The organism is Gluconobacter sp. P5E10 (assembly GCF_018812145.1).
In the GTDB taxonomy this organism is placed as follows: Bacteria; Pseudomonadota; Alphaproteobacteria; order Acetobacterales; family Acetobacteraceae; genus Gluconobacter; species Gluconobacter cerinus.
The window spans coordinates 1-55709 of the sequence record NZ_JACRVZ010000005.1; the positions used below are offsets into that span (position 1 = coordinate 1).

58 protein-coding genes and 1 pseudogene (1 of these 59 running past the window's edge) are annotated in these 55709 nt (G+C 57.1%); 37 read left to right on the plus strand and 22 right to left on the minus strand.

The window, feature by feature from the left end; all coding sequences use genetic code 11:
* Positions 1 to 225: pseudogene (locus KP707_RS11340) on the minus strand (hypothetical protein); the annotation flags it as partial.
* Between the two features lie 107 nt (positions 226 to 332).
* Positions 333 to 1328: an EF-P lysine aminoacylase EpmA gene (epmA, locus tag KP707_RS11345; protein ID WP_211503358.1), complete on the minus strand. Its 996-nt coding sequence runs from the start codon at positions 1326 to 1328 to the stop codon at positions 333 to 335.
* 52 nt (positions 1329 to 1380) lie between these two features.
* Here epmA and KP707_RS11350 point away from each other — a divergent pair, with 52 nt between their 5' ends.
* The gene (locus KP707_RS11350) at positions 1381 to 2430 is read left to right on the plus strand and encodes a lysine-2,3-aminomutase-like protein (RefSeq protein WP_211503357.1); all 1050 of its coding nucleotides are present in this window, start codon (positions 1381 to 1383) and stop codon (positions 2428 to 2430) included.
* Between the two features lie 160 nt (positions 2431 to 2590).
* Here the strand turns inward: KP707_RS11350 and KP707_RS11355 are convergent, their stop codons facing one another.
* A complete protein-coding gene (locus tag KP707_RS11355; RefSeq protein ID WP_046901305.1) occupies positions 2591 to 2905 on the minus strand; it encodes a carboxymuconolactone decarboxylase family protein in 315 nt (104 codons plus the stop codon).
* Positions 2906 to 3121: 216 nt separating this feature from the next.
* On the opposite strand from KP707_RS11355, the gene efp reads away from it, so the two are divergent.
* The 7 genes from efp (at position 3122) to KP707_RS11390 (ending at position 10776) form a co-directional block, all read left to right on the plus strand.
* On the plus strand, positions 3122 to 3688 hold the full coding sequence (efp, locus tag KP707_RS11360) for an elongation factor P (RefSeq protein WP_046901304.1): 567 nt from the start codon (positions 3122 to 3124) through the stop codon (positions 3686 to 3688).
* A gap of 2 nt (positions 3689 to 3690) precedes the next feature.
* The gene (locus KP707_RS11365; RefSeq protein ID WP_064274968.1) at positions 3691 to 4518 is read left to right on the plus strand and encodes an inositol monophosphatase family protein; all 828 of its coding nucleotides are present in this window, start codon (positions 3691 to 3693) and stop codon (positions 4516 to 4518) included.
* A gap of 60 nt (positions 4519 to 4578) precedes the next feature.
* Positions 4579 to 5316, plus strand: a complete 738-nt coding sequence (locus KP707_RS11370) for an OmpA family protein (RefSeq protein WP_211503356.1) — start codon at positions 4579 to 4581, stop codon at positions 5314 to 5316.
* Between the two features lie 17 nt (positions 5317 to 5333).
* Entirely contained in the window at positions 5334 to 6482 is a 1149-nt protein-coding gene (locus KP707_RS11375; RefSeq protein ID WP_211503355.1) for a flagellar motor protein MotA, read from the plus strand.
* A gap of 2 nt (positions 6483 to 6484) precedes the next feature.
* Positions 6485 to 7486 carry a peptidoglycan -binding protein gene (locus KP707_RS11380; RefSeq protein ID WP_211503354.1) on the plus strand — a complete coding sequence of 334 codons (1002 nt, stop codon included), beginning with the start codon at positions 6485 to 6487 and terminating at the stop codon, positions 7484 to 7486.
* Positions 7487 to 7569: 83 nt separating this feature from the next.
* Positions 7570 to 9372 (plus strand): translation elongation factor 4, encoded by a 1803-nt coding sequence (gene lepA / locus KP707_RS11385; protein ID WP_086633035.1) that lies wholly within the window; start codon positions 7570 to 7572, stop codon positions 9370 to 9372.
* Between the two features lie 9 nt (positions 9373 to 9381).
* Complete coding sequence (locus tag KP707_RS11390) at positions 9382 to 10776, plus strand: glycosyltransferase family 2 protein (RefSeq protein WP_211503353.1); 1395 nt, start codon at positions 9382 to 9384, stop codon at positions 10774 to 10776.
* Between the two features lie 85 nt (positions 10777 to 10861).
* Here KP707_RS11390 and KP707_RS11395 read toward each other — a convergent pair whose 3' ends face one another.
* The gene (locus KP707_RS11395; protein WP_252348872.1) at positions 10862 to 11317 is read right to left on the minus strand and encodes a biliverdin-producing heme oxygenase; all 456 of its coding nucleotides are present in this window, start codon (positions 11315 to 11317) and stop codon (positions 10862 to 10864) included.
* A gap of 113 nt (positions 11318 to 11430) precedes the next feature.
* On the opposite strand from KP707_RS11395, the gene KP707_RS11400 reads away from it, so the two are divergent.
* The 3 genes from KP707_RS11400 (at position 11431) to KP707_RS11410 (ending at position 15775) form a co-directional block, all read left to right on the plus strand.
* Positions 11431 to 13533, plus strand: coding sequence for an AsmA family protein (locus tag KP707_RS11400; RefSeq protein ID WP_373687802.1), 2103 nt, complete (start codon positions 11431 to 11433; stop codon positions 13531 to 13533).
* Positions 13534 to 13616: 83 nt separating this feature from the next.
* Positions 13617 to 14948: an NCS2 family permease gene (locus KP707_RS11405; RefSeq protein WP_211503350.1), complete on the plus strand. Its 1332-nt coding sequence runs from the start codon at positions 13617 to 13619 to the stop codon at positions 14946 to 14948.
* Positions 14949 to 15007: 59 nt separating this feature from the next.
* Positions 15008 to 15775 carry a hypothetical protein gene (locus tag KP707_RS11410; protein ID WP_211503349.1) on the plus strand — a complete coding sequence of 256 codons (768 nt, stop codon included), beginning with the start codon at positions 15008 to 15010 and terminating at the stop codon, positions 15773 to 15775.
* A 131-nt stretch (positions 15776 to 15906) separates the two neighbouring features.
* Here the strand turns inward: KP707_RS11410 and KP707_RS11415 are convergent, their stop codons facing one another.
* Positions 15907 to 16386 (minus strand): hypothetical protein, encoded by a 480-nt coding sequence (locus KP707_RS11415; protein ID WP_211503348.1) that lies wholly within the window; start codon positions 16384 to 16386, stop codon positions 15907 to 15909.
* 11 nt (positions 16387 to 16397) lie between these two features.
* Positions 16398 to 16742, minus strand: coding sequence for a hypothetical protein (locus tag KP707_RS11420; protein WP_099213280.1), 345 nt, complete (start codon positions 16740 to 16742; stop codon positions 16398 to 16400).
* A gap of 137 nt (positions 16743 to 16879) precedes the next feature.
* Between KP707_RS11420 and KP707_RS11425 the strand changes: the two genes are divergently transcribed.
* The 5 genes from KP707_RS11425 (at position 16880) to KP707_RS11445 (ending at position 21138) form a co-directional block, all read left to right on the plus strand.
* A complete protein-coding gene (locus KP707_RS11425; protein WP_046902033.1) occupies positions 16880 to 17134 on the plus strand; it encodes a sulfurtransferase TusA family protein in 255 nt (84 codons plus the stop codon).
* Positions 17135 to 17232: 98 nt separating this feature from the next.
* A complete protein-coding gene (locus KP707_RS11430) occupies positions 17233 to 17484 on the plus strand; it encodes an exodeoxyribonuclease VII small subunit (protein WP_046901294.1) in 252 nt (83 codons plus the stop codon).
* Positions 17481 to 18383: a polyprenyl synthetase family protein gene (locus tag KP707_RS11435; protein ID WP_211503347.1), complete on the plus strand. Its 903-nt coding sequence runs from the start codon at positions 17481 to 17483 to the stop codon at positions 18381 to 18383. The genes KP707_RS11430 and KP707_RS11435 overlap by 4 nt, the downstream gene beginning before the upstream one ends.
* A gap of 4 nt (positions 18384 to 18387) precedes the next feature.
* Positions 18388 to 20370 (plus strand): 1-deoxy-D-xylulose-5-phosphate synthase, encoded by a 1983-nt coding sequence (dxs, locus tag KP707_RS11440; protein ID WP_211503346.1) that lies wholly within the window; start codon positions 18388 to 18390, stop codon positions 20368 to 20370.
* 3 nt (positions 20371 to 20373) lie between these two features.
* The gene (locus KP707_RS11445) at positions 20374 to 21138 is read left to right on the plus strand and encodes a TlyA family RNA methyltransferase (protein WP_211503345.1); all 765 of its coding nucleotides are present in this window, start codon (positions 20374 to 20376) and stop codon (positions 21136 to 21138) included.
* On the opposite strand, the gene KP707_RS11450 is transcribed toward KP707_RS11445, so the two are convergent.
* Positions 21089 to 21673, minus strand: coding sequence for a TetR/AcrR family transcriptional regulator (locus KP707_RS11450; protein WP_211503344.1), 585 nt, complete (start codon positions 21671 to 21673; stop codon positions 21089 to 21091). The genes KP707_RS11445 and KP707_RS11450 overlap by 50 nt on opposite strands.
* Positions 21670 to 22137, minus strand: coding sequence for a nuclear transport factor 2 family protein (locus KP707_RS11455; protein ID WP_211503343.1), 468 nt, complete (start codon positions 22135 to 22137; stop codon positions 21670 to 21672). Before KP707_RS11455 ends, KP707_RS11450 begins: the two co-directional genes overlap by 4 nt.
* Before the next feature lie 128 nt (positions 22138 to 22265).
* Between KP707_RS11455 and rlmN the strand changes: the two genes are divergently transcribed.
* From rlmN to KP707_RS11470, 3 genes are all read left to right on the plus strand, one after another.
* Positions 22266 to 23477 (plus strand): 23S rRNA (adenine(2503)-C(2))-methyltransferase RlmN, encoded by a 1212-nt coding sequence (rlmN, locus tag KP707_RS11460; RefSeq protein ID WP_211503342.1) that lies wholly within the window; start codon positions 22266 to 22268, stop codon positions 23475 to 23477.
* A 73-nt stretch (positions 23478 to 23550) separates the two neighbouring features.
* Positions 23551 to 24783: an argininosuccinate synthase gene (locus KP707_RS11465; RefSeq protein ID WP_046901287.1), complete on the plus strand. Its 1233-nt coding sequence runs from the start codon at positions 23551 to 23553 to the stop codon at positions 24781 to 24783.
* Between the two features lie 23 nt (positions 24784 to 24806).
* Complete coding sequence (locus tag KP707_RS11470; RefSeq protein ID WP_086633024.1) at positions 24807 to 25295, plus strand: FKBP-type peptidyl-prolyl cis-trans isomerase; 489 nt, start codon at positions 24807 to 24809, stop codon at positions 25293 to 25295.
* Between the two features lie 36 nt (positions 25296 to 25331).
* Here KP707_RS11470 and KP707_RS11475 read toward each other — a convergent pair whose 3' ends face one another.
* The gene (locus KP707_RS11475; RefSeq protein ID WP_211503341.1) at positions 25332 to 25874 is read right to left on the minus strand and encodes a thymidine kinase; all 543 of its coding nucleotides are present in this window, start codon (positions 25872 to 25874) and stop codon (positions 25332 to 25334) included.
* 95 nt (positions 25875 to 25969) lie between these two features.
* Between KP707_RS11475 and KP707_RS11480 the strand changes: the two genes are divergently transcribed.
* Genes KP707_RS11480 through trpS form a run of 3 tightly spaced genes read left to right on the plus strand, consistent with a single transcriptional unit; the run spans position 25970 to position 27929 of the window.
* Entirely contained in the window at positions 25970 to 26455 is a 486-nt protein-coding gene (locus KP707_RS11480; protein WP_086633022.1) for a cytochrome c, read from the plus strand.
* Positions 26452 to 26901, plus strand: a complete 450-nt coding sequence (locus tag KP707_RS11485) for a cytochrome c (RefSeq protein WP_211496614.1) — start codon at positions 26452 to 26454, stop codon at positions 26899 to 26901. The genes KP707_RS11480 and KP707_RS11485 overlap by 4 nt, the downstream gene beginning before the upstream one ends.
* Positions 26902 to 26939: 38 nt before the next feature.
* Positions 26940 to 27929, plus strand: a complete 990-nt coding sequence (gene trpS / locus KP707_RS11490) for a tryptophan--tRNA ligase (RefSeq protein ID WP_099213243.1) — start codon at positions 26940 to 26942, stop codon at positions 27927 to 27929.
* Here the strand turns inward: trpS and lpxB are convergent.
* The 5 genes from lpxB to rpmI all read right to left on the minus strand — a co-directional run bounded on the left by lpxB (position 27919) and on the right by rpmI (position 33395).
* Positions 27919 to 29181 carry a lipid-A-disaccharide synthase gene (lpxB, locus tag KP707_RS11495; RefSeq protein WP_211503340.1) on the minus strand — a complete coding sequence of 421 codons (1263 nt, stop codon included), beginning with the start codon at positions 29179 to 29181 and terminating at the stop codon, positions 27919 to 27921. The genes trpS and lpxB overlap by 11 nt on opposite strands.
* Positions 29178 to 31646, minus strand: coding sequence for a phenylalanine--tRNA ligase subunit beta (gene pheT, locus KP707_RS11500; RefSeq protein WP_211503339.1), 2469 nt, complete (start codon positions 31644 to 31646; stop codon positions 29178 to 29180). Before pheT ends, lpxB begins: the two co-directional genes overlap by 4 nt.
* 1 nt (position 31647) lies before the next feature.
* Positions 31648 to 32718 (minus strand): phenylalanine--tRNA ligase subunit alpha, encoded by a 1071-nt coding sequence (gene pheS / locus KP707_RS11505; RefSeq protein WP_211503338.1) that lies wholly within the window; start codon positions 32716 to 32718, stop codon positions 31648 to 31650.
* Between the two features lie 101 nt (positions 32719 to 32819).
* Positions 32820 to 33179 carry a 50S ribosomal protein L20 gene (gene rplT, locus KP707_RS11510; RefSeq protein ID WP_007282845.1) on the minus strand — a complete coding sequence of 120 codons (360 nt, stop codon included), beginning with the start codon at positions 33177 to 33179 and terminating at the stop codon, positions 32820 to 32822.
* Positions 33180 to 33194: 15 nt separating this feature from the next.
* Positions 33195 to 33395, minus strand: a complete 201-nt coding sequence (rpmI, locus tag KP707_RS11515; RefSeq protein ID WP_046901279.1) for a 50S ribosomal protein L35 — start codon at positions 33393 to 33395, stop codon at positions 33195 to 33197.
* Positions 33396 to 33699: 304 nt separating this feature from the next.
* Between rpmI and KP707_RS11520 the strand changes: the two genes are divergently transcribed.
* The 3 genes from KP707_RS11520 to KP707_RS11530 all read left to right on the plus strand — a co-directional run bounded on the left by KP707_RS11520 (position 33700) and on the right by KP707_RS11530 (position 37210).
* Positions 33700 to 36126, plus strand: a complete 2427-nt coding sequence (locus tag KP707_RS11520) for a glucose/quinate/shikimate family membrane-bound PQQ-dependent dehydrogenase (RefSeq protein WP_211503337.1) — start codon at positions 33700 to 33702, stop codon at positions 36124 to 36126.
* A gap of 132 nt (positions 36127 to 36258) precedes the next feature.
* Entirely contained in the window at positions 36259 to 36915 is a 657-nt protein-coding gene (locus KP707_RS11525; protein WP_083956504.1) for an energy transducer TonB, read from the plus strand.
* Between the two features lie 85 nt (positions 36916 to 37000).
* A complete protein-coding gene (locus KP707_RS11530) occupies positions 37001 to 37210 on the plus strand; it encodes a hypothetical protein (RefSeq protein ID WP_064274984.1) in 210 nt (69 codons plus the stop codon).
* A gap of 63 nt (positions 37211 to 37273) precedes the next feature.
* Here KP707_RS11530 and KP707_RS11535 read toward each other — a convergent pair whose 3' ends face one another.
* The 5 genes from KP707_RS11535 to KP707_RS11555 are packed head-to-tail and all read right to left on the minus strand — an operon-like array spanning position 37274 to position 43396.
* Positions 37274 to 37708 (minus strand): SufE family protein, encoded by a 435-nt coding sequence (locus KP707_RS11535; protein WP_064274985.1) that lies wholly within the window; start codon positions 37706 to 37708, stop codon positions 37274 to 37276.
* A gap of 14 nt (positions 37709 to 37722) precedes the next feature.
* On the minus strand, positions 37723 to 39039 hold the full coding sequence (gene hslU / locus KP707_RS11540) for an ATP-dependent protease ATPase subunit HslU (RefSeq protein WP_046901275.1): 1317 nt from the start codon (positions 39037 to 39039) through the stop codon (positions 37723 to 37725).
* A gap of 1 nt (position 39040) precedes the next feature.
* Positions 39041 to 39619, minus strand: a complete 579-nt coding sequence (gene hslV / locus KP707_RS11545) for an ATP-dependent protease subunit HslV (RefSeq protein WP_211503336.1) — start codon at positions 39617 to 39619, stop codon at positions 39041 to 39043.
* 55 nt (positions 39620 to 39674) lie between these two features.
* Positions 39675 to 41579 carry a response regulator gene (locus KP707_RS11550; protein WP_215751683.1) on the minus strand — a complete coding sequence of 635 codons (1905 nt, stop codon included), beginning with the start codon at positions 41577 to 41579 and terminating at the stop codon, positions 39675 to 39677.
* Positions 41576 to 43396 (minus strand): ATP-binding protein, encoded by a 1821-nt coding sequence (locus KP707_RS11555; RefSeq protein ID WP_211506847.1) that lies wholly within the window; start codon positions 43394 to 43396, stop codon positions 41576 to 41578. Before KP707_RS11555 ends, KP707_RS11550 begins: the two co-directional genes overlap by 4 nt.
* Positions 43397 to 43513: 117 nt before the next feature.
* On the opposite strand from KP707_RS11555, the gene KP707_RS11560 reads away from it, so the two are divergent.
* On the plus strand, positions 43514 to 43924 hold the full coding sequence (locus KP707_RS11560) for a hypothetical protein (protein WP_211503334.1): 411 nt from the start codon (positions 43514 to 43516) through the stop codon (positions 43922 to 43924).
* 9 nt (positions 43925 to 43933) lie between these two features.
* Here the strand turns inward: KP707_RS11560 and KP707_RS11565 are convergent, their stop codons facing one another.
* Complete coding sequence (locus tag KP707_RS11565) at positions 43934 to 44401, minus strand: zinc-ribbon domain-containing protein (protein WP_211503333.1); 468 nt, start codon at positions 44399 to 44401, stop codon at positions 43934 to 43936.
* A 122-nt stretch (positions 44402 to 44523) separates the two neighbouring features.
* Between KP707_RS11565 and KP707_RS11570 the strand changes: the two genes are divergently transcribed.
* The 8 genes from KP707_RS11570 to KP707_RS11605 all read left to right on the plus strand — a co-directional run bounded on the left by KP707_RS11570 (position 44524) and on the right by KP707_RS11605 (position 51650).
* Positions 44524 to 45201 (plus strand): cell division ATP-binding protein FtsE, encoded by a 678-nt coding sequence (locus tag KP707_RS11570; RefSeq protein WP_046901269.1) that lies wholly within the window; start codon positions 44524 to 44526, stop codon positions 45199 to 45201.
* A complete protein-coding gene (locus tag KP707_RS11575; protein WP_211503332.1) occupies positions 45198 to 46097 on the plus strand; it encodes an FtsX-like permease family protein in 900 nt (299 codons plus the stop codon). Before KP707_RS11570 ends, KP707_RS11575 begins: the two co-directional genes overlap by 4 nt.
* Positions 46046 to 46687, plus strand: a complete 642-nt coding sequence (locus tag KP707_RS11580; protein ID WP_373321833.1) for a YdcF family protein — start codon at positions 46046 to 46048, stop codon at positions 46685 to 46687. Before KP707_RS11575 ends, KP707_RS11580 begins: the two co-directional genes overlap by 52 nt.
* A 44-nt stretch (positions 46688 to 46731) precedes the next feature.
* A complete protein-coding gene (locus KP707_RS11585; protein ID WP_211503331.1) occupies positions 46732 to 47481 on the plus strand; it encodes a 1-acyl-sn-glycerol-3-phosphate acyltransferase in 750 nt (249 codons plus the stop codon).
* Between the two features lie 250 nt (positions 47482 to 47731).
* Positions 47732 to 48808 (plus strand): DUF2125 domain-containing protein, encoded by a 1077-nt coding sequence (locus KP707_RS11590; RefSeq protein WP_211503330.1) that lies wholly within the window; start codon positions 47732 to 47734, stop codon positions 48806 to 48808.
* Between the two features lie 210 nt (positions 48809 to 49018).
* Positions 49019 to 50443 (plus strand): cytochrome ubiquinol oxidase subunit I, encoded by a 1425-nt coding sequence (locus tag KP707_RS11595; protein WP_046901266.1) that lies wholly within the window; start codon positions 49019 to 49021, stop codon positions 50441 to 50443.
* A gap of 6 nt (positions 50444 to 50449) precedes the next feature.
* A complete protein-coding gene (gene cydB / locus KP707_RS11600; RefSeq protein WP_046901265.1) occupies positions 50450 to 51475 on the plus strand; it encodes a cytochrome d ubiquinol oxidase subunit II in 1026 nt (341 codons plus the stop codon).
* A gap of 19 nt (positions 51476 to 51494) precedes the next feature.
* On the plus strand, positions 51495 to 51650 hold the full coding sequence (locus tag KP707_RS11605; protein WP_086633006.1) for a DUF2474 domain-containing protein: 156 nt from the start codon (positions 51495 to 51497) through the stop codon (positions 51648 to 51650).
* Between the two features lie 54 nt (positions 51651 to 51704).
* Here KP707_RS11605 and gloB read toward each other — a convergent pair whose 3' ends face one another.
* Positions 51705 to 52421 (minus strand): hydroxyacylglutathione hydrolase, encoded by a 717-nt coding sequence (gene gloB / locus KP707_RS11610; RefSeq protein WP_211503329.1) that lies wholly within the window; start codon positions 52419 to 52421, stop codon positions 51705 to 51707.
* A 40-nt stretch (positions 52422 to 52461) separates the two neighbouring features.
* On the opposite strand from gloB, the gene KP707_RS11615 reads away from it, so the two are divergent.
* The 3 genes from KP707_RS11615 to KP707_RS11625 all read left to right on the plus strand — a co-directional run bounded on the left by KP707_RS11615 (position 52462) and on the right by KP707_RS11625 (position 54813).
* Positions 52462 to 53178 carry a methyltransferase domain-containing protein gene (locus KP707_RS11615; RefSeq protein WP_211503328.1) on the plus strand — a complete coding sequence of 239 codons (717 nt, stop codon included), beginning with the start codon at positions 52462 to 52464 and terminating at the stop codon, positions 53176 to 53178.
* Positions 53179 to 53239: 61 nt separating this feature from the next.
* Positions 53240 to 53917 (plus strand): phosphatidylserine decarboxylase, encoded by a 678-nt coding sequence (locus KP707_RS11620; protein WP_211503327.1) that lies wholly within the window; start codon positions 53240 to 53242, stop codon positions 53915 to 53917.
* A gap of 14 nt (positions 53918 to 53931) precedes the next feature.
* Positions 53932 to 54813 carry a phosphatidylcholine/phosphatidylserine synthase gene (locus KP707_RS11625; protein ID WP_211498455.1) on the plus strand — a complete coding sequence of 294 codons (882 nt, stop codon included), beginning with the start codon at positions 53932 to 53934 and terminating at the stop codon, positions 54811 to 54813.
* Between the two features lie 85 nt (positions 54814 to 54898).
* Here KP707_RS11625 and KP707_RS11630 read toward each other — a convergent pair whose 3' ends face one another.
* Positions 54899 to 55709: the 3' portion of an ROK family protein gene (locus KP707_RS11630; RefSeq protein WP_046901260.1), read on the minus strand. The gene runs 125 nt beyond the window's last position; only the last 811 of its 936 coding nucleotides appear in the window; its start codon lies off the right edge, out of view; its stop codon occupies positions 54899 to 54901.

Genomic DNA, 55709 nt, shown 5'->3' on the forward strand with positions numbered 1-55709 from the left:
ACCCCAGCCGCCACCACCGGAATACTGGGTCTGGTTGTCGATATAGGCGAGGAACGAGTGACCTTCTGCCTGGTAATCCTTGGTCGGTACGCCAAACTGGCGAATGACGTCCACTTCAGACTTCCCGACCATCGAATCGAGGACCTTACGCTGCTGCAGGGTAGGAACCTCACAGGCGGAAAGAGCCAGAAGAGCGACGACGGAAAGCAGCTTTGCCTTTTTCATTTTCTTTGTCCCCGGCTGTGTGACCAGCACAGATATGTTTCTTCGTGAGACGTTCTAGCCCGTTTGGAGATAGAAACGGATTAAAAGTCCTGCAAGTTTCAAAACGGCTATGCCAACCACAAAATGTCACGGATTGCAGGCGCCCCCGTCGCAAGCATGACGAGGCGGTCAAACCCCAGCGCAATACCAGAACATGATGGCATATCTGGCAATGCCGTCAAAAAAGCTTCATCAAGCGGCCAGTCCTGATCGGGCGAAATGTCGAGTCTTCGTTGCCGATCTGTAGCGAAACGTTCGCGCTGCTCCACAGGATCCGTCAATTCTTCGAACGCGTTCGCCAGCTCGATCCCACCAATATACAGTTCAAACCGCAAGGCTGCCCTCGCGTCCGACGGATCCTTGCGGGCAAGAGCCGCCTGCTCTGCAGGCCAGTGCGTCAGGAAAGTAGGCCTTTCACGACCGATAACAGGCTCGACACGCTCCAGAAGCAGGCGAAAAAAGAGATCTTCCCAGGTCTCACCGTTTCTGAGCACCGCGCCCGCCTGTGTCGCCAGAGCTTCTGCATTCCCGGCTGTCGCCAAAAGATCTGCACCGACATATCGTACAAAAGCAGCCTGCATTGTCAGACGTTCGAAGGGCACAGACAGGGGGATTAGTCTTCCATCCCTATAGACCTGTTCCGGCAGAAGAGCCCTGACGTAAGCCTCCGTCTCATCCATCAGGCCGGCAAGATCAGCTTCAGGCGCATACCATTCCAGCATCGTGAATTCCGGAACATGCGTGGAACTGCTTTCTCCATTGCGCCAGACCCGCGCTAGCTGGAAGATCGGTAGCCCTGTGGCCGCTACAATTCGTTTCATCGCAAATTCGGGGCTGGTATGCAGGAACCGTGCTTCGCGACCTCCATCAGGCTGTTCCAGTTCTGTCCGGAAACAGCGAAGATGCACTTCTTCTCCCGGAACCGGAACCGCGTAAGGCGTTTCGACATCCAGATAACCACGATCATCGAAAAATTTTCGCGTAGCCTGCACCATGGCAGCCCGGCGCCTGAGCAACGGCAGGCGTTCAGCAATCCGGTCATGATCGGATGAGGAATGGGTCATAAGGGAAGAGTTCCTGTTGCAACACACAGCCAGCCAGCGTTAGAGCCACCACATGCACGATATGGTCAAGACCACGAACAAGCGGCATGTGCTGCGCACACCATCTGATCTCATTCAGGCAGGTCTGGCTCCGGAAGCCGACAGAGCGACCCTTGATGCTGTCAGCAGCCACTTTGCGACAGCTATTCCACCTGCGTTTCAGGCACTGATTGAAACCTCAGACGACCCTATCGGAAAGCAGGTCATCCCTGACATCCGGGAACTGACCACGCAGCCCTATGAAACCGTTGATCCGATTGGGGATGATGCGCTGTCCCCCGTCAAAGGGATCGTACATCGTTACGAAGACCGCGCGCTTCTGAAGCCCCTGTTGATCTGCCCACTTTACTGCCGTTTCTGTTTCCGACGTGAACATGTTGGCCCCGATGGTGGCCTTCTGACAGATAAAGAGCTTGAAACTGCGCTTGACTGGGTTCGGATGCATCCCGCCATCCGCGAAATCATCCTGACGGGTGGTGATCCTCTGATGCTCGCGCCACGCCGACTGAAACATATCGTTCAGTCCCTCTCGGCGATTCCGCATATCGAGACCATCCGTATTCATTCCCGTGTTCCCGTAGCAGACCCGGCCCGCATTACGCCGGACCTGTTGGATGCCATGGAAACAGATCGCGCCATGTGGGTCGTTGCGCACATCAATCACGCGCGGGAAATGACAGACGAGGCCCGCAAGGCAGTTCGCGCCATTCTTTCGCGCGCTATTCCGGTTCTGTCCCAGTCTGTTCTCTTAAGGGGAGTGAACGATACGGAAGCCTCTCTGGAGGCGCTATTGCGCGCTCTCGTGGCGGCACGTATCAAGCCTTATTACCTGCATCACCTAGACGCGGCACCGGGAACCAGTCACTTTCAGGTTCCCGTTGAAGAAGGTCGGGCTTTGCTGGGCCGCCTTCGTGGACGCGTCACAGGCCTGGCATGGCCGACATATGTTCTCGACATTCCCCATGGCAAAGGGAAAGTCCCACTGGGGCCGGATTACCTGTTGCCTGGCGAGAAGGGCAAAGTCCGCACACCCCAAGGAGAAATTGCGGATTTTGAAGGTTAAGGCCTATCGCTCAGGCCATCGAAATCCTAGCCTGCTTCAGCCTTGGACGTTAACCGTCTAAATCGCAGACAGGCTCGCTCAATACGATAGAGCATTGCCCAACGGCGAACTTTTGGAGCTGCTTACCCAACGAACTGCGACGCAGCCCCGAGCACCAGCTTTACCCTTCCGTCTTCGGAAACAGATGCGTCGCATGTGTGACGGCGCCACCCGCACGGATAGCCGCTGCCACCAGAGCAATTTCTGAAAGCTGAGCGTCTGTTGCCCCTGCCTCACGCGCAGCCTTGGCATGAAGTTCGATACAATACGGGCACTGCGTGGTCAGGGCGACAGCAACCGCAGCGAGCTGCTTGGTCAGGGCGCTGACAGTTCCGTCTTCAAATGCAGCGCGATCAAACTGCCAGAAAGCGTCCATCCCCTTGCTGGCGTTCGCTTCGAGATGGGAAATACGGGAAAGATTTTTCATGTCGTACATGAGAGCAAGCCCCTGAGTTATCCGTCCCCGCCTGCACGACAGGGCCATTGCGAGCATGAACCCCTCTCACTTTTCCTCCAAGAGCGACATCCTTCACACTTTCCTGAGTTATTCAGCCCACTCAGGCCGCCTTGCGCCTTGCCGAAATCCCCTTCACGGCGCTAGAAGCCCACAAGACGTGATAAGAAACCCACTATTGCAGGGTCAGGACAACACATGAAGCAACAAGCCAACCTTATCCGCGCCGGTCAGGTCATCGAGCACGATGGCCGTCGCTGGACGGTTCTCAAGCAGCAGATCATCACCCCGGGTAAGGGTGGCGCGTTTATTCAGGTTGAAATGCGTGACCTGAAGACGGGCAACAAGACGAACGAGCGCTGGCGCACCGCAGACACCGTCGAGCGCCTGATCACGGAAGACAAGGACTTCACCTATTCCTACATGGACGGTGAGAACATTGTTCTGATGGACCCGGAAACATTCGAGCAGGTTATCCTGCCAACCGATATCCTGGGTGACCAGCTTCCGTTCCTGCAGGACAACATGGAACTGAGCGTCAAGCTTGTGGAAGGCGACGCCGTTGGCGTGACCCTGCCGCCGCATGTCACGCTCGAAATCACCGAAGCGGACCCGGTCGTGAAAGGCCAGACGGCCTCATCGTCCTACAAGCCAGCCATGCTCGCCAATGGCGTGAAGACCATGGTTCCTCCTTTCATTGAAGCTGGCGAGCGCATCGTTGTCCGTACGGATGATGCGTCCTACGTCGAGCGCGCCAAGGACTGATCATGCGTCTTTCCCCGCACATGGCCGTCATGCAGAACGCAGCGCAGAAGGCAGCACGCCGCCTGCTCCGCGATTTTGCAGAGGTCGAGCAGCTTCAGGTCAGCATCAAGGGTCCGGGAGACTTCGTGTCCCAGGCCGACCTGCGTGCAGAAACCATCATCCGCGAAGAACTCGCCCGCGCACGTCCAGGCTATGCCTTCCTCATGGAAGAATCAGGCCCCTCGGGCGGGGATAACTGGACGTGGCGCTGGATTGTCGATCCGCTGGACGGCACGACGAACTTCCTGCACGGCATTCCGCACTGGGCCATTTCCATTGGCCTTCAGCGTCGCCTGCCGGATGGTACGGTCGAACTGGTCTCCGGGCTGGTTTACAATCCTGCTGCCAACGAAATGTTCTGGGCTGAGAAAGGCATCGGCGCATTCCTGAACGAGCGCCGCCTGCGCGTTTCCGCACGACGGAACATGCAGGAAGCCGTGTTCGCCACAGGTATTCCGTTCGCAAAGGTCCCCAGCAGCAAGCGTCTGCCCTTCGCACGCGTTCTAGGTGCTCTCATGCCGCAGGTTGCAGGCATCCGTCGCTTCGGCGCCGCTGCCCTTGATCTCGCATGGGTCGCAGCTGGCCGTTACGAAGGTTACTGGGAATTCGGCATCAAGCCATGGGACTGCGCAGCAGGCCTGCTGATCGTTCGGGAAGCTGGTGGCCACGCCACTGATCCGGACGGACAGGAGCTTCATGACCTCGACGACGACGTCAATGTTGTCGCCGGAAATGCCCAGCTTCATGGCACTCTGCGCGGTATCGTGCATGAGGCTTTGAACCGGGAGTAAGCAGAAGTCTCTCCTGCCCCATTGCGGGAGGATGGAACGCTCGGTTAGGATCGGTCCCCTATGTACAGGCCGATCCTAACCTCCCTCTCAGTGGCGGCCGTTCTGGCCTGCCTTCAGCCTTCTGGGGCGCATGCCCAGGTCACCAGCAATCTGGATGATCTTCCCAGTGGCAAACCGACTGCCGTTGCAAAACCTGCAGTCCCTTCCCAGACCACTCATCGAGCCGCAGCGACGCCTTCTCCATCGCGGAGTACGGCTCCGCACAGCGCCTCTGCACCTACAGGTACAGGCAAAACGACGGTTCCTGCCGTTCCCGCAGCACCGCCGCCACCTGTTGTGCTGCCGCCGCCTTTCGTCCCCATTCAGACGCATGCGCCCGCTCCACCGGTTGATATCAAGGCCGTTGCTGATGCGAAGAGCAGCACGACAGCTCTGCCAGAGGGTGGACTGCGCGTGATTTTCGCGCCGTCGAGTTCAGATCTCACCGATGAGAGCCTCAAAGCCCTTACGGCCTATGGCGCCTCACTCAAGGATCAGCCTGAAAAACGTATCATCCTGACAGCCTATGCCACTGTGCCAGGTGATGACATTTCAATGCCAAGGCGCATTTCCCTTGCACGAGCACTGGCTGTACGCTCCATTTTCATCAATGCTGGCGTTGCAACCACGCGTCTGTATCCCCGCGCCATGGGACGTCCGGACAAGGGCGATGCCAATCCGGCTGACCGTCTCGATATCGTCACTGAGCAAAATCCGCCGCCCTCCGATTCCGCAACCCCGGCAAACGGCACGCCATAAGCCAGGAAAGACCCGCCGTGACCCGTCCCACCACCTTCCTTCTGCGTATGGGCGTCTTTCTCGCCGCCGTTGCGCTTCTCGCAGCGTCTATGGCCAAGACGCTCCTGAACGCCTTCAATGCCAACCCGAAGCTGGATGCCGTCATTCTGGGCGTTCTGATTTTGGGAATTATCTGGAACCTGCGCGTTGTCCAGCGGCTCATGCCGGAAGTTCGCTGGGTGGAAATGCTCCGCCAGCCCCGCGCAGGGCTTGCAGCTCCAAACCCGCCCAAACTGCTCGCCCCAATGGCGAGCATGCTGGCCGCACGCAGTCGCACGGACCGCCTGACCCTCTCGACCCAGACCACCCAGGCCATGCTGGACAGTCTCTCGTCCCGATTGGATGAGAGCCGCGAAATTTCGCGTTATATGACGCAGTTGCTGATTTTCCTGGGGCTTCTCGGCACGTTCTACGGCCTGCTTCTGACCGTGAGTTCCATTGCTTCTGTGATCGGTGGAATGTCAGCGGGTAACGGCGATCTCGACGCCATGTTCAACCAGCTTAAGACAGGCCTTGCCGGTCCATTGGCTGGTATGTCGACCGCATTCTCGGGTTCCATGTTCGGCCTGGCAGGAGCGCTGGTTCTTGGCTTCCTGGATCTGACAGCCGGTCAGGCACAAAGCCGCTTCTTCAATGAGCTGGAAGAATGGCTTGCGGGCGTTACACGCGTCAGCGGCGGCACAAGCATTGAGAGCGACGGGGCTCCGATCCCAGCCTATGTGCAGGCCCTTCTCGAGCAGACAGCGGAAAATCTTGAAACGCTTCAGAACGCCGTTTCCCGTAGTGAAGAAGCCCGCGTCCGTGAGGTTCAGCTGCTGGATAGCCTGCAAGAGCGTCTGCGCGGCATGACTGAACTTCTGAAAGCCAATCAGCAGATCATGACCCGCACGGCTGAGACGAATGCAGCCCTCGTTCCGCTCCTTCGCCAGATGGGTGAAGAGGGTCAACCGGGCTCGCAAGGTACGCCGCTTCTGCGGATTGAGAGCCATCTTTCCCGTCTCGTTGAAGAACTGCACCAAGGTCGCGCCCAAACCGTCGGTGAAATTCGCAATGACCTGCGCCTTCTCGCGCGGACCATCGCTGCGGCCTCCGGCACCGCAAACGGCACTTCCAGCAGGCAGGACTGACCATGGCCCGGCGCAGACGCGGACCCAACAACGCCCTGGATGCCTGGCCCGGCTATGTGGACGCTCTGTCCACACTGCTGATGGTCGTCACGTTCGTTCTTCTGGTCTTTGTGGTGGGACAACAGTTTTTGTCCGTCGCCCTGATGCGACGCGAGCACACGCTAGACGCTTTGCAGAAGCAGTTGGCTGAGCTGTCACACATGCTCTCCATGACGGAAGACAAGAACAAATCCCTGAATGCGACGGTCGCCAGCCTGGCCAATGACAAGCAGAAGAACGAAGACCAGCTCAAGGCTTTGGCCGGACAGATGGCTCTTCTGAATGGCCAGCTTCAGTCCAAAGATCAGGCCCTTGCCTCTGCTGACAGCGCAAGCCAGCAGCAGAACAGCAAAATCTCGGACCTACAGGCTCAGATCGAGGAGCTGACACGCCAGCTTCAGGCCATCAGCAATGCCCTCGATATCGAGAAAAAGAACGAGCAGGCCAAAGACACGCAGATTCAGGATCTTGGAAACAAGCTGAACGTCGCCTTGGCCGACAAAGTGAACCAGCTCAAACGATATCGCTCAGAATTCTTTGGCCGCCTGCGTGATATCCTGAAGAACCAGAAGGGCGTGAACGTCGTAGGAGACCGATTTGTCTTTCAGTCAGAAATTCTTTTCCCTCAGGGCAGCGCTGATCTGACCAGTGAGGGCAAAAAAGAAATCACTACTCTGGCAAAGACGTTCAAACAGGTGTCTTCAACCATTCCCGCAGATATCCCATGGATTCTGCGCATTGACGGCCATGCAGACAGACAGCCTATTCACAGCGCTTTTCCGAGCAACTGGGAGCTGTCCTCTGAACGGGCCATCACTGTTGTGAAACTTCTGATTGCCGAGGGTGTGGACCCGCATCATCTGGCAGCAACAGGGTTTGCAGACTTCCAGCCGCTTGACGCAGCCAGTACGCCAGCGGCATACGCCCGCAACCGCAGGATCGAGTTCCGTCTGACGGATCGCTGATTCCCCTTGCCTGCCTTTTCACGAAGGCAGGCTTTTCCGCAGGTCTGCTGACATTCCTGCGATAATCCCGTATGTAACCTGCCATGACCGAAACCCCGCTCTCCCTCATTCGCAATTTCTCGATCATTGCGCATATCGACCACGGTAAATCGACGCTTGCAGACCGCCTGATCCAGGCCTGTGGCGCTCTCACGGCTCGTGAGATGAAAGCTCAGGTCCTCGATTCGATGGAGCTGGAGCAGGAGCGCGGCATTACCATCAAGGCACAGACGGTTCGCCTGACGTACCCGGCCAAAGATGGGAACATCTACACGCTGAACCTCATGGATACGCCGGGCCACGTTGACTTTGCATATGAAGTCAGTCGCTCGCTTGCCGCCTGTGAGGGGTCACTGCTGGTTGTGGATGCGTCCCAAGGCGTGGAAGCCCAGACGCTGGCAAACGTCTATCAGGCGATCGACGCGAACCACGAAATTGTACCAGTCCTGAACAAGATCGACCTTCCGGCAGCCGAGCCGGAGCGTGTTCGCACGCAGATCGAAGAGGTCATTGGCATCCCGGCAGACGACGCTGTGGAAATCAGCGCCAAAACCGGCATCAACATCGAAGGCGTCCTTGAAGCACTTGTAACGCGTCTGCCTGCGCCGAAGGGTGACCGTTCAGCACCGCTTCAGGCTCTTCTGGTGGATAGCTGGTACGATGCTTACCTCGGCGTCATCATTCTGATTCGCGTCATGAATGGCACCGTCAAGCGCGGTGACCGCATTCGTATGATGCAGGCCGGCTCGACCTATCACGTTGATCAGGTTGGTGTGTTCCTTCCCAAGATGACCAACGTTGATGAGCTTGGCCCAGGTGAGATGGGCTTCATTAATGCAGCCATCAAAACCGTTGCGGACGTCGCGGTCGGTGACACTATTACCCTGGATCGCAAGCCGGCCGAAAAGGCGCTTGCAGGCTTCAAGCCTTCCATCCCTGTGGTGTGGTGCGGCCTCTTCCCGATCGACGCCGACGACTTCGAAAAGCTGCGTGACAGCCTCGGTAAGCTGCGCCTGAACGATGCATCTTTCCACTTCGAGGCGGAAAGCTCTGCCGCTCTTGGTTTCGGCTTCCGCTGCGGCTTCCTCGGACTACTTCATCTGGAGATCATCCAGGAACGCCTCTCCCGCGAATTCAATCTGGATCTGATCGCCACCGCGCCGTCTGTCGTCTATCGCATGACGCTGACGAACGGCACGAAGGAAGAACTGCATAATCCTGCAGACATGCCCGATCCCGCCCAAATCGAAACCATTGAAGAGCCCTGGATCAAGGCTACGATCATGGTTCAGGATGAATATCTGGGTTCCGTGCTGACACTCTGTTCAGAACGTCGCGGTATTCAGGTCGATCTCACGTATGTCGGCAACCGTGCGATGGCCGTCTATCGTCTTCCGCTCAATGAAGTTGTGTTTGACTTCTATGATCGTCTGAAATCCCTGACCCGCGGATATGCGTCCTTCGACTATCAGGTTGATGGATACGAAGAGAGCGACCTGGTCCGCATTTCCATTCTGGTCAATCATGAGCCAGTGGATGCGCTGTCCTTCGTTGCTCACCGCACCGTGGCAGAGACACGTGGTCGTGCCATTTGCGGCAAGCTCAAGGATCTGATCCCCAAGCAGCTCTTCAAGATCGCTATTCAGGCCGCTATCGGCTCCAAGGTCATCGCCCGTGAAACCATTGGCGCGCTCTCCAAGGACGTGACGGCAAAATGCTATGGTGGTGACATCTCCCGTAAGCGCAAACTTCTGGACAAGCAGAAAGAAGGCAAGAAACGGATGAGACAGTTTGGTAAGGTCGAAATTCCGCAGAGTGCCTTCCTCGCAGCCCTCAAAATGGATTAACCCAGCCTTATGCCCAAAACAGCCGCTGTCCTGTTCGTCCATAACGAGGCCGACAACATCGGCTGGTGGCTCAGTCACCATGCCACGATTGGGTTCTCAACACTGATCGTCTGCGACGATCATTCAACTGACGGCACCTGGACTCTTCTTTCCAATGCCGCTTCATTTTACGACATTCGTCTTCAACGATCGGACAAGACCATCCCCGATCGTCTGGAGCGCCAGACAGCCTTTCAAAAGGGTGTTTTTGAACATGGGCGCACCGAATTCGAGTGGATGATGATTCTAGCCGCAGACGAATATCTGCATCTTGAACAGGCCTCGTCTCTTGAAGAGTTTCTGGGTTCGGCAAATGGGCAGCCCATTCAGGTAAACTGGTGTCTGTTTGGTTCCAATGGCCATGAAACACCGTCGCCCTTTGCACCGAGCCAAGCCTTCACGCATCACGCACTTCTTGAGAGTGCTGACCACAGAGTCACGCGAACCCTTTTACCGGCTGACCGGTTCGAAAGCGCTTTGCCTGACCCTTTCGGACATATCAGTTCTCATCCTGACTGGTCTCAGGCACGCGTTCTTCATTACGCAGCAGGCGATCGCCAGAGCTTTTTCCAACGCGGTTCAAGTGAAACGCCAGAAGAGGCCTGGAAACATTTTGATCGCAATGATGCATTAGAAACAGGACCGCAGCGCTGGCTACCTGAAACGCGCCGAATTGCCGCCTCGCTTGTTCAGTCAGGTTTGACTGACCTTTACTGGCGCCTTCGTCAGACTGTGGTCCAGCATGACGAAAATACATTGGAAAAGCTTGGTCTCAGTGCCTCCGCGCTTTCTGCGGAAGATGACGGTACGTTTCCTGATTTTCAATTTTACGCGTTCAGTGAGACACAGCCGTTCGTGCTGGACCTTCACACAGAGCAACTCATTGCCCTTCCAGCGAGTGATCTAGACCCTACCCGGCATGTCCGGATGATCCTTGCTGTCGAGGCCAGTTCAGTCTCGCCATATCCTGCATTTCTTTTTCCTGAACGCCCCTGCCAGGCGCCGTGCCTGACCATCACAGGCTCTCCATCACTTCTCGCAGCCGTTCCCTTACGTTTCCGCCCAGAAGACCAGAGTATGGCTTCTGCAATCACGGGGCAGAGTGTCGATTTTGAAATCCCTGATCCCACGCTGTTCCCTCAGGAAGCCACGTCCGAGCTCTACGCACGCCTCACGGCGTTGATGGTGCTGAGTCAGGGCGGACACACACTGGAAGCGCTGCTTCGGGGCATTGAAAGACTTCCTGCCCCTGATGCAACTGCACTGGGGTGTGCAATTGCCATGCTCTCTCCCGCAGAGGCAGAACAGTTGGCGGTCATATTTCCAGGACTCGTTCCGTTGAGCGTCCGGCCCGTCAGTCCGTAACAGCCGCCTTCCGAAACAGATCAAACGTTGCCGTCACACCATCCATGACCGCAGCCCGATAAGTCGCATCCCCGGTGAAAAGTCGCTAACGCAGCATCTGAAGGAAGGCGGGCCAGCCACCTTTTTCATGCGCTGCCGACAAATATTCCCGGGGTAGCCCTTCCCCCACCTGCGCTGACAGCATCTTTCCACCGAGGCGAGATCCTTCCAGCACATAGAGAGCACCCAGAGCACCTCCCGCTCCTGTTGGAGGGTGCCAATCCAGCGCGGGGGGTAGTGAGTGGCCAAGAGTTTGTAGATCGCGTTGCAAAAGATCAGTGCGACCACGCCACGCTGGCAAATCATGCTGCGTGGCAAGCCACTGCTCCACAACAGGTAACACCTTCGCATGGGCCTGCAGAAAGGCACCATAAGACGTTGGATCTGACAGATTGAAACGTGAATACGCCTGATCGACCCGTTCATGCACAGTGCGACTGACCTGACGCAAGGCTGTCAGGGGATCATGCTCGGCTCTGATATCGTTCACGGTCTCACTCATTTTCCACGCTCTTAATGTCTTCAGGCGCAACTGGGTCGGCTGCAAATCGTATTCATACCAATGCAGTCATATTTCTTCTTCGGCCAGATTTTTCGTGATGTGGAGTTTCAATGATGAGTGATGCCTCGTCCCAAAAGGTTCGTCGCAAGCATCCTGTTCTAAAAGTAGCAGGCGGCTTTTTGGGCGCTCTCGCCATTGCCATCATCGTTCTGGTGCTTGTCTGGCAATGGGACTGGTTCGTACCTCTCATTAATCGCAAAGCCTCGGCGGCATTGCATCGCCCGGTCAGCATTGCTCATCTTCACGTTTCACCCGGCCTGCGCACCAGCGTCACGGTCGATGACCTGAAAATTTCCCAACCCGAAGGCTTTGAAAAAGAAAAATCTGACTTTGCGTCTGCCAAATCCCTGACAGTGAAAGTGGATGTCTGGCGCTACCTGACCGGACGTGGCCTTTTTATCCCGGTAATCCGCATGGATACGCCGAGAGGGGACATTATTTCCCTGATGAACGGCCGTAATAATTATACGTTCGGCGACACATCCAAAGATAACCAATCAGCCTCATCCTCAAGCACAACAACGCTACCGGATCTCGGCGAAATCGACATCCAGAATGCGGACATTCATCTGGCACTTGCTCAGTTGAAAACCGATATGCACGTGCTTGTTCACACAACACCGGCTCAGGCCAATCAAAAAGGAAACGTCGTCGTTGATCTCAAGGGGCGCTACGCTCAGGCACCAATCAACGGGCACATTGTTGGTGGAGCTCTTCTCTCGCTCACCAAGCCTGCTGAGCCGTACCCCATTGATGGGCGTATCGCTAACGGCCCAACCTACGTAACCCTCAAGGGAACGGTCGACGACCCACTGCACTTCAAGGGAACAAAGCTCGCCCTTCACTTCGCGGGCCCAGACATGTCTTTGCTTTATGGACTGACGGGTGTTCCTGTGCCGCACACTCCGGCCTACAGCATCACGGGTAACCTCGGATATTCCGAAAATGCCATTCGTTTCCAGAAATTTGAAGGGAAGATGGGATCGTCTGACATTGGTGGAGACATCAACGTCAATCCCCACCTGAAACCACCTTTCGTTGAGGCTGCCCTACACTCGCGCTCAGTCGATCTGGCGGATCTCGGAGGATTCATTGGTGCGAAAACGGGCGAGCCAAAGAAAACCGCTCCTCCAAGCAAAAGCGTGCTGCCCGATCAGAAAATCAATGTTCCCAAGCTGAATGCCGTGAATGCCCACGTGACCTATCACGGTGATCATATTCGCAACAAAGACCTGCCGCTGGACAACATTGATACGGAGTTCGACGTCAAAGACGGCGCCATTGATCTGAAACATCTGACTTTTGCGACAGGATCCGGGAAAATCAGCGCCGCTGCGACCCTGGAACCAACGAAGAATGAGCAGTTCCGGACCAAGTTTCGTCTTGATGTTTCTCGCCTCCCCCTCTCGCAGATCATGAAAGCAACTGACACCTTCAAAGGTGAGGGAACAATCGGTGGCCATGTCACGCTGACATCAACAGGAAATTCCGTCGCATCGCTGGTCGCGAACGGAGATGGCGGAACCACACTTGTGCTGGATCGGGGCGGAGACGTTACGGCTCTTCTCCCAGATCTGCTGGGGCTAAAGCTGGGATCAGCAGTTTTGTCCGCTCTTGGAATTCCAAACCGATCGAGACTTGAATGTCTTGTCGCTGATATGCCGCTGGACAGCGGCATTCTGAAAACCAAGTCTTTACTGCTCCAGACAGAAACCACCCGCACGACCGGAACGGGAACAGTCAATTTCCACAACGATACTCTCGACTATGCTGTCACCACCCGCTCAATTCACCCGCAGATCCTCTCTCTTCCAGGCGCAGTGCATATTTTTGGCCCTCTCAGCGGCCCCAATATTCTGCCCGGCGCAGAACTGGTAGGGCGTGTTGCAGCGTCCGTAGGCCTTGGTGTTCTCTTCCCGCCTGCTGCACTCATCCCAACGATTCAACTGGGTGTTGGGGAAGGTTCAGCCTGTGAACGTGCGGTACGAGAAGCCAACACCAACCCGGCTGCAGGAATTGCGCCTGGCGGTACAACAGGAGGTGGAGCAAGCAGTGTGCCACATCCGTCAAAGGCGGCATCTTCTGGCAAGCCTGCGAAGCGCCTGACACCCGCTCAGGTCAAAAAAGCATGGGCTCAAAAAACGAACCCGAAATGAAAAATCACCAAGGCCCCATGGCGGAATGAACTTTTTTCACTATAGCTGAGCAAAATTTTCATTCCCGCCGGAGTGCCTGATCGTTGCTGTCCACACTCGACCGCTGGTTTCATATTTCCGCCCGCGGCTCCACCGTTCCGCGTGAGATCATCGCTGGCCTGACGGTTTTCGGGGCCATGGCCTATATCGTCGCTGTCAATCCAGCCATTCTGTCGGCGGCGGGACTGGATCGCCACGACATGGTCATGACCACGATTGCAGGAGCAGTCGCTGGCACATTGCTCATGGCTTTGTGGGCGAGACTGCCAATCGCTCTAGCTCCGGCCATGAGCAGCAACGTTCTGTTCGCGCAGGTTGTCGTTCAGCAGGCCCATGTGAGCCCACGGACCGCCTTTACAGTCGTCCTTTTCAGCGGTCTGTGCTTCACAGCACTTTCTCTCAGCCAGATACGCCAGCGCATTATCCGCGGGTTTCCGCCTTCAATTGTCCTGGGCATTCAAGTCGCGCTGGGTGCTTTCATCGCACGCATCGGCCTCACCACCAGTGGCATTGCCGTCCCTACGGCTCAGGGGCTGACGTTCGGTTCTCTGAGTGATCCGTCCGTTATTCTCAGCCTAGCTGGCGTGCTTCTCTGTGCCGTTCTCGTGGTTCTGAGAGTACCCGCCGGGCTTCTTCTGGCGATTCTGACACTAACCGTGGCAGGCCTGTTCATTCATACTGATAAGGGCGCAATCACGACCCTGCCCACGCATATGGTAGACTGGCCGCATTATCCCACCAATCTGTTTCTCCCTTTTGATTTTGCAGGTTTTTTCTCCCACCTCGGCCTTCTCGTTCCCATCACGCTCTACTTCCTCATCAGTGATTTTTTTGATGCGACGGCAACGATGATGAGTGTTGCCCATCGTGCAGGTCTGGACGGAACGCCAGAGAAACCGGCGCTGGATCATCGTGCTTTTGCATCTGACGGCGCAGCCAGCATCATTGGGGCCAGCCTCGGGACGTGTACGGTTTCAGCCTATGTCGAAAGCCTCGCAGGTGTCGAAGCTGGAGGCCGAACTGGCCTGAGCGCCCTGATCGTCGCCCTGCTTTTCGCAGCTTCTTCCGTTTTCTGGCCACTGATTACAGCTATCCCGGCTATCGCGACGGCGCCTGTTCTGGTTCTGGTCGGACTCAATATGCTTGGCAGCCTCCACCGCGTGGCCTCCAACCCGTCCGATGCTATTCCGCCCCTCACGATGCTGCTCATCGCCGGGATCACCGGAAACTTCATGCTCAGCCTGTCCTGCGGCTTGCTGCTTTATACGGGATTGGCCCTCGCATTGCGGGACTTCAAACGCCTTACGCCAATTGTGCTCGGCCTCGATGCTGCGTTTCTTTTCTATATGGTTCTGCAAAGTCACATGGGCGGCTAACAAACTTTGACCGCTCAGTTTTAAGCCTTTCTTAAGGGGAGATAGAACACTATCTCCCCATGAACGCAGCCCTACACGTCTTCATTGCGACACCCTGCTTTGGGGGAACAGTTACCCAGGCATACATGCAGTCCATTATCAGCTGCATGAGTGAAGCGCCTTCTCACAATATTCGCCTGACGCTCTCGACACTAGGAAGCGACGCCTTGATTACACGGGCACGCAATACGCTTCTTCACCAGTTCATAACCCAAACAGACGCCACACACCTGTTATTTGCAGACAGTGACATTGGTTTTTCGTTTGCAGATATTCAAGCACTTCTAAACGCCGAAAAGCCGGTTATCGGCGGAGCCTACCCGCTCAAATCTCACTACTGGGACCATAATACCCAGCGGTTCATGAACGAGGGCGAACCCCCGGAAAGTGCCAGTTTGCGCTATGTTGGCGACTGCTCTGCGCTGTATGACACCTCACCGCCAGCCGAAATTACTTCCGTTTCTTACATCGGAACCGGCTTCATGCTGCTGACGCGCGCCACCATTAGCCAGATGATGAGCGCCTATCCTGAGACCGAATACGAGCGCATCGATGCTCAACAAAGTGGCCATCTCACCGATCCTTCGGTCCCACAGCAGCCTTTTGCCCTGTTTGACTGCATGATTGACCCGGAGACGAGAACATATCTCTCCGAAGACTTCGCATTTTGTCGTCGATGGCTCAAAATCGGCGGAAGCGTCTGGCTTCATCGGGGACTGCGCCTGTCCCACACTGGTCCCGCGACATTCCAGGGCAATCCCCAAAACAGGCTTTTCGCGCTTCGTTAAATACCCATAAAAATCAGATTAAATAATTGGCATATTCAGCTACGCCACTATTCGGTCATAATATACCGATCTAAGGTAAACCTGCGATGTCGGGAGCGTGATGCATACAGGTCCCCGGCATCGCTCTCGCTTTAAGCCTGAACAGCTCTCCTGAAATAATCGACATTGGCCATAGGGTCTGCCGCGCCGAGCGGGGTGTTGTAATGCACCTTGTGATACCGGCTTAAGGCAAACGGATCCTGCGGAGCAGGCAGTGCTTCCCGAACACGGTAAAACCGGATTCGCGCCATCGCACAGGCATATCGTAAATTACTGACCATCTGCGCACTGCGTGGCAGATCATGAGCCAGCATGTTTTCCAGAATACCAGCATATGGCTGCCCAACCGGGAAACGCAGAAAGTTAGCCCAGCAATCGTCGTGGGTTGCAGGTTCCATTTGCCACAGCCCCAGCGCTGGCCCTCCCCCAATCTGCTTTACGTAAGCTCCTCTGCTTTCAGCCAATGCCGTGCCCGTCAGAAGATTAACGGCTGCTGTCCCGCCCAGTCCGAGCGCTGCAAGGGCTGGTTCCACCACCAGATGCTTGAGTTGTCCGACGTCAAGACCTTCCATGATTCGTCCCCTCAATGCGTGCTGAGAGACAGAGCGAAATGCACCATCCCAGTTCCGAGGATGGATGTTGCCAGCGTCACTATCGCCGTCAGAACAGCCCGGCCACCGATCAGACGGTCCAGCTTTCCATTCACAATCCTGTTACCATTATCGACTTTGGTCTCCAGGGATTTCATCTGATCCCGCAGAGAACTGATTTCCTGCCGCATCTCCGTACGCAGTTGTTCGTACCGATCTGACAACCCCCCAGCGACTGTTTCCAGTCGAAGAACACGGTCTTCCAAGATACGGATCGTGTAAGCCCGATGCTCATTTCCCTCGGAAGACGGCGCCCTTTCGGAGATCTGTTTGTCCATGTGTTCCTCAAAAACAAAAAAAGCGCCCCGAAGGACGCTTTGTGGCATTGAGCCATAGTTATAGAAAAACCGTGCTATTCCGGCAATGGGAAATCCGTTACTTGGCCCACGGCACGGCGCAGGGCATAACAGACGTCATGACGATACCTCCGACGGAGACCCTGCTGGACCTGCGCGGTCTTGCCTGCCCCATGCCCGTTCTCAAGGCGAACCGCGCCCTTCGTGACATGGCGCCTGGAACACGCCTTCGTATTCTGGCAACGGATCGCGCTTCAGTGGCGGATTTCCAGTCTTATTGCCGCGAAACAGGCCATGCGATGGTGGCCTTTACGGAGAGCGCTGGCGTTCTTTCATTTGTCATCCGCAGGCGTGCAGAAACGCAACCCTCCTGAGGAAACTCCCCCGTTCCCAAGCACAGGGCTGGCAAAACCTGTCATCTGGCTGTAATCCCTCGCTACCTTGTTTCCCAAAGCGTGTCTTGAGGCTTTCCATGCCCGAACCCATTGATGCCATGTCTTTCGAAGATGCCCTCTCCGAGCTGGAGCGGATCGTCCGTGGCCTTGAAGGCGGACAGATGAAGCTTGAAGACGCCATTTCTGCCTATGAACGCGGTGCCGCCCTACGCAAGCACTGCGATGCAAAGCTGGGAGAGGCCGAGATGCGTGTGCGCGCCATTGTCCAGAACGATGACGGCAGCACAGGCACGGAGCCTCTTGCCGATACCGGAGAGACCGGCCGATGAGTGCCACCACGTCCACCTCCCTCAAGGAGGCTCTCGCCCACGCCTGCACGGACATCGAAGCAACAATCGACGCCCTGCTCCCGATGGTGCCGGGTGACGAATCCATTCTTCTTGAAGCCATGCGCTATGCTGCCCTCGGTGGCGGAAAGCGTCTTCGTGGCTTTCTGGCCGTAGAAGTTGCGTCTCTATTTGGTGCAGATCGCCAGGCTGCGCTGCGCGTTGCGGCGTCAGTCGAACTGCTTCACGCATATTCTCTTGTGCATGATGATCTTCCGTCCATGGATGACGATGATCTCCGCCGTGGGCGTCCCTCCACGCACCGTCAGTTTGACGAAGCCATTGCCATTCTTGCCGGCGACGCTCTTCAGACGCGGGCTTTCGAGATCCTTCTTGAGGATGAAACGTCTTCCGACGCCACCATCCGCTCCAACCTCGCACTGGCCCTAGCTCGTGCCTCAGGCGCAGCGGGAATGGTTGGTGGCCAGGTCATCGATATCCGGGGGGAAGGCCGTGCCCTCCCTCTGGATGAAGTTCGTCGTCTTCATGCCCTGAAAACAGGTGCCCTAATCCGCTATGCCGCCGAATCAGGAGCGATTCTGGCTGGTGTGACGGATGATCGCCGGGACGCCATCGTCGCCTACGGCCAGAATCTTGGAACAGCCTTTCAGGTTGCAGACGATGTTCTGGACACGACCGCAAGCGCCGAGGAACTCGGCAAAACCGCTGGCAAGGACGAAGCTAGCGGCAAATCCACTTATGTCTCCCTGCTTGGCATTGACGGAGCCCGCGCCGAGGCCCGCCGCCTGAGCGATCAGGCCCGGGAGGCCCTTTTATCTTTCGGCGCACAGGCCGCGGCCCTCAGGGCTCTTGCAGACTACGTCGTCGAGCGCAGGAACTGATTTCATGAGCAACCCGTCTTCCACGATTCCTACATACGGCCGCTATCCAGTTCTGGACCGCGTGACCCTGCCGTCAGATATGCGGAATCTTTCCGTCGATCAGCTCAAGCAGCTTGCCGACGAACTGCGCTCCGAAACGGTTGACGCCGTTTCCACCACTGGCGGCCACCTTGGCGCCTCTCTTGGCGTCGTCGAACTTACCGTTGCGCTACACGCCGTATTCAACACGCCGGATGACCGTATCATCTGGGATGTTGGCCATCAGGCTTACCCACACAAGATCCTGACAGGCCGTCGTGATCGCATCCGAACCCTGCGCCAGCCGGAAGGTCTGTCCGGCTTTACGCGTCGTGCGGAAAGCGAATACGACCCGTTCGGCGCGGCTCATTCGTCCACGTCCATTTCCGCTGGTCTTGGCATGGCCGTCGCGCATCACCTGCGTGCGGAAGAAGATCCGAGCTACCACGAGCGCAACGTGATTGCGGTCATTGGTGACGGCTCCATCTCCGCTGGCATGGCCTACGAAGCCATGAACAATGCCGCTGTTGCAGGTCCGGGCGCGAACCGCCTGATCGTGGTGCTGAACGACAACGAAATGTCGATCGCACCGCCTGTCGGTTCAATGTCGAACTACCTGTCCCGCCTGATGTCTTCGCGCCAGTTCTTCGGTCTGCGTGACTTGGCTGGCAAGGTTGCCAAGCGCCTCCCCGGCAAGATCGAGCGGACGGCCAAGCGCGCTGAAGAATATGCCCGTGGCATGATCACAGGCGGCACGCTGTTTGAAGAGCTCGGTTTCTACTATGTCGGCCCGGTTGACGGCCATGACATGAACCAGCTCGTCCCCATCCTGCGCAACCTGCGTGACGCGGACGATCAAGGCCCGATCCTGCTCCACATCATCACGGAAAAAGGCCGCGGCTATAAGCCTGCCGAGGCTGCTGGCGACAAATATCACGCTGTCAGCAAATTCAATGTCGTGACAGGCGAGCAGAAGAAGGCTCCGGCCGGACCGCCAAGCTACACGTCGATTTTCAGCCGCGAACTCCTGCGTCGCGCGAAAACAGACGACAAGCTCGTTACCATCACGGCAGCGATGCCTTCCGGCACAGGTCTTACAGCTTTCGCCAAAGCCTATCCGGACCGCTTCTTTGACGTCGGCATTGCCGAACAGCACGCCGTCACTTTTGCTGCAGGTATTGCGTCCGAAGGTCTGCGTCCATTCTGCGCCATTTACTCGACGTTCCTTCAGCGCGCCTATGATCAGGTCGTGCACGATGTGGCGCTTCAGAACCTTCCTGTCCGCTTCGCCATCGACCGCGCTGGCCTGGTCGGCGCTGATGGCGCGACGCATGCCGGGTCTTTCGACCTGAACTATCTGTGCTGCCTCCCAAACATGGTCGTGATGGCACCGTCAGACGAAATCGAGCTGCTGCATGCTACGGCAACGGCTTGCGAATACGACGCTGGCCCGATTGCTTTCCGTTACCCCCGTGGCAGCGGCATCGGCCTCGACCTTCCGGAAAAGGGCGAAGTGCAGGAAATCGGCAAGGGCCGCATCGTTCGCGAAGCGCGTCAGGCACCTGGCGCCCGCGCAGGTGTCGCCATCCTGTCGCTCGGTACACGTTTGCACGAATCTCTGCGCGCAGCGGACCAGCTGGCCGCTCAGGGCGTTCCGGTCACGGTAGCAGATGCCCGCTTCGCCAAGCCGATCGATACGAAGCTCGTTGATGATCTGGTCAGCCAGCATGAAGTGCTCATCACCCTTGAAGAAGGTGCGATTGGCGGCTTCAGCAGCTTGGTTGTGCAGCACCTTGCAGAAACCGGTCTGCTGGATACGGTGAAATTCCGTCCGCTAGCTCTTCCAGACAGGTACATCGATCATAATGCCCCTGACGTTCAGTATGACGAAGCTGGCCTGACAGCTCGGCATATCGTTCGCACGGCAGCATCTGCACTGGGCGTCGAAGTCGTCCAGCAGTCTGCCTGAGACATGGCCAAACGCCGCGCAGACCAGCTCCTCGTTGATCGGGGACTGGTTGACAGCCGAACTCGTGCCCAGTCCCTCATTATGGCAGGTCTTGCCTATACGGGGGATCGGCGCATCGCCAAGGCTGGAGACCAGCTTCCAGAGGATGCCCCCCTGTCCCTCAAAGGGCAAGATCATCCTTGGGTGTCTCGCGGCGGCCTAAAACTCATTCACGGCATCGAGCATTTCGGGCTGGACCCCAAAGGTCGTATTGCCATTGATGTCGGTGCCTCAACGGGCGGATTTACGGATGTCCTTCTCACGCACGGCGCGACAAAAGTTTATGCCGTTGATGTCGGGCATGGTCAGCTGGCTTGGAAAATCCGCTCTGATGAACGCGTCGTCGTCATGGAAAAGACGAACGCGCGCGCTCTCACAGCGGAGCAGATTCCTGAACGCGCAGGCATCGTCGTTTGCGACGCCAGCTTTATCAGCCTTAAGACCGTGCTGGCCGCCGCGCTTAAGCTCACAACCCCGGATGCCTGGGCTATCGCTCTGATCAAGCCGCAGTTTGAAGCCGGGCGAAACGAAGTCGGCGCAAAGGGCGTGGTACGGGACCCCGCCGTTCACGAACGCGTCTGTGCCGAAATCCATGACTGGCTTTCGGCCATTCCAGGATGGGAAGTTATGGGCGTTGAAGCCAGCCCCATTACTGGCCCCGAAGGCAATCGGGAGTTTCTCATTGCCGCTCGTCGTCATGGTCCGCTGGAAGATCCAGACGCAGCTTGAACGCCTCAAGACGACGTTTGAAAACATCCGCCTCGCCTCGAGCATGGGCCAAAACCAATGCCCCCTGAATGCCACTAACAATTTCCTCAGACAGATCAACAGCGTCGCTTTTCGAGCGCCCCTGCCTCTGGAGCGCCTGAGACAGACTTTCCTGCCATCGCAGAAAATAGTTTCTAATCTGCATAGCAAACGATGTGTCTACGCTCAGGGCCAGCAACCCCATCAGACAAATTCTTTGGCCTGACCTAAAGTACTGCTCGGTACCTTCGAACATGGCTGTCAGGCCGGCTTCGGGGTCTTCTTCCGTTTCCAGAGGGCTAAAAATTTCAGCATCGAACCACTGCTGGATATGCTCCAGGACTTCAGCAGCCATCTGCTTCTTCCCTTCCGGAAAGAAATTATAGAGGCTGCCTTTTCCCAGCCCGGTCGCAGCTGTGAAGCGACTGAGAGACGCCCCTTCGTACCCATACTGGCGAAATACCTCAGCGATATTTTGTAAGATGGCAGTACGGCTACGGCCGCCTGATCCCGTCATAGCCCCAAATCACTCAGTCCAGGATGTCCCTCAGGTCGAACCTTGCCTTCCCAGTGGAACAGGCGTTGAGCGTCCTTGATTGGCACATCATTGATGCTGGCATGCCGCTCTGCCATCAGGCCTGCCTCGTCAAAACCCCAGTTTTCATTCCCGTGCGATCGCCACCACTGGCCCTGCCCATCTCGCCACTCATAAACAAAGCGGACGGCGATCCGGTTCTCGTGAAATGCCCAAAGCTCCTTAATCAGCCGATACTCACGCTCCTTCTCCCATTTTCTCGCAAGAAATTCCTTAATTTCAGACCGCCCGTGAACAAACTGATCCCGGTTTCGCCAACGACTGTCGGCCGTATAGGCCAGCGCAACTGTCTCCGGATCTTGACGGTTCCAGGCATCTTCAGCCGCTCGAACTTTCTGAAGAGCGGTGTCCCGCGTGAACGGCGGCACAGGTGGACGCGTCTGCATGTCGTACCTTTCAGAACCAAAGAAGAAACCATATTTTGTACCGAACGGTACAAAGAGTCCAATCTTTCTTGCACCACCTCACTTTCCCTTGGAAATCTGCGCCCTCCCCGTGCTATGGCTCCGCCGCCATGACCGCTTTGAAACATCCCGACACCCTCCCCCGTATCAATTCCATCGCTTCAGATGATCTGAATGAGGCGGAGCGCGAACGCATTCGCGCAAAGTCCGCCCTGTTCGCCCCACCTGAGGCACGACTGGAAGACGGACGGCGTGATCTGGTCGGAATGTCACGCGAAGAGCTGGCGACCCTGATGACGGAAATTGGCGAAAAGCCTTTCCGCGCAAAACAGATCTGGCACTGGATCTACCATCAGGGTGCCACCGATTTCTCGAAGATGAGCACAATCGCCAAACCCCTTCAGGCGAAACTTGCAGAGCACTTCATCGTCGGCCGCCCGACGACAACGACGGAACAGACGTCGGTGGATGCAACGCGGAAATTTCTTTTCCGCTTCCGCGACGGTCAGGAAGCTGAGACAGTTTATATTCCTGACCGTAAGGAAGACCGTGGTGCTGTCTGCATCTCTTCACAGGTCGGATGTACGCTCTCCTGCACGTTCTGCCACACAGGGACGCAGAAGCTCGTTCGCAACCTCGGCCCAGCAGAAATTGTCGGCCAGTTCATGGCTGCACGAGACAGCTACAAGGAGTGGCCAAGTCCAAGCGCGGACATGCCACGCTTTCTCTCCACCATCGTTCTCATGGGAATGGGCGAACCACTCTACAACTACGATAACGTCGCCAAAGCCATGCGCATCGTCATGGATGGAGAAGGCATTGCCCTCTCCAGGCGCCGCATCACGCTGTCCACGTCAGGCGTCGTGCCGATGATGGATCGCTGTGGTGAAGAACTAGGCATAGGCCTCGCCGTTTCCCTGCATGCGGTCACGAACGAACTGCGCGATCAGATCGTCCCTCTGAACCGCAAATACCCGATCGAGGAACTGATGGCCGCCTGCAAGCGTTATCCTGCAGCGTCCAATTCCCGTCGCATCACTTTCGAATACATTATGCTGCGCGGCGTGAATGACAGCGAAGCCGATGCACGAGAGCTGGTCCGCCTGATCAAAGACCTGCCGGCGAAAGTGAACCTTATTCCTTTCAATCCGTGGCCGGGATCAGAGTTCCGTCCCTCCACAAAAGAGCAGCTCGCAAAGTTTGCAAAGATCGTGATGGATGCAGGATTTGCAGCCCCGATCCGTACACCGCGTGGCCAGGACATTCTTGCAGCCTGCGGACAGCTCAAAACCGAAAGCGAGCGTCAGCGCAAAAGCGTCTGACGCCCGGTTTCCCTCACGGACGCGGGATGCTAGAAACGCCTTCCGAACGAACACCATTAAGGACCACGCAGTTATGAGCGCCCATCAGGACGTCAAGAAAGTCGTTCTCGCCTATTCCGGCGGGCTGGACACTTCGGTCATCCTTCGATGGCTCCAGAAGACCTATAACTGCGAGGTCGTGACCTTTACGGCTGACCTTGGTCAGGGCGAAGAGCTGGAGCCGGCCCGCAAGAAGGCCGAGATGTTCGGCGTGAAGGAAATCTTCGTCGAGGATCTGCGCGAGACCTTCGTGAAGGACTACGTCTTCCCGATGTTCCGCGCGAACACGGTTTATGAAGGCCAGTACCTCCTCGGTACGTCCATCGCCCGTCCGCTGATCGCCAAGCGCCAGATCGAAATTGCCGAAGCTGTTGGTGCGGATGCCGTTGCCCACGGTGCAACCGGCAAGGGCAACGACCAGGTCCGTTTCGAGCTTGGCTACTATGCTCTGAAGCCGGACGTGAAAGTCATTTCCCCATGGCGCGAATGGGAACTGACATCCCGCACAAAGCTGCTGGAATTTGCTGAAGAAAACCAGATCCCCGTCACGAAAGACAAGCGTGGCGAAGCCCCCTTCTCCGTTGACGCCAACCTTCTGCACTCCTCGTCCGAAGGCAAGCTGCTCGAAGATCCGGCTGTGGCACCTGACGAAATCGTTTTCCAGCGCACCATCTCCCCAGAAGCCGCGCCGGACAAGGCTACGGAAATCAGCATCGACTTCGTGAATGGTGACCCGGTTGCCATCAACGGCGTTGCGATGACCCCGGCAACACTGCTGACACGCCTGAACGAACTAGGCCGCGACAACGGCATCGGCCGTCTGGACATCGTGGAAAACCGCTTTGTGGGCATGAAGTCCCGCGGCATCTACGAAACGCCGGGTGGCACGATCCTGCTGGCCGCTCACCGTTCCATCGAGAGCATCACGCTGGACCGCGAAGCTGCCCATCTCAAGGACAGCATCATGCCCCGCTATGCGGAGCTGATCTATAACGGTTTCTGGTTCTCTCCAGAGCGCCGGATGCTTCAGGCTCTGATTGATGCCAGCCAGCATTCCGTCAACGGCCGTGTCCGCATGAAACTCTATAAGGGCAATGTCGTTTGCGTCGGACGCGAAAGCCCGAACAGCCTGTATGATACCCGCGTCGTGACATTTGAAGATGACGAGGGCGCGTATAACCAGCAGGACGCACAGGGCTTTATCAAGCTCAACGCCCTGCGCCTGCGCCTGGGTGGTCAGATTGGCCGCCGCGGCGGCGCACTCTAAGTACAAACCAGTAGCGGGGGACCATGACCAGCCTGTTTCGCCTTACATCAGCCTTGACCCTTTGCGGCGCACTCCTTGCAGGATGCGCCGGACACAAGGAAGACGCGCCAGAACTGACGCCCGAACAGTTCATGGCGAAGGTCCAGGCGGAACCGGGTGTCAAAACCCTCCCGGATGGCCTGAGCTACAAGGTTCTGAAGTCCGGCCCAAAAGATGGTGAAAGCCCGCATCGTGGCTCCACCATCATGGTGATCTATGAAGGACGCCTGCCAGACGGCGGAATTTTTGACAGCTCTGACCAGCATGGCAGCGGTGCCTATATGGAAATGCCGCTGGATGGCCTGGTTGATGGCTGGCTCGAAGCTCTGCCGATGATGCACGTTGGCGATGAATGGATGCTCTATCTTCCAGCCAAGCTAGGCTACGGGAAGCGCTCCATGGGCATCATTCCGCCCAACAGCCCACTCATCTTCAAGCTCCAGCTTCTGGGCGTCAATAACGGACAGCAGTAAGTCCTGCTGCTTCACTTCAGCTCTGCCAGAGAGGCCTCAAGGCACCTCTGGCAGGCACCAGTGCTCATCGCACCGCGCCTCATAAAGCTCCTGATCTCCCGTTTCGAGAAGATGCCCAGTCTCATGTGTCTTGGCAGTCCACTGGGCTGGCTGATTGCAGATATGGCACCGAGCTTCCAGATGAATGATTTCATCGGCGAACTGCATGAGTCTCGATACAATTTCAAACGGCTCCTGGCGGTAATCACTATCCAGGCCGCCAACAGTGACCGTTGCTCCGCGCAATCGGGCAGACTGTAACTCTGCAACGATATCTCCCTCGTAATGAGGTGAGACCATGAACTGCACTTCATCCAGAACAATGTGTGAATAGTCTTCGGAATGAGGCGGCCAGCGCCGCACGGAGCGCGCTGCAAAATGTGAGCCATCCCGACTGACCAGCTCGGCACCGTCACGCGTATCGAATCCCGGCTTCAGTGCCAGAACGCGTTCATGCGCAGACGCAGCCTTGATCAGATGCGAGGATTTTCCCGCAAACATTGGCCCCACATACAGTACCAGACGTCCCTTGCCGCTCATGCTTTCTCCTTCTGATGCGCCCATGAGCCCTATCGGGACGGTTTTGCCAAGAGCCACCCTTGCTGAACGCACCATGAAAATGCGACAAACCTTCTGTGATCAGATTAGACCCAGCAATCCGGCTTCCCCTGTTTATTGCCATTTTCATGGCAATTGTTTTTGTGGTTGGCCATGCGTGGGAAAATCGTGAACAGGCCCCTCGAGAATATTCGAACGAGTGCAGTATCTGCCATCATGGTGGCCACGGGCAGGTGCGAGCCGTTGCTCCAATATTCGGGCGGGTTGGGCATATTGCCCTGACTCCGGAAGGCCATCGCTACATTATCCACGTGCTGCTGAATGGTCTTGACGGACCGATCACAGCGGGTGGCGCTCCTTACAACAGTTCGATGCCATCATTTCATCGCCTTTCAGATGATGAAATTGCACGGATCCTGACATTTGTTGGAGGAAAAGAAATGGCCGCAGGGGGCCCAACATTCACGGCTGCCGAGATCGCTGAAGAACGCAAACATCCGCTGTCACCTCAGGAAGTTCTGCTTGAACGCCAGAAACTGGAACAGCAGTCCCCTCTCCCATGAAACGGATCGCTTTTCTTGGTTGTCTCGCACTTGCCTGCTGCGGGAAGAAACCGGCTGGCCAAGCCGTTTATGGGCCCAACTGCGGTATCTGCCACCATGGCGGAAGTGGAATGCCCGGGGAAACACCACCCCTCGTAGGCCGAGTAGATTTCATCGCCCAAACACCTGAGGGTCGCCACTATCTCGCGAATGTTCTTCTGAATGGCCTTCGTGGTAGTTTCACCACTCAGGGCTATCGCTATAATTATTCCATGCCCGCATATCGTGATCGCCTCACTGACCAGCAGATTGCTGATACTCTGAACTGGCTGATTGCACGCGGCAATATCAAGCCTTCCCCCACCATCACGCCAGCCGAGGTCGCCAATGCACGTGCACAGCAGGGTGACCCGGCAGCGAGTTACCAAGAACGACAGCTCCTGGAGCAGAAGCAGCCGCTTCCCTGAGAGCATGACCTTTCCCCAAAGCTGAAGACAGATCCATCATGCAGCGTGTATTTTCCGGCATTCAGCCAACTGGCATTCCTCATCTGGGTAACTACCTGGGTGCACTCCGCAACTGGGCGGCCATGCAGGCAGACCATGATTGTGTCTTCTGCCTCGTGGACATGCACTCGATCACAATGCCCTGGAATCCGGAAGACCTGCGTCGTCAGACGCTTGGCTCAGCAGCCTGCCTTCTGGCAACCGGCATTGAACCGACACGCCTTTACAACCAGTCTGCCGTCAGCGCCCATGCGCGACTGGGATGGATTTTCAATTGTGTTTCCCGCCTCGGCTGGTTGAACCGGATGACACAGTTCAAAGACAAGGCTGGCAAGAACCGCGAGAACCACTCTGCGGGCCTCTATGTCTATCCGAACCTCATGGCTGCGGACATTCTGGCGTTCCACGCTACCCGCGTCCCCGTCGGTGACGATCAGAAGCAGCATATTGAGCTGGCCAACGACATCGCCCAAAAATTCAACCATGACATGGGTACGGAGTTCTTCCCTCAGATCGAAGCGTTCATCCCGCCGGCAGCAGCCCGCGTCATGAGCCTGCGCGACGGCACGAAGAAAATGTCCAAGTCGGACCCCTCCGAGCAGAGCCGCATTGTCCTGACAGATACCCCGGACGAAATCGCTCTGAAGATTCGCCGCGCCAAGACAGATTCCGACGCGCTGCCAAGCGACGTTGAGGGACTGGAAGACCGGGCGGAAGCCCGCAATCTGGTAGCTATTTACGCGGCCATGTCAGACGAGACGATGTCTGACGTTCTGGCGCGTTTCGGTGGACAGGGCTTTGGCCCGTTCAAAAACGCTCTGGCCGATCTGCTCGTAGAAAAACTTGGGCCAGTTGCGACCGAAACAGCCCGCCTGATGCAGAACGAAGACCACATCATCTCTGTCCTGCGCGCAGGCGCCGACCGAGCCCGTGAAATTTCCGAGCCAATCGTGCAGGAAGCAGAGCGACTGGTCGGCTTTATTCGCTGATTTTTTTCTTCTTGGACGAGCGGGACACCGGCTCGTCCAGAAGATCCATAATTTCCGCAGCAGCTGCATCCGCAGGCGTACCCACAGCGGGAGAGAGCTTTTCCAGCACCTCTTCAAATGCCATCTGCTGCTTCTTTGCTGCTGCCGGATCATCAAGCAGCTTTGAAACCATATCTGCCAGCTTCTCAGGCGTGCAGTTCTCCTGCAACATTTCCGGCACGACTTCACGTCCGGCCAGAAGATTGACCATGGCGACGTATGGCACCTTGATCATCCGACGCGCCATCATCGCCGTTAGCGGATTCACCCGATACGTCACCACCATCGGCACATTGCCCATGGCAAGCTCAAGCGTGGACGTCCCCGACTTTGTCAGAGCGCACTGAGCCGCTGCAAACGCGTCGTGCTTATCATGAATATCGGTCACGATATGCGGCTGTACGGGCCATTTACGAATAAGGTTGCGCACGGTCGGCGCAATGACCGGAGCAACCGGTATCACCGGGCAGATGTCCGGATACTTCTTGCGCAAAATGTCCAGCATCTTGCGAAAAACTGGCAACAGCTTCGGAACTTCAGAGCGCCGGCTTCCTGGCATCAAAATCAGGACGGGTGCCGTTTCAGGAATATTATGCCGCGTCCGAAAGCGTGCAGCGTTTCCCTGTCTCACACCCGACTGCAACACCGGATGACCGACGAACCGCGCTTCCAGTCCTCTCTGCGCAAACCATTCCGGCTCAAACGGTAAAAGGCAGAGCAACCGATCCCAGAGCCCGGGGAATTCCTTGACGCGATTTTCGCGCCAGGCCCAGACCTGCGGTGCAACGTAATGGACGCGCTTGAAGCCAGAATTTTCAATTTTCTGAAGAAGTCGAAGTGCGAAACCTGGGCTGTCTATTGTGACAACCAGATCAGGCTTACGAAGCTCGATATCTTGAACAGCTTCCAGAAGCCGCTGCCGCAAATGCCTGACCCTCGGCAAGACTTCCACAAGCCCCATGACAGCCAGATCACTCATCGGGAACAGGCTGTGAAGCCCAAGGGCTTCCATGCGGCCACCCCCGACTCCGGCAAACACCAGCGTCGGGTCCTGCGCATGAAGCGCCAGCATGAGACGTGCACCAATCACGTCTCCACTGGCTTCCCCCGCCAGAATCCAAATCACGCGCCCATGCTGGGGCGTGGGAGCCCCCGGCTGGAAGGCCCTATTGCCCGGCTGATGCGCCAGTTCGGATTCTGGAAGAGAGTTCATCGGCGCAACGTAGCTCCTGTTGCCTTGAGAACCGCAGCTTCCACCGATTTGGAAAGCGCTTCAAGGCCGACATCCGTCAGACTTTCGGTCTGCGGCTGTAGGACAACCTCAACACCGAGAGAACGATGTCCTTCCGGCAGGCTACCACCTTCAAAGACGTCAAAGAGGCGAACATCCTGAATCAGGTTCCGGTCGGCCATACGAACGGCCTTGAGAACAGTTTGTGCTTCGACATCTGGCCCAGCAAGGAACGCGAAGTCACGACGCACTGGCTGCAGCGCTGAGAGCGCAGGAGGCGTCTTCTTTTTAGCCTTAGGCTGAGGGATACGATCCAGATACAGCTCGAACGCCACGACAGTCCCAGTCAAACCAAGCGCGCGTGCCGTGCGAGGATGCAGTTCACCAAAGCTGCCCAGAACCAGCTTAGGCCCCTGCCGTACCTGACCTGAGCGACCTGGGTGATAAAAGCCCGGAGCATCTGCAGTGACAGACAAAGAAGCTTCCGGAACACCGAGCGCCGTCAGCGCAGCCGTCAGATCCGCCTTGGCATCCCAGAGCGTTGCTTCCTGCGCAGCCTGACCGGGTTCACGAGCCGTCAATCCGCCTCGCAAGCCAGCAACACGCAGGTGCTGACCTTCGAAATCAAAACATGGACCAATTTCAAACAATGCGCCTTCGCCAGAAAGCCCCAAACCACGCGCCAGATTGCGGCCAAGTGCGCGGGCCAGATTGACGAGCGGCGTCGGGCGCAGCTGATCAAGATCCATGGCGATAGGGTTCAGCAAACGCTGCGTTTCGGGCACATCACTGAACAGAACCGCGTCTTCATGAGCGACGAAGGAGAAACCAACCGTTTCCATCATCCCACGGGCTGCACAGATACGGCGCATCAGCGCTGCACGTGCCTGAAGAGGCGTGACTGCCGGAGCCGCGACCATGGCCAACTGAGGAAGTGGCACAGCCGGCACCGCATCCAGTCCATAAAGACGCAGCACTTCCTCTATGAGGTCACATTCCGCTTCCATGCGCGGAACATTCGCTGCTGCCTTTGCCGCGACGTCCTCATTAAGTGTCACGGCCTGAGCCAAAACCTGACCGGATGCAACGTCATTCCTCCAGGACGGGACCGCGAAGGTCGCCTGATCGTCTTTCCGATCAACAACCTCGAAGCCCAGATGCTCCAGAGAACGCACAGCATCATCCGCAGGGATATTAATACCACCCAGCGTTTCCAGGCGCTCAAAACGCAGCGTAGCCGTGCGTTTCCAGTTGGGCAGGTCGCCAGCTTCCGTAATTTCGCTTGGCTCGCCACCGCAAAGGTCACGGATCATGATGGTGGCTGCTTCGAGCCCAGTTCGCACCAGTGCCGGATCAACACCACGCTCGAAACGCTGACGCGCATCTGTATGGATCGCCAGACGACGGCCCGTCAGGGCAATACGAACAGCATCGAACAACGCGGATTCAACAAACACGTCCGTCGTGTTCTCATCCACACCGCTCTGCTGACCGCCCATAATGCCTGCAAGCGACTGCACACCAGCATCGTCAACAATCACCATATCATCCGTGCCAAGGACGTATTCGTTGCCATCCAGAGCTGTGAAGGTCTCCCGTGCAGCATGCGTGACAGTCAGCGTATTTCCGGAAAGTTTCGCAACATCAAAGACATGAAGCGGACGGCCAAGGTCAAATGTGAAGTAGTTCGTGACGTCAACCAACTTCGAAATCGGCTTAAGCCCCACGGCCTTCAGGCGGCGCTGTAGCCAGTCCGGGCTGGGGCCATTCTTTACACCACGAATGACGCGGCCCACGGCATAAGAGCAATCCGGATGCGCGATCTTCCAGCTGACGGCGGGCTCGAAATCACCCTCAACCGCTTCCGTCAGCCATGGCTTGAGATGCCCCATGCCAGCAGCGGCCAGATCACGCGCAATACCGCGAATGCTCAGCGCATCGCCACGGTTCGGTGTAATCGCGATTTCAATGACCGGGTCATCAAGCTCGGCGTAAGTCGCATAAGCCTCGCCGATCGGAGCCGTTTCCGGCAGTTCGGCAATACCGTTGCTCTCCTCACCAAGACCCAGCTCACGCAGGGAACACAGCATACCGCCGCTTTCCTCGCCGCGGATCTTGCCCTTTTTGATGGTGATATCCAGCCCCGGAACATACGCCCCCGGAGGCGCAAAAATCACATGGAGACCAGACCGTGCATTTGGTGCACCGCACACGACCTGCAAATCTTCATAACCCGCACCAGCAGCGACGCGGCAAAGCTGAAGACGATCCGCATCCGGATGGCGATGGGCTTCCAGAATTTTGGCCGTTCTAAAACCTGCCAGCTTTTCGGCTGGGTTTTCAACGCTCTCAACTTCAAGACCGATGCCGTTCAGACGGGCACAGATCTCTTCGCAAGATGCTGTAAAATCAAGATGTTCACGCAGCCAGGAGAGAGAGAACTTCATGTCACACGCCCTCCGTCAGCGTTGCGGGAGAGAAAGCAGAAAAGCCATAGTGGCGGAGCCAGCGGAGGTCGCTCTCATAGAAAGACCGAAGATCCGGGATACCGTTCTTGAGCATGGCCAGACGCTCGACGCCCATACCGAACGCAAAGCCCTGCCATTCGGCCGGATCGAGGCCGCAATTTGCCAGCACGCGCGGGTGCACCATGCCGGACCCGAGAACTTCCAGCCAGTCGGACCCACCGCCAATCTCGCCCGTGGCTTTTGACCAGCCGATATCCACTTCCATGGAGGGCTCGGTAAACGGGAAATAAGATGCACGGAAACGCACCGGCAGATTAGGCTTGTCGAAATAGACGCGCAGGAACTCGATCAGGCAGCCTTTGAGGTGCCCAAGAGTAATATTGCGGTCAATGACCAGCCCTTCGCACTGATGGAACATCGGGGAATGGGTTGCGTCATGATCGGCACGATAGGTGCGGCCAGGAGCAATGATGCGGATGGGCGGTTTCTGCCCCAGCATCGTCCGGATCTGCACGCCAGACGTCTGGGTCCGCAGAACGCGCGGCTCGTTAGTGCCTGACTTGGGCGGCAGATAGAAAGTATCGTGTTCAGTCCGGGCCGGATGATGGTCCGGCGTATTGAGTGCCGAGAAATTATGCCACTGGCTTTCAACATCGGGCCCTTCCGCAACGGAAAAACCCATGGCGCCAAAGATGGCTGTCATTTCTTCAATGGTACGGCTGATCGGATGAATGGCGCCCGTCGCAACAGACGGCGCAGGCATCGTCACATCCACCCGCTCAGACTTCAGACGCGCTTCAAGAGCCTGCTCCTCAATCTCGCGTCCGCGCTCTTCAACAGCTTTGGTCAATTCGTCCCGCAGGCGGTTCAGAGCCTGTCCGCGCAGTTTGCGCTCTTCGGGGTCGAGTTTACCAAGCTGTTTGAGCAGCCAGGTCAGGGCACCAGACTTCCCCAGTGTTCCAACGCGAATGGCATCCCATTGCGCGCGGTCCTGAGCAGCGCCCAGCGCAGCAAGAGTGTCATTCTTCAGCGTGTCGAGATCGTCAGCCATACCGCCCATCGCTTACAGTACAAATACAAAACGGGCCGCCCTGATAACAGGACGGCCCGCCAGTCACCAGCCCCCACGAGTGGGGATCAGGTCTGAATAGCTCAGGCTGCGAGAGCGGCCTGTGCCTTCTTGACGATTTCTGCGAAAGCAGCTGCGTCGTCAAAAGCAATGGCAGCAAGGACCTTACGGTCGATCTCGATGCCAGCCTTGTCCAGGCCATTGATGAACTTGCTGTACGTCAGACCGTGCTCACGGACGGCAGCGTTGATACGCTGGATCCACAGAGCGCGGAAATCACGCTTCTTGTTGCGACGGTCGCGATACGCATAGCGCAGCGCCTTCTCAACGCGCTCGAGAGCAATACGGTAGTTCGTAGACGAACGGCCGCGGTAACCCTTGGCGAGATCGAGAACTTTCTTGTGACGGGCGTGCGTCGTTACGCCCCGCTTAACACGTGCCATGTACCTTAATCTCCCTTAGAGCCCGTAGGGCGCCCACTGCTTGATGGTCTTTGCGTCCATATCCGTCATGGTCTGAGGACCACGGTTGGTGCGCTTCATCTTCTGCGGGCGGTTGATAAGGCCGTGGCGCTTGTTGCCTGGGCCGCACATTACCTTGCCGGTCGCGGTGATCTTGAACCGCTTCTTGACCGACGACTTCGTCTTCATCTTGGGCATTTCGGTCTCCCTCGCCGTAAACGATTGGTCCCACCGGAGCGGGACTCTGCACGGCCGGGCATGCCACTTATGGCCCGGACGCGTACACGGAGCGGCTGCCTTATCCCATCGGACTGATTCCGCCAAGAACTTTATTTTCTTTAACGCGCAAGCAAAAGACGCCCCTTTGTTCAAGTCACGTCACTGTGATCTCGCTCACAGTGACGTGAGCAACATGAACCATCTGACATCTTGATTCTTAACGCGCTTCTATGTGTTTGTCCGAAGGTCAAGTGCTGCACCAAATAACAGCTCTAGGAACATCATGAGCACATCATCCCGGCCAGGGCTCTGGGCCCTGATCACGGCCGCGGTCTTCGCGCTTTGCGGCGCGATCCTTACCGTGGGCGGCGCATGGGCCGTTTCCCTCGGCGGCCCCCTGTATTATCTCCTCCTCGGCATCGCACTTCTTGCGACTGCCTTCCTCGCATGGCGCCGTAACCCGGCCGCACTCTGGCTCTTTGCCGCTGTAGTGTTCGCGACGGTCGTATGGGAACTCTCCGTGGTCGGTCTCGACCTCTGGGCACTGGTTCCCCGCTCCGACATCGTGATCATTCTTGGCATCTGGCTGCTGATCCCGTTCGTGTCCCGCCAGATCGGCGGCACACGCGCATCTGTCCTTCCCCTGGCAGGCTCCGTCGGTCTCGCCGTACTGGTGCTTGCTGCCGGTCTTTTCACAGACCCGCACGACATCAGCGGCAATCTGCCAACAGAGCTGACCAACGCAGCACCGGTTGACGCAGATAACGTTCCAGACAGCGAGTGGCACGCCTATGGCCGCACGCAGGCTGGCGATCGCTGGTCTCCGCTGAAGCAGATCAACTCGTCCAACGTTCAGAACCTCAAGGTGGCATGGCACATCCACACCAAGGATCTGATGGGACCGAATGATCCGGGCGAAGCAACCAACGAAGTCACACCGATTGAATTCGACAACACGCTTTACCTGTGCTCGCTGCACCAGAAGCTCTGGGCCGTTGATGCTGCAACGGGTCACGTCAAATGGACGTTCGATCCGCACCTGCAGATCAACCCAGGCTTCCAGCATCTGACGTGCCGTGGCGTGAGCTTCCACCAGACAGCGGCGGATGCCACGGACAGCGATGGCAATTCGGCTCCAACCGATTGCGCCAAGCGTATCGTGCTGCCCGTCAATGACGGCCGCCTTGTCGAAGTCGATGCTGAAACCGGGCAGAAGTGCTCTGGCTTCGGTAACGATGGTGAACTGGATCTGCGCCTGCCGAACCAGCCTTACACCACGCCGGGCATGTATGAACCGACGTCTCCGCCGGTCATCACCGACAAGCTGATCATTGCCAACAGCGCCATCACCGATAACGGCTCAATCAAGCAGGCATCGGGCGCAACGCAGGCATTTGACGTTTATACCGGCAAGCGCGTCTGGGTGTTTGACGCATCCAACCCTGACCCGAACCAAATGCCAGACCCGGATCATCCGGTCTTCCATCCGAACTCTCCAAACTCCTGGATCGTGTCGTCCTACGACAAGAACCTGAACCTCGTTTACATCCCAATGGGCGTAGGCACGCCGGATCAATGGGGCGGTTACCGCACCAAGGAATCCGAGCGCTTTGCTCCGGGTATCGTCGCGCTGAACGCAGAGACGGGTAAGCTGGCCTGGTATTACCAGACCGTTCACCATGACCTGTGGGACATGGACGCCCCGTCCCAGCCGAGCCTCGTAGACATCACGTCGAAAGACGGCACGATTGTTCCGTCCATCTACGTTCCGACGAAGACTGGTGACATTTTCGTTCTTGATCGTCGTACGGGCAAGGAAGTCGTCCCGGCTCCGGAAACACCGGTTCCTGGTGGCGCCGCACCGGGCGATCACACCAGCCCAACGCAGCCGATGTCTCAGCTGAGTCTGCGTCCGAAGGCAGCCCTCTCCGATTCCGATATCTGGGGTGGCACAATCTTCGATCAGATGTTCTGCAGCATCTACTTCCACTCGCTTCGCTATGAAGGTCCGTTCACGCCGCCGTCACTCCAGGGATCTCTGATCTTCCCGGGCGACCTCGGCATGTTCGAATGGGGTGGTCTGGCTGTCGATCCGCAGCGTCAGGTGGCCTTTGCCAACCCGATCTCTCTGCCGTTCGTTTCCCGTCTGGTGCCCCGTGGTCCGGGTAACCCGCTATGGCCGGAACCGAATGCAAAGGGCTCCGGTGGCGAAACCGGTCTGCAGCCGAACTACGGCATCCCCTATGCTGTTGACCTGCATCCGTTCATGGACCCTGTGCTGCTACCGCTTGGCATCAAGATGCCTTGCCGTACGCCGCCTTGGGGTTATGTGGCCGGTATCGATCTGCGCACCAACAAGGTGGTCTGGCAGCATCGTAACGGTACGCTCCGTGACTCCATGCACGGCAGTTCTCTGCCCATCCCGCTGCCTCCGATCAAGATCGGCGTCCCGAGCCTCGGCGGCCCGCTCTCCACGGCTGGCAACGTTGGCTTCCTGACGGGCACGATGGACTACTACATCCGCGCCTACGACCTGACGACAGGTAAGACCCTGTGGCAGGATCGCCTCCCAGCTGGCGCGCAAGCCACGCCAATGACCTATGCGGTCAATGGAAAGCAGTTCGTTGTCACCTATGCTGGTGGCCACAACTCCTTCCCGACCGTTATGGGCGACGACCTAATTGCTTACAGCCTCGCTGATCAGAAGTGATCATTGAGTAAGCCATTGGTTATCGAGAAAAAGGGGTACCGTCGGGTGCCCCTTTTTTTGTCTTCAAGTTCCGGCAAAAGCTTTCTAAGCTCTCGTTACGTTATGAAATATATTCCATAAAGTAAGGACAGCATGCATTTTTCTCGATCTGGAATGGCTCTGGCCGTCTTTGGCCTCATCGCCGTCGCTCCGTCTCCAGCCCACAGCGATGATACTGCTTCCGTAACGGCGGTTCTGGATCCGAGCCATCACGGGCGTCTCGTCTATCCACCGGCTGAACTTGAACTGCGGCATTCGGGAACGGCGCATATTGTCTGCGTCATCACAAAAGACGGTCAGCCCCAGAGCTGCGAAACTTCAGCGAGCGCACCCGATTTCGCACTTGCAGCGGAAGCCTATGCCTATTCGTCCAAGTTTCTTCCAGCATACCAGGACAGCAAACCCATCGAAGGCCGCTGGGAAAAGACCATTCCCTTCGAGGCTCGTGGCGCAGCAACTCTCCCCGTCGTGGATCACGAGCACAGTCCACGCCCCTACTATCCAGACTTTGCGAACGACAGGAATATTACAGGAAGAGTAGCCGTCACCTGTCAGGTTGATACCGCAGGCATCGCGCATGACTGTACCGCCAGCCCGGGGCCCGAAATTTTACGACGGGCATCGCTCGCCTATTTCACGCTGGCCAGATACCTTCCGGCGATGAAAGACGGGCAGCCCATCTCCGCTCCCTATCATGGCAACATAAACTGGGAATCAGACGCGAAAGACCGGAATGACGGGTTCCGCTGAAACCTTGTGTCTGCAGGCCAGTCCATTCCATAATCAGCGTCGAAAGCCCTGTCGGTTCAGGGCAAAAACTGCACAGAGGCTACGCATGACCCTTCGCAAATTTGCTCTTCTTGCCTTCGCTACCGTCGCTTTCGGCGGCCAGTTCGCACATGCCAAGTCTCAGCCTTGCCGGGACGCCAAAGGCAAATTCACCAAGTGTGAAACCCCCAAGAAGCCAAAGGCCTGCCGGGATGCCAAAGGCAAGTTCACCAAGTGTGACGTAACAGCCCCACAAGTTGCTCAGCCTGCTCACTAAGCTCAAACAAAAAAGCCCCTGTCAGCAGACGCTGGCAGGGGCTTTTTTGAAAAACTGAGATCGTCAGGCCGCAGCGCGCTTGAGGATGGCCTGAGCCATTGCCTCAACCCCATTCCCCCGGTTCGTGGACAGTGCTTTGACCAGTCCCATATCATGCAAAAAGACCGGCCTCGTCTGAAGGATCTCTTCACGGCTTCGTCCTGAGTACACTCTCAGCAAAAGAGCTACCAATCCCTGAACAATGGCCGCATCTGAAGCGCCAGCAAAAAAGAGCTTACCATCCCGGTCTTGCGCTTCGAGCCAGACCTGGCTTTGACACCCCGGAACACGGTGGACATCGTCCTGCCAGTCCGAAGGGAAAGCCGGAAGTTTGCGGCCCATTTCAATAATATACTGATACCGCTCCATCCAATCGTCGAACATCGCCAGTTCGGCTTCAATTTCCTCGATGGCAGCGGTCGCCGTCTCTTCCTGAGGGGCAAGAAAGGCATCACTCACAAAAAACGTCTCCGTCACAGGATAAAGCGGCTCAAATCACCCTTGCGGGCAAGCGGCGCCACCCTGTCACGAACATCCTCTGCCGTCACCCTCACGGTCTCGCCTTTCCGGTCCGATGCAGAAAATGAGACGTCCTCCAGCAGCTTTTCCAGAACTGTTGCCAAGCGGCGGGCCCCAATGTTTTCAACGCGCTCGTTAATATCAGCCGCCAGTTCCGCCAAAGCATCCACGGCATCGTCACCGAATTCCAGCGTCACACCTTCCGTACCCAGCAGACTCACATACTGCTTCAGAAGCGAATGCTCAGGCTCCAGCAGAATACGCTTCAGATCGTCCCTGCTCAGGCCAGCCAACTCCACACGAATAGGCAGACGCCCCTGCAATTCCGGCAGAAGGTCTGAAGGCTTGGCAATGTGAAAAGCTCCGGACGCGATAAACAGGATATGATCCGTCTTCACCGATCCATACTTCGTGCTGACGGTCGTCCCCTCAATCAGTGGAAGAAGGTCACGCTGCACGCCTTCACGAGAGACATCTCCGCTGCGCGTTCCATGTTCAGATGTCGCGCAGACCTTGTCGATTTCATCCAGAAACACGATGCCATGGTTCTGGGTGTGCTCAATCGCCTCACGCGTCAGGGCTTCGTCATCCAGAAGTTTGTCAGCCTCCTCACGGATTAACTGCTCACGGGCCACCGAAACCTTCAGTTTCTTGCGTGAAGGCATCCGGTTCATGAACCCCTTCATCATATCGTTGAAACTGATGACCTGCCCTGGCTGGAGCCCTGGAATATCGCCGCTCTCCTTACCGCGCTGTGGATCAGGAGCAATCTGGATTTCAATTTCCTTGTCTTCCAAAGCACCATCTCGCAGCATCTGGCGAAACTTTACCTTGGTGTCGGCTGTCGCTCCTTCGCCAACCAGCGCATCAACGAGCCGGGTTTCAGCCGCGGCTTCAGCTTTCTCCTGCACGTCTTTACGACGCCCATCCCGCAGCATGGTTAGAGACACCTCAACAAGATCCCGGACAATACTGTCCACGTCCCGCCCAACGTAGCCAACTTCCGTAAACTTGGTCGCTTCCACTTTCAGGAACGGAGACTGCGCCAGCTTGGCCAGTCGACGGGCGATCTCTGTCTTGCCGCAACCCGTGGGGCCGATCATGAGAATGTTTTTGGGAACAACCTCATCCTTCAAACCGTCAGGAAGCTGGGACCGGCGCCAGCGATTACGCATCGCGATGGCAACCGCACGTTTTGCGTCGGACTGGCCAACAATAAAGCGATCAAGCTCGGATACGATTTCGTGGGGGGCAAAATTTGGAACAGACATCTCAGGAGGCCTCCCCGCCTAATGTTTCCAGCGTCACGGAATAGTTCGTGTAAACGCAGATATCACCGGCAATTTTCATGGACCGACGTGCGATTTCCTCGGCGCTCAGGCCGTCCACCGTCATCAATGCCCGCGCTGCAGACAGTGCGTAATTCCCGCCGGAGCCGATGGCCACAATGCCGTCTTCCGGCTCCAGCACATCGCCATTTCCGGTCAGGGTGAAAGAGCGGTCTGCGTCAGCCACCAGCATCATGGCTTCCAGACGCCGCAGATAGCGGTCCGTGCGCCAGTCTTTCGCCAGTTCGACGCAGGCCCGCTCAAGCTGCCCTGGATACCTCTCCAGTTTCGCTTCAAGGCGCTCCAGCAGGGTAAAGGCGTCAGCCGTGGCACCAGCAAAACCCGCTAGGATATTGCTATGAGGTCCAATTCGCCGAACCTTGCGAGCATTACCCTTGACAACGGTTTGCCCGAGGGAGACCTGGCCGTCCCCCGCCATGGCCACCCGGCCATCGCGACGGACACAAAGAATGGTCGTGCCATGCCAGCCGACCGGATCGTGGGGAGTGATTTGGTAAGACATCACTCAAAAAGATGGTGCGGATATAGCGCCTGACAAGAGGACCACTCCCGTCAGGTTATATTGCCCCCTGCATCAACCGCTTGATCGCATCCTGAAGACCTTTTTGTGTAAAGGGCTTGGGCAACGGCGCATTTTCAGACTGCGCATCTGTGTGCCCACTGATAAACAGCACTTTCAGCTCAGGCATTTTGTCCATCAGAATGGCTGCGCATGTTGGGCCATCATGATCAGGCATGCGCATATCAATCACAGCCAGATCGAATGGACCATGTTCGTCTGTCAGGGTCAGAGCTTCCGCCAGAGACGACGCAGCGGCTACATTATGCCCGTCATGGCGAAGGAAACCCTCCGTCACCATACGAACCGGCGCCTCATCATCGACGACCAGTACCTTCAGCGAATGAGGTTTCTCATCGTCCGCCACCCGATCTGCCACGACATCGCTTCGGACGACAGGAAGCAGCAATGTCATGCACGTCCCCTTGCCAGGCGTGCTGTCCACAACGATCTCGCCATAGCTGCGGCTCAGGAACCCATACACACTGGAAAGGCCCAGCCCTGTTCCACGCCCGACGTCCTTGGTGGTGAAGAATGGATCGAAAATCCGCTTCGTCACCTCGGGTGACATGCCCTCACCCTCATCAACCACATCAATCGCAACCGCACGATCCAGACAGCATTCCGGAGGCAGCGTTTTGAATTTCTGCCCCACTACACGGGCCGACACCGACACTGTCCCACCCTGCGTCATGGCATCCCGAGCATTCACACAGAGATTCAGAAGCGCCATTTCGAGCTGATCCTGATCTGACCAGACAGCGGGGAAGTCAGCAGGCATATCCTCAAGCGACAGCTTGCAGGCCACACTTCTTTCGCCACTTCGGCGCTTGAGACTTTGAACCAGAAGCGCTTCAAGCCCCGGCAGAAGATCCTGCAACGCCACAGGTGCCAGGCGTGCCTCACGTGGACGTCCAAACTGAAGCAACCGCCGTGTCAGCACAGCACCACGCTGCGCAGATTCCATGGCGTTCTTCACCAGAGCACCGGATGTCTCATCCAGGTCCACCATATCTTCCAGCAATTCCAAGGAACCGGAAATGGCAGCGAGAAGATTGTTGAAATCGTGGGCAATTCCCCCAGCTAATGTGCCCAGGGACTGAAGCTTGTCCGCCTGCCGCAGACGGCTTTCCATCAGTACTCGCTGCGTAACGTCCCGGTCCATGCTGACCTGCCAGCGGTCTTCCGTCGGAACTCCCTGTGGCCAGGCCAAAGAAAGGCGGCTCAATTCATGCCAGCGCTGAACGGTTCCTCCGTCATGATCTGGCAGAACTTCAGCAACCAGCCGCTCTTCCTGCCCCGTGCTACGAACATTGTCGCGCATTTGCTGAACATCAGCACGCAGCACTTCCGGGAAATGCATCAGTTCGTCGTTCAGATCCTGTGCAGCCTCATCGCGTACGTTGCTGCGAATACAGCGCCCCTGAGCATCCGAAAAAACAAGCCCCATCGGAAGGGCATCCATCAGACCCCGCAACAGAGCCTGTTCCGTCTGCAACGCCCGCTGGGCAATACAATGCTGCGTCACTTCCCCAACCAAAGACCGAAGCGCGTCCGAATCCCAGGGTTTGTGCACGTAAGCCTGCACCTGTCCAAGGTTCAGGGCAGACACCACAGCATCCAGATCCGCATAGCCCGTCAGCAGAATACTGCGCGCATCCGAAAACTCTCGGGCCCGCATCAAAAGCTGATCCCCCGTCAGTCCAGGCATCCGCTGATCGGAGATAATGGTGGCGACATCAGGATGCGCCCGCAAAAGCTCCAGAGCTCGCAGGGGATCCGTCGTTGCAAGAATTTCGTACTGGTCTTCCAGCAGATCTTCTAGGGCAACGAGAATTTCTTCCTCGTCATCCACCAGCAAAATACAGGGACGTACTGGCCCCTTCACGCTCCACACACTCATACGGAACGCCCCGTTGCCACCGGTCCATCTTCCGTCATTGTGACGGGAAGGCTGAGCCGGAAACACGCCCCTATTCCGCGGCCATCCGGCAAATGGGCATCCGTAATTTCGATAATGCCATCATGGGCTTCCATCACACTATAAGCGATCGCAAGCCCCAACCCCGTGCCTGTTCCAACCGGCTTGGTTGTGAAGAACGGATCAAACACCCTGTTTCTCAGTTCCATCGGCAAACCCGGACCGTCATCGCTGATCGTCATGTCATACCGGCCATTTTCAAGACGGGACTTGATCACAATACGCCCCTGCACAGGGCCGCCCTCAGGCGAGATATCCGCCAATGCATCGGCCGCATTGGAAATAATGTTCATAACCACCTGATTCAGAAACGCAGGCTGACAGACCAAATGCGCCGGAGCCTGCAAATCTTTTTCAATTCTAATGTCCGGACCAAGCTTATGTCCCAGCAACGCCAATGCTGTCTCAAGCGCACTAGGAACATCGACTGTCTGGAATGAACTTTCATCCAGCCGGGAAAATCGCCGGAGACTCAAAACGAGATTCTGAATCCGCTGCAACCCCAGCTTCATGGATTCCAGACGTGAAATCCCCTTCTGCATGAGTGGCGCCCCATCGTCTGGGCTCCCCAGCGTCTGAAGGCGTTTCAACGTCCGCTCCACTGTATCGGCATGAGCAATTGTGAAGGCTAGCGGATTGTTAATCTCATGAGCGATACCCGCCACCAGCTCACCCAACGAAGCCATCTTGGCAGTCTGCACGAGTTTCGACTGCGCCTGAATCAACTGTTCGTTTGTTCGCGCCAATTCCATATTGGCCTGCGCCAGAGCTTCAGCCATTTCGGCCTTCGCTCTTGCCGCTTCCAAAGTAAGCGCATTCTGCTGGCGCTCAATTTCCTGCTGTCGGAACTCATCCTGCGCCATGCGTCTCTGCGCCAGCGTCCTGATCCGCATGGCGAGGGCTTCGATGGCAATGTCGCTGGGAACCAGATCGTCAATGCCGGCCTCGAAGAATTCACCGGAAGATTGCCTCCGGAAGCGTGAGGCCTCCACAATGCCAAGCGTTCGGAACGGAATTCCACCAGCTTCCAGAACAGCCTGACGCCGCGCATCCAGAAGGCGGCAGAACTTGAGATCTTCATCCCCGCTCCCCAGTTCCAGCACCAGGCAGTCCGGGCCGTCTGCGCCGCGCAACCATCCACCATCAATCAGATCGTCTGAACGCTCGATGGACGTGACCGTATGCCCATCACGCCAGAGCAGCTCACCTAACGTTGTCTCGGGTGCATCCTCGGTAATCTCTTCGTCTTCCTCCTCTTCACGGGGAGAATTGACGATGACAATTCTGGCCCGGCGAAAGCGAGAGGCTTCATCCACCTGAAGAAGCTCCGGTCCTTCCCGAAGCAAAGCCCGCATCCGCAACACCAGCAGGTCAGGATGAGCGGATTTGGAAATATAGGCATCTGCCCCACTTTCCAGCCCCTCTCGCTCACCACCGGGAAAAGCATCTTCCGTCAGCATCAGGATCGGGATGGTGCGTGTCAGGGCATCCAGCCGCAAACGCCGCGCCAACTGCCCACCCGTCATGCCGGGCAGCTCAGAGCACACGACCACAAGGTCAGGCATCAGATCCTCAACCGTTCCCAAAGCAGCTTCACCGCTGCCGAGACAGGTCACTGTGAAGCCTTCCTTTAGAAGAACACGCCAGATCCGCTGGGCATGAGCATCATCCGGCTCCACGAGCAGAACACGTGCGGTCTCTGTGGCTCCGAGCGGAGCTTTAAGATCAGAAGGCAGCATGAGAATGACGGAATGTTTGCATTAACGGCCTCTTGCAGCTAGTCCGAAGCTGATGTTCGTCCGATTTCTAAGGGGCGAAGATAACTCCCGTTACCGGATCAGTGGAAGCCGTATCTCATGGACATTCAGCCCTCGCGCAACCTGACGGATCGCCTGCTCAACTCCCGCAGCGGGGAAAGCGGCCCTCTTTCAACCGGCGCGCTGATCCGGACGGGCATTTGGTCCATCTGCTATTTCGCCTTCTACTTCGCCCAGCAGGTCGCAGAGCTTCTCGCTCCGCTTCTCCTGATTCTTGGTCTCGGCTGGTACATCCTTCCGCACATCGTGAACGCCATTACGACGAGTGCTGCAAGCGCGGACCCGCAGGCGAAAGACATCATGAACCATGTGGCGGGCACCCTGCCGACCCATCTTCAAATCGGCAGTCACCTGCTAACCCCAGGCTCCCTTATGTTCGACGGCTTTGTCCTGATGGGACTTGCCGCAATCGGAGCGACCCTGTCCGCGCTGGCTGCTCGCAACATGTAAACCCCAGGCTCAGGGAGTAAGGACATGGCCGATACCCGGCCATAAAGTCACCAACTCTCCAGCCTTCCAGTGCCACAGTGCGGCCACGCCTCCGCCGACCACCACGAGGCTTAGCCCCCACGCGGCACTCCAAGTCCCAAGACTTCCGATCATTTTCGTCCCGACAGTCTCGGGTTTACCCAGACCGCGCGTTACTGTCCGGGAATGTAGAACAAACGCATGTTTCGCAGCGTCCCGTGCTTCGGACGCGCTTAATCCAACAGGATAAGACTGTGATGTTTCAGGGCCTGGAGGCTCTTCAGTCTCAGCCTTGAGCGATGACAAGTCATGAGACGGAATTTGCGCAAGCTCCGGCTCCTGAGCTTCCTGTAAAGACCAGCTATCCCCACAGTTCGCGCAACGCAGCCGCCGCGCCTGCTCCAAAAGTGCATCAGGCACTTCAAAAACAGCATGACAGTGGGGACATTCAACACGCATCACGGTATCCTTCAAAAATCAGACCGTACCGGCCTCGGTCTGACCTCAACTGGGTTGCCCATATGACGAGGTTGTCGTTAATAAATGGTTAATACGCCTGCAACACCTTTGATCGTTTTCATATGATCCGCCTGCGCGATGTCTCCCTGAAACCTGCTGGCGTTGGGCAGCCTGTTCTGCACGGCATGACCCTGACAATCCCTCAGGGAGAATTCCGCTGGCTTCTCGGGCCATCAGGCGCAGGTAAATCCAGCCTTCTCAAGCTTCTGACACTCGGGGCAAAACCCGCCTCAGGCCAAATGGATATTCTCAACACCCCAGTCACGGGCGCCAGCCGAAGCACTCTACGGAACCTGAGAAGACGTATCGGGTTCGTCCCACAGGATTACCGCCTGATCGGGGAGTGGAATGTTTTTGACAACGTCGCCCTCCCGTTGCGTCTGCGCGGGCGCTCCGAACGCGATATTCGACAGGAGGTTTTTGCCGTCCTGGACTGGCTGGATGTCTCCCCGCACGCCCATTCCCGGCCAACCACTCTTTCCGGGGGCGAACAGCAGCGTGTTGCTATTGCACGCGCCCTGATCGGACGACCCGACATCCTTCTCGCCGATGAACCAACAAACGCTCTTGAGGATTCTCAGGCCAGACGCCTTCTTGCAACGTTCCAGGAACTGATTGATCTGGGAACAACCGTGATTGTCGCGACGCATAACGAAGGTCTCGTGCGCGATGCTCCTGCCCCATCCATTATGCTCCGTGATGGCACACTCGACCCGCACGCAAATGAGGCGATAGCGTGAGCCGCCGCGTCTCTCCCGGTCTGCGCTCAGGCAGCCTCCCACTGCTTGTTGCTCTCATGACCCTGCTGGCAGGCTTGGCCCTTGCCGGTTTGACCGGTGTTCAAGCGCTTGCAGCTGGCTGGGCGCAGGCGGCCCGAAGTGCTGCAACGATCGAAATCCCGACAGACATTCCAAACGCCTCAGATCGCACGGACGCACTCATTCGCGCTCTCAAAGCCTTGCCGGGCGTTACCAACCTGCAAAAGCTTTCCACAGACAAAGTGCAGGATCTACTGGCGCCCTGGCTTGGCCAGCCTACGGATTCACGGAAAGGCTTGCCGGGCCTCTCACTGCCCACCGTCCTCATCGTCGCCCACACGCCTGACGCTAACCTAAGCTCCACTGTTCATGAGACGCTACCCGAAGCCATTGTTCAGGAAGACATGCAGTGGGGCCAGAGGCTTGAACATTTGGGCACAAGCCTCGTCGGATGCGCCTGGCTTGCCGTTATCCTGATCGCAGCGATTGCCGTTTTATCCATTGGCATCACTGTCCGCCGCTCTGTCGCTGCCCAGAAACGGGCTGTGGAAATCGTGCATTCCCTTGGCGCCGGGGACTTTACAATTTCCAGCCATATTGCCGGTCGGGCTGCACTCCTCAGCTTTATGGGCGGCGTGGCTGGCCTCGTCCTCCTCACGCCACTGACAACCTCCCTTGCCACAACCCTCGCCCCCTTCACGCATCAGGCCACCGTCCCAAGCACATTTCCAACAACACTGGATGGCTGGTGGACAACACTCCGCATTTTACCTCTCAGCCTCCTGAAAGAGCTCGGTGCCCTGCCCGTCATTGCGGCTCTTCTGGGATGGATCACAGCTCAGGGCGTTGTGCTCGTGTGGCTTCGTCGATTGCCGTGAAGGCCTTTCTTTCCTCGCTGTTTCTTATTGCCGTGCTCTGGTCGGCTGGCTTCGTCTGGTTCATCCACGATTCCCGACAGCCACCGCATGTTGCCACTGTCTGCGATGGCATCGTCACCCTCACAGGTGGCCAATCCCGTATCGAAACCTCCCTCACCCTTCTCAAGGGCGGATATGGCCAGCTTTTACTGATTTCTGGCGTCGGGCCCCATGTTACACTCGATCAACTGGTGCGCCTTCAGAACCAGACGCTTTCCAGCGATCTGGCCAGCCGTGTCACTCTGGGTCGCCGTGCCGTTAGCACGATTGGTAATGCTTATGAGACCACGACGTGGGCCAGAGATCACAAGATGCACAGCCTGCTGGTCGTTACCGCTGGCTACCACATTCGCCGCGCCATTATAGAGCTCAGCCGAACTGCCCCAGATCTGGAACTCGTGCCTTATCCGGTTCTCCCGCCGGCTCTGGAAGCGCCCCTGTCCCGCCAGACCCTGCACTTACTCATCCGGGAATATTTCAAACTTCTGGGTGCAGAGCTTAGTAACCTGACGGGCCTGCCAGACGGCAAGATCGGCCTTACGCCTCACTAAGGCCTCTTGTGTAACCGCAGCTTTTCTGGTGAGCAGACAAAATTATGAGCATTCTTCGCGGCCTGCTGTTCAATCTTTATTTCCTGATCCTCACAGTCATCATGGGCCTCGGTGCAATCCCGATCCGCCTCATGAAGCGACAGGATCTGGCACTCTCCTACGCCAAACTCTGGTCCAGAGCGGTGCTGTTCGGATTTGCACAGCTTTGCTCCGTGAAAATCGAAGTTCATGGTCGGGATAATATTCCTGCAGGCCCAAGCCTCATTGCATCCCAGCATCAGTCCTTCTTCGATGGCTTCGTCTGGATGAATCTGGTCCTCCTACCGACCTACATCATCAAAGCGGAACTGACTAAAATTCCCCTTGTCGGCCCCATGCTTGTTCTGAGCGGCATGATCCCTGTGGAACGAAGCGCTGGATCTAAAGCCCTGCGGACCATGATGAAAGACAGCGCACGCGCTCACGCATCTGACAGACAGATTATTATCTTTCCTGAAGGCACACGCACCCTCCCCGGAGAACGCCACCCCATCCAACCGGGCATTATTGCATTAGCCCGACAGGCTAATGTTCCTGTCGTGCCGGTCGCCACCAATTCCGGCCTCTTCTGGGACCGATCTCCCTGGCGGAAAAAACCTGGTGTTTTGAAGGTCGTCATCGGTGCGCCACTCCCCTCCACAGAGGGACGCAACGGCTTCACGACCGCGCTGAACGAAGCATGGGATGAACTGTGCGCAACCCATGAATTACCGCGCAATACTGTGGATAACTCTGTGGAGCTTCAGAGGGTTTAACAACCGCCGGAACAGAAGGAGTTTTGAGGCCAGAGGCTTCGGGCGAATTTCAAGAAACCCGACGGTTTCCATACATAGCTAAAAAACCCTGTTTTTCTGCGGTTTTCAGCTATTCCCTGACTTCAATGTACCCAGATCGCCTTCCATAGACTCGGCTGTCAAACAATGACTGCACGCGAAATGCTGTTTTGGGGATAAAATACCGCCCATCGAACCAGCCTCTTTATCCAGTTACACAAAGACAGGCCCAGTGAACCCAGTTTCCAATACTGCCCGTTACCTGAAAATCACGCTTGTCATCTTCTGTTTCATTACAGTTGTGGCAGCTGCAGATACCGCCCTGTGGCATCACGTCACCACCAGAATGCAGGCACAAATTGAAAACGAAGTCGCGAACCTGAAAGCTACGGGATGGTCTGTAGAAACTGGAGAAGTTCGTCGTGGAGGCTGGCCTTTCGGAGCATGGATCGACATCCAAAAACCCCAGTTCAGCCATAAAAATTTTCCTGCCCAACCATTCGAAGCGGGTTGGGCAGGTGAAACTTTCAGGCTTGGCGGACCATGGACGGAGCTCCTCAGAAACAGCCTCACCGTCTCCCTTTCTGGTCGTCAGGCTGCGCGCATTATCACTTCTTCGGCCAGAGCAACCATTCTCACAGAAGCTTTGAGACTGCACATCTCAGAGGACGGAACCGTGATGTTCCATGCTCCTTCTGCTCAAGTCGCCGTCGCAATGGACCTTGTGGATCAGACAGTCGCGCTGTCCCTCCTTTCTGGACGCATCCTCATCCAACCCCAGGCCCCAGCAGGAGCCACGCGCCTCGGACTGGATGTGTTGTCTTCCACTGTCGGCACATCATTTTTGAACGTTGCCAAGTATCCACTGCACAACGCTCATCTCGTGGTAGCTCTCACAACGTCCAGCACACATCCTGAAAGCCCGCTTTTTAGTCCTGAAGGCTATGAGCGCCTACTTGTGCAGACAGCATCATTTTCGATGGGGTCGGAAGCGACTTCTGCACATCTTTCCTTTTCCGGTGAACTGACATACCCAGCGCTCAACGGCCACCTCACCCTGACGCTTCTAAACTGGCATGATGCCGCCGAAAAAATCCTGAATATTCCGCGCCTTCAGGCCTCGCTTGCTCCAGACACGCGCGTCTTTCTTGAGCATATTTTGCACGCAACACCCTCATCCGGACTGGCAGAAAGTCATCCTGTTGTCGCAGAAGTTTCCGTCGTGAACGGTCATGCTGCACCTGCTCTCGAACAACTTTTGCAAACAATCTCCACACAAAAAATTGACGCGTCACATTTGCGCGAGTAGACGCAGGGAATGTTTTGATTTTTGTCAAAACCATGGCGCGGAAAGAAAACTATTCCCGTGCTGCGGCTTTCAAGATTCAGATCCGGGTCATGTGTGCAGTGCGGTGCGCATGATCTCAGCTCATTCCTGACTTCTAGGGTGCGAGCGTAGCTGACGGGTCCATGCGGACCGGTTCTGCGGTCCGCCTCCCAAGCAGAAGGCACCATCGCAATGTTTGGCCTGTCGGCTTTATTTCTCGCGCGATTTCAGTTCGCGTTTACAGTCGGGTTTCACATCGTATTCCCGGCATTCTCGATCGGGCTTGCTGCCTATCTCGCCGTTCTTGAGGGCCTCTGGCTCAAGACGGGACGCAGCGCCTATCTGGATCTCTTCAAATACTGGCTGAAAATCTTCTCCGTCGTATTCGCGATGGGCGTGGTTTCCGGTCTGGTCATGTCCTACGAGTTCGGGACCAACTGGTCCCAGTTCTCGCAGAAGGCTGGCCCCATCCTCGGCCCAATGCTGGCCTACGAAGTGATGACGGCCTTCTTCCTCGAAGCCGGCTTCCTTGGCGTCATGATGTTTGGCCTGAACCGCGTGGGCAAAGGCCTGCACTTTGGCGCCACTTGCATGGTCTCGATCGGCACGCTGATCTCCATGACGTGGATTCTCGCCTCCAATTCCTGGATGCAGACGCCGCAGGGCTACATCATCGATGAAGCGACAGGTCGCTTCCTGCCGGGTAACTGGTGGCAGATCATCTTCAACCCGTCCTTCCCGTTCCGCCTCGTGCACATGGGACTGGCAGCGTTCCTGTCCGTCGCGTTCATCGTGGCTGGCGTCGCTGGCTGGCACCTGCTGAAGGCCCGTCGTGAAGGTCGTCAGGCGTCCGAACAGGTCCGCCTGATGTTCTCCATGGCCATGTGGATGGCCGCGATCGTTGCTCCGGTCCAGTTTCTGGCGGGTGACACGCAGGGTCTGAACACGCTGGAATACCAGCCTGCCAAGATCGCCGCGATGGAAGGCGACTGGGACTCCGAAGGCCGTGCGCCGGAAATCCTATTCGGTATTCCGGACATGGAAAACGAAACGACGCACTACAAGGTCCAGATTCCGCTCCTCGGCTCCCTAATCCTGACACACAGCCTCGATGGCAAAGTGCCAGGCCTTAAGGACTACCCGAAGGATCTGCGCCCGTATTCGCCGCTGCTGTTCTTCTCCTTCCGCATCATGATCGCGCTTGGCTCGCTCATGGTTCTGGTTGGTCTGTGGTCTCTCTTCCTGCGCTGGAAGGGCAGCCTTTACAGCAACGCGATGCTCCATCGTGTCGCTCTGTGGATGTCCCCGGCAGGCTTTATCGCCCTGCTGTGTGGCTGGATCACGACTGAGGTCGGCCGTCAGCCGTACACGGTTTATGGCCTCCTGAAGACCTCCGACAGTGTCTCCCAGATCGCTCTGCCGAGCATGGCGACGTCGATGGTTGCCTTCGTGATTGTGTACTTTGTGGTCTTCGCAGGTGGCATCACCATTCTCCTGCGCAGCTTCGCAGAAGAGCCTCACTCTGGTGAGGAAGGTCCGTCCGAGCACGAGCCGCAGATGTCCGCTGGTACCACGCAGGTCTCACATCACCCCCACAATGCTGGTCTGGCGGAGTAAGCGATCATGACCGAATCCGCCGCTTTCTGGCTTCCCGTGGTCTGGGCCGTTCTCGCGGCCTCAGCCATCTTCCTCTACGTCATCCTTGACGGCTTTGACTTGGGCATCGGCGTCCTGTTCCTCAAAGAACGGGATCACGATCACCGCAACGTCATGGTCAACACGGTCGCTCCTGTCTGGGACGGCAACGAAACCTGGATGATCTTCGGCGGCGCCGCACTCTACGGCGTCTTCCCGGTTGCTTACGGCACGATTCTTCCCGCGCTGTACCTGCCCATCCTGTTCATGCTGCTGGCTCTCATCCTGCGCGGTGTCTCTTTCGAGTTCCGCTTCAAGATGAAGTCTCCCGGTTCACAGCTGTTCTGGGATGCATCCTTCTGCGGTGGCTCCATCGTTGCAGCATTCATGCAGGGTGTGATCCTCGGGACGCTGGTGCAGGGCATTCCTGTCCAGAACAACGTGTTCGTCGGAACCTCGCTGGACTGGCTGACGCCATTTGCACTGTTCTGTGGTGCAGCCGTCACAATCGGCTATGCGCTTCTGGGCTCCACGTGGCTCATCTGGCGCTGTGAAGGCGAACTTCAGGATACGATGCGTCGTGTTTCCTACGGCCTTGCTGGCCTGATGCTGCTGACGATCGTCGCTGTATCCGTCTGGACGCCACAGCTTCACACGACCTACATGCAGCATTGGCTGGAATGGCCACAGCTTGCTCTGGTCCTGCCGGTTCCCGTCGCTGTCGTAGCTGTCGCTGGCGCGCTGTTCCTGGGCCTGCGCAACCGCAAGTCCCACCTGCTGCCGTTCATCTCGACACTGGGTCTGTTCTTCCTGTGCTTCTCCGGTCTCGGGATCAACGTGTGGCCGTATATCGTGCCGCCGACCATCACGATCTGGCAGGCCTCTTCGCCACCAAGCAGTCAGGCGTTCGTCCTGTTCGGTGCGATGTTCCTGCTGCCAGTCATCCTCGGCTACACGATTTATTCCTACTATGTGTTCCGTGGAAAAGTGACGAACGAGCATCACTACCACTGACCTTCAGGGAGTTCGCGCCATGAGAATCGAGTACGGAAAGCCCAACCAGAAAACTGGCACCGTCGCCTGGATGAAACGGGTGGGATGGTTCGTACTCTTCTGGCTCAGCGGTGTCCTCGTCGTTGGCGTGGGCGCTGAACTCCTCAAGAGGATCATCTTCGGCGGCCATCACTAACCGAGGCCTCCCAAAGAAAAACCCCGCCCCTGAAAGGCGGGGTTTTTTATGCCCTCAGAAGGTATCTTTCTGCCGACGCAAGTCCGCAAAATGCGACACATCGGACGCTCGCAGAAATGGATTCGTAGCCCGCTCCGTTCCCAGAGAGACTGGCAATGTTGGTCTCCCCGCTTCCAGAAGCGTTTCCACTTCCGCTGCCCGTGCTTTCAGAGCCTGATTGTCTGGATCGACATGCAATGCGAACGCGACGTTCGAGCGGGTGTACTCATGTCCGGCACAAACCAGCGTGTTATCGGGCAGTGCATCATAACGATGGAGACTCCGATACAGTTCTTCTGCTGTCCCCTCCAGCAGGCGCCCACATCCGACACTGAACAGCACATCACCACAGAACAACGCAGGCACTTCAGGCACGACATAGGAAAGATGCCCGACAGCGTGTCCCGGCGTTAGAAGAACATCCACTTTGGTGGATCCGATACAAAAGCTGTCACCATCTTCAAGGCCACGATCCAGCTTGGGGAGCCATTCCTGCTTCTGGGATGGGCCGAACACTTTCGCGCCATATCGATCGCGAAGGGCTTCCACCCCTCCCGTGTGATCCGCGTGGTGATGCGTCAGAAGAATCAGATCGAGACGCCCTTCTCCCAACACGTCCATGACTGGGCCAGCTTCGCCTGGGTCCACGACAGCCCGCGTCCCGTCTTCTGCTTTCAAAAGCCAGACATAATTGTCTGACAAAACCGGAATGGACTGAATATCAAGTGACATGACAGTTCCCCTGAACTGAGCTTGCTGGTTAGATACTTCCATGCTGACGCGCCTGACACGCACCCGTTCCGAAGATGCTGCCGCTTTCTATCAAAGCTGGGCAGGCCAACGCACAGCCAGTCTCCTCAACCGAAGATTGAACAGCCTCCTGCCGGACCTCCGGGCGCGTCGACTTCTCGGGATAGGGTACCCCGGCCCCTATCTTCCTGCCACAGCCGGGTGCGCAATTTCTGCACGTTTGCAGCATCCCCAGACCCAGCGCCCATTTCACCACATCGTTCAGGACTGCCTGATTGAGAGCGGGCGCCTGCCTTTCGATGACCTGTCAATGGATACGGTGCTGGTCGTTCATGGACTGGAGTTTACCCGCTCAGCAGCAGATTTTCTTCGCGCCGCCTGGAAAGTCATGACGGATGACGGCTACCTGATTCTCGTCGTACCAAACCGCTCCGGCTACTGGGCCCATACGGATGCAACACCTTTTGGTCACGGCGTCCCCTTCAGCACCAGACAGTTGACGCGGTTGCTGGAGCAGGGACTGTTCCAAATCGAACACCATACTGGCGCCCTCATGACGCCCCCTGCTCTGCTGTCGCGCCTTTCAGGCACACTTCCAGAGCGCGTTGGAAAAATGATCCGCTACCCCTGCGCGGGCGTCCATATCGTGGTGGCTCGCAAGAACGTCTATGCAGGCCTTCCCCTGATGGACGAAAAAGCGCGTGTGACCGTCCCCAGACGGGTTGCAGAACCTGCCTGAAAAACGCCTTCTTTGTGGCGAATTCTTGACCCTAGCTTCCTGTGCCGTAAGAGTGCGTTCCATGTCGTTGATCCAGTCCCTCAAACTTGTCCTGTCGCCGCCACATCGCGCTGCGACTCCCTTCCTCGCTGCTGGTGCCTTCATTGGCATCATCGGCCGCCTGACGCCCTGGCGGTTCACGCGTCTCCTCGGAAAGGCTGGCATCGCATTTTCTGCCTTCTGCCTATACTTCTTCCGGGACCCGAAGCGCACACCACCATCGGGATCAGATCTCGTACTGGCGTCTGCAGATGGCCGCGTAACGTCGGTTTCCCTCGTTGCTCCGCCGGCAGCACTTGAAATGGGTACAACTCCGGTCTGGCGCGTCTCGACGTTCCTGTCCGTGCTGGACGTGCACATCAACCGGATGCCTGCAGCCGGTCAGGTCACGAAGATTGCCTATCATGCAGGCAAGTTCTTAAACGCGAGCCTCGACAAGGCCTCAGAGCATAACGAGCGCAACGAAATCCGCCTGACCCTTGCGGACGGCCGCAATATCGGCGTCGTGCAGATCGCAGGCCTGATTGCCCGCCGCATCCTCTGCTTCGTTGAAGAAGGCGAGCATCTGGAAGCTGGCGAACGCTTCGGTCTGATCCGTTTTGGCTCCCGCACGGACGTGTATCTGCCGCCGGGTGTTGAGCCGATCGTTGTTGAAGGCCAGACCATGATCGGGGGCGAAACCGTCCTGGCGAAGCTCTGAGCCAGAACGCGCCAATGACCATTCTCGAGACGGCTGAACCCAACCGTCCTGCCAGACGCCGCCGCATTCGTCGCCGACTGCGCCGCATGGGACGCACCCCCCGCACACGCGTGCGGGGACCGTCCTTTAACCGGCTGATTCCCAACATCCTGACAATGCTCGGCCTGTGTGCCGGGTTGAGCGGGATGCGATTTGCGCTGGAACACCAGTTTGCACACGCAGCGGTCGCTCTCCTGATCGCAGCCTGCATTGATGGACTGGACGGCCGGATTGCCCGCCTTCTGCGCGGCACAACGCGTTTTGGCGCCGAATTCGACAGTCTGTCAGATTTTGTATGCTTCGGTGTGGCACCGTCATTCGTGCTGCTGATCTGGTGCCTTGAAGATGCCGGGCGCTATGCCTTCGTCCCTTGCATCATGTTCACGGTCTGCATGGCCCTTCGTCTGGCACGCTTTAACGCAAGCCTGGATGATGATGACAAGCCGGATTACTCCGCCAACTTCTTTACCGGCGTTCCAGCCCCTGCTGGCGCAGGTATCGTTCTGTTCCCCGTATTCTTGGGCCTTGAGGCAGACAGGATGCATGCCGAAGGCCTTGCGGCTTTCGCCCGTGCACCCATCGTCTCGGCAGTCTGCCTGATCCTGACAGGTCTGCTGCTGGTCTCGACGCTGCCGGTCTGGTCTTTCAAGAATTTCAAGGTTCCGGCCCGCTATGTTCTGCCGCTTATGCTGGGAACGGGCCTTTATGCGGCCGTTCTCGTTGCAGACCCGTGGGGCGCACTAGCCGCAGCCGGACTTTTCTATGTCGCAATACTGCCCTTTTCTCGCCGGTCTTATCACCGGCTGAAACGGGCCGCTGAAGACATGTCCGAGACGGTTGAAGAAGAAGCAATCTGAACAAAAAAAAGCCGCCGGAATGACCGGCGGCTTTTTTTATGTCTCCACATGGCTGGAAGCAGTCTTCCAGCCATGTGGAAAATACTTACTCGGTCACATCCCACAGCCATGCTGCGCCACGAACGCCAGAGCTGTCACCATGCAGGTTCTTAACGATTGGCGTTGTGCAGACCGGCGTGATGACGTGCTTGCTCAGAAGCGGCGGAACACGCTCATACAGAGACGCCAGATTGGAAATCCCGCCTCCGAGAACAATCACGTCCGGATCAAGGAAGTTGATCGCGAGGGAACAGGCGCGCGCAAACCGCTCCATGTAGAGGTTCAATGCGCGGATGGCAGCCTGATCGCCGTTTGCAGCAGCATCTTCGATACCAGCCGTGTTGCGGTTACCAGGCCCCTTCCAGTCAGCAGCCAAAGCGGGACCGGAAAGATAGCGCTCCATGCAGCCCTTGTTTCCACAGAAGCAAGGACGCGGCTCACCATCTTCAGGGAGCGGCCAAGGAAGTGGCAGATGTCCCCATTCACCAGCAATATGGTGGCGGCCCTCAAGCACACGGCCGTTATTGACAATGCCAGCGCCCATGCCCGTTCCGACAATAATGCCAAAAACAGTCTGTGCACCTTTAGCTGCACCATCGGCCGCTTCAGACAACGCAAAGCAGTTTGCATCGTTCTCTGTGCGAACAGGGCGGGACAGAGCCGATTCCAGATCCATGCCGAAAGGCTGATCGTTCAGCCAGGTCGCGTTGGCGTTCTTGATCAGCCCCGTCTCCGGAGAAATCGATCCTGGAATGCCAATACCCAGCGTGGACGTGCTCTGACCGGCAGACACGCGGTGGCTGGGAACAGCGCCCAGACGGTGGTCCACGCTCGTCACGAGATCACGGATCGCTAGA

What these genes read in the sequence shown, in the direction of transcription:
- epmA (WP_211503358.1), bottom strand. Translation starts at nt 1,328, where the DNA reads ATGACCCATTCCTCATCCGATCATGACCGGATTGCTGAACGCCTGCCG.
- KP707_RS11350 (WP_211503357.1), top strand. Translation starts at nt 1,381, where the DNA reads ATGCACGATATGGTCAAGACCACGAACAAGCGGCATGTGCTGCGCACA.
- KP707_RS11355 (WP_046901305.1), bottom strand. Translation starts at nt 2,905, where the DNA reads ATGTACGACATGAAAAATCTTTCCCGTATTTCCCATCTCGAAGCGAAC.
- efp (WP_046901304.1), top strand. Translation starts at nt 3,122, where the DNA reads ATGAAGCAACAAGCCAACCTTATCCGCGCCGGTCAGGTCATCGAGCAC.
- KP707_RS11365 (WP_064274968.1), top strand. Translation starts at nt 3,691, where the DNA reads ATGCGTCTTTCCCCGCACATGGCCGTCATGCAGAACGCAGCGCAGAAG.
- KP707_RS11370 (WP_211503356.1), top strand. Translation starts at nt 4,579, where the DNA reads ATGTACAGGCCGATCCTAACCTCCCTCTCAGTGGCGGCCGTTCTGGCC.
- KP707_RS11380 (WP_211503354.1), top strand. Translation starts at nt 6,485, where the DNA reads ATGGCCCGGCGCAGACGCGGACCCAACAACGCCCTGGATGCCTGGCCC.
- lepA (WP_086633035.1), top strand. Translation starts at nt 7,570, where the DNA reads ATGACCGAAACCCCGCTCTCCCTCATTCGCAATTTCTCGATCATTGCG.
- KP707_RS11390 (WP_211503353.1), top strand. Translation starts at nt 9,382, where the DNA reads ATGCCCAAAACAGCCGCTGTCCTGTTCGTCCATAACGAGGCCGACAAC.
- KP707_RS11395 (WP_252348872.1), bottom strand. Translation starts at nt 11,317, where the DNA reads ATGAGTGAGACCGTGAACGATATCAGAGCCGAGCATGATCCCCTGACA.
- KP707_RS11400 (WP_373687802.1), top strand. Translation starts at nt 11,431, where the DNA reads ATGAGTGATGCCTCGTCCCAAAAGGTTCGTCGCAAGCATCCTGTTCTA.
- KP707_RS11410 (WP_211503349.1), top strand. Translation starts at nt 15,008, where the DNA reads ATGAACGCAGCCCTACACGTCTTCATTGCGACACCCTGCTTTGGGGGA.
- KP707_RS11415 (WP_211503348.1), bottom strand. Translation starts at nt 16,386, where the DNA reads ATGGAAGGTCTTGACGTCGGACAACTCAAGCATCTGGTGGTGGAACCA.
- KP707_RS11420 (WP_099213280.1), bottom strand. Translation starts at nt 16,742, where the DNA reads ATGGACAAACAGATCTCCGAAAGGGCGCCGTCTTCCGAGGGAAATGAG.
- KP707_RS11425 (WP_046902033.1), top strand. Translation starts at nt 16,880, where the DNA reads ATGACGATACCTCCGACGGAGACCCTGCTGGACCTGCGCGGTCTTGCC.
- KP707_RS11430 (WP_046901294.1), top strand. Translation starts at nt 17,233, where the DNA reads ATGCCCGAACCCATTGATGCCATGTCTTTCGAAGATGCCCTCTCCGAG.
- KP707_RS11435 (WP_211503347.1), top strand. Translation starts at nt 17,481, where the DNA reads ATGAGTGCCACCACGTCCACCTCCCTCAAGGAGGCTCTCGCCCACGCC.
- dxs (WP_211503346.1), top strand. Translation starts at nt 18,388, where the DNA reads ATGAGCAACCCGTCTTCCACGATTCCTACATACGGCCGCTATCCAGTT.
- KP707_RS11445 (WP_211503345.1), top strand. Translation starts at nt 20,374, where the DNA reads ATGGCCAAACGCCGCGCAGACCAGCTCCTCGTTGATCGGGGACTGGTT.
- KP707_RS11450 (WP_211503344.1), bottom strand. Translation starts at nt 21,673, where the DNA reads ATGACGGGATCAGGCGGCCGTAGCCGTACTGCCATCTTACAAAATATC.
- KP707_RS11455 (WP_211503343.1), bottom strand. Translation starts at nt 22,137, where the DNA reads ATGCAGACGCGTCCACCTGTGCCGCCGTTCACGCGGGACACCGCTCTT.
- rlmN (WP_211503342.1), top strand. Translation starts at nt 22,266, where the DNA reads ATGACCGCTTTGAAACATCCCGACACCCTCCCCCGTATCAATTCCATC.
- KP707_RS11465 (WP_046901287.1), top strand. Translation starts at nt 23,551, where the DNA reads ATGAGCGCCCATCAGGACGTCAAGAAAGTCGTTCTCGCCTATTCCGGC.
- KP707_RS11470 (WP_086633024.1), top strand. Translation starts at nt 24,807, where the DNA reads ATGACCAGCCTGTTTCGCCTTACATCAGCCTTGACCCTTTGCGGCGCA.
- KP707_RS11475 (WP_211503341.1), bottom strand. Translation starts at nt 25,874, where the DNA reads ATGAGCGGCAAGGGACGTCTGGTACTGTATGTGGGGCCAATGTTTGCG.
- KP707_RS11485 (WP_211496614.1), top strand. Translation starts at nt 26,452, where the DNA reads ATGAAACGGATCGCTTTTCTTGGTTGTCTCGCACTTGCCTGCTGCGGG.
- trpS (WP_099213243.1), top strand. Translation starts at nt 26,940, where the DNA reads ATGCAGCGTGTATTTTCCGGCATTCAGCCAACTGGCATTCCTCATCTG.
- lpxB (WP_211503340.1), bottom strand. Translation starts at nt 29,181, where the DNA reads ATGAACTCTCTTCCAGAATCCGAACTGGCGCATCAGCCGGGCAATAGG.
- pheT (WP_211503339.1), bottom strand. Translation starts at nt 31,646, where the DNA reads ATGAAGTTCTCTCTCTCCTGGCTGCGTGAACATCTTGATTTTACAGCA.
- pheS (WP_211503338.1), bottom strand. Translation starts at nt 32,718, where the DNA reads ATGGCTGACGATCTCGACACGCTGAAGAATGACACTCTTGCTGCGCTG.
- rplT (WP_007282845.1), bottom strand. Translation starts at nt 33,179, where the DNA reads ATGGCACGTGTTAAGCGGGGCGTAACGACGCACGCCCGTCACAAGAAA.
- rpmI (WP_046901279.1), bottom strand. Translation starts at nt 33,395, where the DNA reads ATGCCCAAGATGAAGACGAAGTCGTCGGTCAAGAAGCGGTTCAAGATC.
- KP707_RS11520 (WP_211503337.1), top strand. Translation starts at nt 33,700, where the DNA reads ATGAGCACATCATCCCGGCCAGGGCTCTGGGCCCTGATCACGGCCGCG.
- KP707_RS11525 (WP_083956504.1), top strand. Translation starts at nt 36,259, where the DNA reads ATGCATTTTTCTCGATCTGGAATGGCTCTGGCCGTCTTTGGCCTCATC.
- KP707_RS11530 (WP_064274984.1), top strand. Translation starts at nt 37,001, where the DNA reads ATGACCCTTCGCAAATTTGCTCTTCTTGCCTTCGCTACCGTCGCTTTC.
- hslU (WP_046901275.1), bottom strand. Translation starts at nt 39,039, where the DNA reads ATGTCTGTTCCAAATTTTGCCCCCCACGAAATCGTATCCGAGCTTGAT.
- hslV (WP_211503336.1), bottom strand. Translation starts at nt 39,619, where the DNA reads ATGTCTTACCAAATCACTCCCCACGATCCGGTCGGCTGGCATGGCACG.
- KP707_RS11550 (WP_215751683.1), bottom strand. Translation starts at nt 41,579, where the DNA reads ATGAGTGTGTGGAGCGTGAAGGGGCCAGTACGTCCCTGTATTTTGCTG.
- KP707_RS11555 (WP_211506847.1), bottom strand. Translation starts at nt 43,396, where the DNA reads ATGCTGCCTTCTGATCTTAAAGCTCCGCTCGGAGCCACAGAGACCGCA.
- KP707_RS11560 (WP_211503334.1), top strand. Translation starts at nt 43,514, where the DNA reads ATGGACATTCAGCCCTCGCGCAACCTGACGGATCGCCTGCTCAACTCC.
- KP707_RS11565 (WP_211503333.1), bottom strand. Translation starts at nt 44,401, where the DNA reads ATGCGTGTTGAATGTCCCCACTGTCATGCTGTTTTTGAAGTGCCTGAT.
- KP707_RS11570 (WP_046901269.1), top strand. Translation starts at nt 44,524, where the DNA reads ATGATCCGCCTGCGCGATGTCTCCCTGAAACCTGCTGGCGTTGGGCAG.
- KP707_RS11580 (WP_373321833.1), top strand. Translation starts at nt 46,046, where the DNA reads ATGGATCACAGCTCAGGGCGTTGTGCTCGTGTGGCTTCGTCGATTGCC.
- KP707_RS11585 (WP_211503331.1), top strand. Translation starts at nt 46,732, where the DNA reads ATGAGCATTCTTCGCGGCCTGCTGTTCAATCTTTATTTCCTGATCCTC.
- KP707_RS11595 (WP_046901266.1), top strand. Translation starts at nt 49,019, where the DNA reads ATGTTTGGCCTGTCGGCTTTATTTCTCGCGCGATTTCAGTTCGCGTTT.
- cydB (WP_046901265.1), top strand. Translation starts at nt 50,450, where the DNA reads ATGACCGAATCCGCCGCTTTCTGGCTTCCCGTGGTCTGGGCCGTTCTC.
- KP707_RS11605 (WP_086633006.1), top strand. Translation starts at nt 51,495, where the DNA reads ATGAGAATCGAGTACGGAAAGCCCAACCAGAAAACTGGCACCGTCGCC.
- gloB (WP_211503329.1), bottom strand. Translation starts at nt 52,421, where the DNA reads ATGTCACTTGATATTCAGTCCATTCCGGTTTTGTCAGACAATTATGTC.
- KP707_RS11615 (WP_211503328.1), top strand. Translation starts at nt 52,462, where the DNA reads ATGCTGACGCGCCTGACACGCACCCGTTCCGAAGATGCTGCCGCTTTC.
- KP707_RS11620 (WP_211503327.1), top strand. Translation starts at nt 53,240, where the DNA reads ATGTCGTTGATCCAGTCCCTCAAACTTGTCCTGTCGCCGCCACATCGC.
- KP707_RS11625 (WP_211498455.1), top strand. Translation starts at nt 53,932, where the DNA reads ATGACCATTCTCGAGACGGCTGAACCCAACCGTCCTGCCAGACGCCGC.